The organism is Enterocloster aldenensis, assembly GCF_003434055.1.
Lineage (GTDB): Bacteria > Bacillota > Clostridia > Lachnospirales > Lachnospiraceae > Enterocloster > Enterocloster aldenensis.
The window spans coordinates 323-55,044 of record NZ_QVEX01000025.1 but is presented as its reverse complement, the minus strand read 5'-3'; the positions used below and the strand labels follow the sequence as shown (position 1 = coordinate 55,044).

Below are 54,722 nucleotides of genomic sequence, written 5' to 3'. Positions count from 1 at the left end.
TCAGAGGCCGATGCAGGCGTATATCTGAACACATACTGGAAGTAACTCCCCTCGCGGAAAAAATTACCACTGCCGCCGTTAATAGACCAACAACAGGGCCGGAACCCGTCAAACATGGATTCCGGCCCTGCCTGTATACAATTCGCCTGCACTTATTATCATCCAGACTTTACATCTGAACCTTTATTTACCTTTAAATCTACTGGTTTTACTTACTGTCCCGCAGCTTTTTCCCGCTGCGTCCGAATTTGCGGCGCTTGAAAAATGGTACCTTGGCAGCCGCTGCCTCAGCCTGTCCGCCTTTCTGATACGCCCTCAGGGTCTCGTCCAGCTGGCGGAAGCGCTCCTCTTCCTTTTGATTGGATGCCTGAAGGAGGAATTCCAGTTCCTTGCCCATCTTATCGTTGACAAGGCTGCTGATATCCTGGCTCAGCTTTTCGTTGTTCACTTCCAGGGCACGTCCGATGATCAGGTTCATGATCTGCTGGAACTGTTCCATCTTTTCTTCTATGGCAACCACCGAACCCGTGTCGCCCTTGACCGTGCTTAAGGATGTGCCTCCATCCTCTTCCTTAAATTCACGCAGGGCCGCATTCATGTCCCGCTCTAATATTTCATCGGAAAGCTCTCCCTGGGCTTTTCCGTCTTTCTTTAGTACCTGGTTCAGCGCATGTTTGATTGCCTTCAGCTGATACCCTTTTTCTTTCAGGTTTTTAACCTGCTTGAACAGGCGGATATGTAAATCCGTATAGTACCGGTGCCCCATCTCGTTACGGGGAATATCAAGTTCCAGCTCTTCTTCCCAGTATCTTAATACATGGGCCTCCACATCGACCTTTTTGGACGCATCCGATATCAGATAATGTACTTCATCCATAGCCATTCTCTCCTTCACATCTTAACAGGCATGTCCTGCCTTACTATTAGTGTATGCGTTGAGAATGGATATTATGACACCTGACTTAAAAAAATCCCCGGGCCTCCTGGGCACGGGGATTTCTTCACTCCTGGGGTCCGCCCCCCTGAGGGCGGGCTGCATTGACAAACTTTGTATACTCCGGTTTCCAGATTAATGTAACCGTACCAATAGGGCCGTTACGCTGTTTGGCTATGATGACCTCAGCCTCATTGGGATGTTCCGTATCCTTATTATAGTAATCATCACGGTATAGGAACATAACAACGTCCGCATCCTGCTCAATGGCCCCGGACTCACGCAGGTCAGAAAGCATGGGCCGGTGGTCCTGCCTGGTCTCGCAGGCGCGGGACAGCTGGGACAGGGCAATCACCGGCGCATGAAGTTCCCTGGCCAGTGCCTTTAAGGAACGGGAAATATCTGAGATTTCCTGCTGGCGGTTGTCCCCTCCGCCCTTCTTGCTTCCGCTCATCAGCTGAAGGTAGTCGATGATTACAATGTTAAGGCCGTATTCCAGCTTCATTTTCCTGCACTTGGAACGCAGCTCTGAGATGGATATACCCGGCGTATCGTCAATAATCAGCTTGGAATTACCGATGATCCCAATGCCCTCCACAACCGCGTCCCAGTCAGAATCCGTCAGGGTACCGGTCCGCAGCTTCTGTGAATCCACGTTGGATTCCATGGAAAGCATACGGTTAACCAGCTGCTCCTTGGACATTTCCAGACTGAATACCATGCAGGGCAGGCTTTTGCGCACCGCCACATAATCCACCACATTAAGTACAAACGCCGTTTTACCCATGGAGGGACGGGCTGCTATCAATATGAAGTCCGATGGCTGGAATCCTGACAGCTTATAATCCAGATCAATGAATCCTGAAGGGATACCCGTAACCGTGCCCTGGTTCTTATAAGCATCCTCAATCTTCTCAAGTACATTAATGGCTACCTGTTTAATCGGGACAAAATCCTGTCCCCCACGGTTCTGCAGCAGGTTGAAAACAGTCTTTTCCGTATCCGCCAGGATATTCTCCAGCGGCTCTTTTCCCGCGTAACAGGTATTGGCAATCTCCTCCGTGGTCTTGATAAGCCTTCGCAACACTGCTTTTTCCCCTACGATAGCCGCATAAGACCTTACGTTGGCCGACGTGGGTACCATGGTTATGATATCCCGCACAAAATCCAGGCTGCTGACCTCAGGGGGCACATCCTTTTCCTTAAGCCGGTCCTGAAGCGTTACCAGGTCCACCGGTTTACCCTCGTTGAACAGCTCTACCATAGCATCAAACATAATTCCGTACTGCTGCTGGTAAAAATCGCTTCCGGTAATGATTTCCGATGCAGCAATGACCGCTTCCCTGTCCATCAGCATGGAACCGATGACTGACTGCTCTGCTTCCAGGCTGTGGGGCAGCACCCGCTTAATCAGGGCTTCTTCCATATTAATCGTCTCCTGTATTCCATTTAGTAAACCCGCTCCTTCCGGGGCGGGTCATACCATCATCCATTACATACGCCGTGCTTTATTACGCTTCCACTACCTTCACAGCCAGCCTGGCTGTCACATCCTTGTGAAGCTTGATTGGAACCTCAAAGCTTCCAATGGATTTGATGGGGTCGTTCAGCACGATTTTCTTCTTGTCAATCTCCAGCCCCAGCTGGTCTGTGATGGCTTTGCTGATTTCCTTGTTGGAAACAGAGCCAAATGCCCTGCCGCCTTCCCCTGCCTTGATGGACAGGGTCACCTTGGATTCATCCAGCTTTGCTGCCAGCTCCTTTGCGGCTGCAAGTATTTCCGCTGCCAGCTTGGCATCATTGGCTTTTTTAAGCTTTAAATCATTTAAGTTCTTAGAAGTAGCTTCCACGCCAAGCTTCTTGGGCAGGATGAAGTTCCTCGCATAACCGTCGTTTACCGTTACAATCTGTCCCTTTTTTCCTAATGCTTTCACATCTTCCAGTAATACAATTTCCATGTCATATACTTCCTTTCTGTTTCTGTCTATATCATGTCCCTGATCAGGACACCTCGCCTTCCTCCATCATCTGGCAGATGACTTCCTTTAAACGTTCCTTGGCCCCTTCAATGGATACGCCCTCCATCTGCGCCCCGGCAATGGTGCGGTGTCCGCCGCCGCCCAGCTTCTCCATCATCACCTGTACATTGACCTCGTCAATGGAACGGGCGCTGAAGTAAATGGTCCCATTATAATCCGTCAGCACAACCGATGCCTTGATGCCCCGTATCTCTAACAACTCATTGGCCGCCTGGGCGCCTATGATAGTGGGGCTGTCAAGCCCATCGGCCGGGCATTCGCTGATTGCAAATGCATCCATATATACCTCTGCCTTGCGCACAGCCTCTGCCTTGGCCTGATAATCCTTCATGTTTTCCCTGAAGAGCTTACGCACCCTGGTGATGTCCGCTCCGCTCCGCCGTAAGAAGGCCGCGGCCTCAAACGTCCTCACGCCGGTCTGGTTGGTGAAATTCTGGGTATCAATCACAATACCCGCATACATGGCGTCTGCCTCCGCAGTCTTTACCTTGATTCCGTCCGCAATATACTGCAGCACCTCAGCCACCATCTCACAGGTTGAGGATGCATAAGGCTCCACATAGGAAAGCACCGCGTTATCAATAATCTCGCTGCTGGTCCTGTGATGGTCCAGGACCACAATGGTCTTCACCATACGCAGCAGGGACGGCTCATCGGTGATGCTCGGGCGGTTCACGTCAACAATCACCAGCATGGTCCCCTGGTCCACCAGTTCGGCCGCCTTAGGACCGGTCAGAAGCATATCCTCCGGATAATCCGGATTCCCCACAAAGCGGTCCAGCATGGGGCGCACCGAAGATGTCACCTCATTGACCACGATATTCGCCTTTTTATTCATGGACATGGCAATCCGGTAAATACCCACTGCCGCCCCAAAGGAGTCAATATCCGCCAGCCTGTGCCCCATGATCAAAAGCCTGTCTTTGTTCTCCATCAGTTCCCTGAGGGCATGGGCCTTGACCCTGGCCTTGACACGGGTAGTCTTCTCTATCTGCTGCGCCTTGCCGCCGTAATACTGTATCTTGCCTGAATCCTTGACAACAGCCTGGTCGCCTCCCCGTCCCAGGGCCATGTCGATGGAGGTCCTGGCATACTCATAATTCTGGTTATAGCTGTCGCCGTTCATGCCGATGCCGATACTCAGGGTAACCGCCATGTCGTTGCCTATGTTCACTGTCTTTACATCCTCCAGGATGGAAAAGCGCTCTTCCTGGATTTTGGCCATGTACTGCTGTTTGATGACAAAAAAGTACTTATCCTTCTCCAGCTTCTTCACAATGCCGTTCATGCCTGAAATGTATTTGCTGATTTTCCTGTCAATCAGGGCGGTCAGCAGGGAACGCCGCACCTCTTCCACACTTTCCAGTGCCTCGTCATAATTGTCCAGGTAAATGAGTCCGGCCACCAGCTTCTGGTCGTTAATCTGCTGCATGTACAAAAGGGTCTGGGTCTCGTCAACCAGGTAAATGGCTGTCACGAATGTGCCCTGTCCCTCCAGACCGTTATCCGCCACCGCGGCATCCAGCTTATCCACCACCACCTGCTTTAAATCAATGCGGTACTTCCTGTCGCCGAATGCGCTGTGGATGCTGACGATCTCGCCGTGCGTGGCCAGCATCTCCCTTGTGATCTCAGGGAACATGGCCGTAATATTCTTATATGAATTCCTGTCTTCGTCAAGGATTGCCGCAAACTCCCGGTTCATCCACAAAAGATGTCCGGTCCCGTCCGCCACCGCATAGGGCATGAGCATCTCTTCCATCAGATTCTGCCTGCTCTGGTCATAAGCGGATGAAAATGCAATAAGCCCTGCAAGTATGCCTCTTCTTCTTGAAAAGTAAAGCCAAAGGGCAATCCCTATATAGACAATGGTAAATACCGATACTATAATGCCGGCCTTTATGGATACCGCTCCAACAGCGGCAGTCAATATAACCAAAAGGACCGACAAAAAGAGCGGCCACTGCAGGTAGACCTTAAACGTCCCCCGCGTCCTTCCTTTATCTTTCATAGTCTGCCTCCAATCGTATCCATAATCGGAATACGCCTATCTTAGCTAGTATACCATATCTGCCGCGGTTCGTCCATAAAATAAAGTTTTTACCAGAAGATAACCAATGACAGCATGCCCCTTTTTGACTGGTATACTGCCCTGTTTTCAGGGTCCTGCCCTTGTCTTTTGGCAAATCTCAGCAACCGCCTTGCGCCCCATTTTCTACTGTGTTAGAATATAAGACATGATTCATCCACAAGGGGTTAGACCATGAAAATATCACAGACCAAAGACATACGTTCCGCCAACCGGCTGACCATCATCAAGCATATACTGAATAAGAAGCAGATTTCCCGTGCACGCATTTCCGAGGAGACAGGCCTTAACAAGGCCACTGTGTCCACCATCGTGAAAGAGTGGATGAGCCTTAAGCTGGTGGAAGAGACCACCATGGGGGATTCAAGCGGGGGGAGGCGCCCCATCATCCTTACCCTGGACGGCAAGGCAGGATACTGCATTGCCATTGATATCGGCGCCCGCCGCCTTGGCCTCATCCTCACGGATTTGAATAACGAGATCATCAGCCGCCAATCCATTCCAATCAGCAGGCAGGCATTCTCTCATGTATACCAGCAGATTTATCTTGCCATTGATAAGCTGATCCGCGACATCCCTCCCTGCCCCTATGGGCTGATTGGCATCAGTCTGGCTGTGAGGGGCATCATTGACCTGGATGGTGTCATCCGCTTTATCCCCAAGCTCCAGTGGCATAACATTGATATCAAATCCCTCCTGGAACAGCGCTATCATGTGCCTGTGTATATCGACAACGACGGAAACCTGGCGGCATCCATGGAATCCAGGCTTCATCCCCAGTATGAGGAGCTGACCGTCCTGTGTATAACCGATGTGATTTCCTGCGGCATGATATCCAACGGACAGCTGATACGCGGATACCTGGGCTTTGCCAATGCCGTTGGGCACCACACCATCAACATCCAGGAGACAAAGCAATGCTCCTGCGGCAAATTCGGCTGCTGGGAACAGTATTGCTCAGACCAGTATCTGATAGACGAGATGAACCTGCACCTGGAGACGCCGCTGGAGGACATTGATGAGTTTATCGAACTGGTAAGGAAGCAGAATCCCACTGCCCTTGGCATCCTGGATACATACATCAGGAATCTGGCCATTGGGTTGTCCAACATCATATTTTTTGTGAACTGTGAGATGATCATCCTCAATTCCCATCTCATCCAGTCCCTTCCCTACCTGATGCCTGAAATCATGAAGGATATTGTCCTTCCCATCACCCATACCCAGGAAATACTCATCTCAACCCTTGGCAATGAAGCCCCGATTCTTGGGGCATCCCTAAAAGCCATTGAGGAATTCTTTGAAATATTATCAGCTCACGGCTAAGGACCAGGCGCCCGGTACCAACCGCCCCGGACCGTGTTTGGCAAACAAAAAGAGGGACCTCCGGTAAATCCAGGTCCCTCTCAATCTGCCGGCAGAACCAGCGCCTGCCATCTTACTAAAAATTCGTTCCATTCCATCCCCAGTCAGGAGATGCCTCATATTTAATATACATATCATCAGGCGAGACCCCTAATACCCCGCCTAACACCCTGGTGATCTCCCCGGTCATGCGCTTTGCGCCGTCCTTGTCAATGGAGCTTCCCAGTATCTTAACTTCCACCATGGCAATCGGGCGCCCGCCCCGGCCGCCAAAGTACATATGGCATCCGTCCTCAATGGCAACCATGAGCCAGTCCTCGCTTTTGCCCGGAAGGAATCCGATGGCCTGGCCCAGGGCCGCCTTGATTGCGTCTGCTTTTTCCCTGGAAGTACTAACGTTTGTTTTTACCTGTATACACGGCATGTCATCTGCTCCTCTCCCTAACCGTAAATCAGCTTATGCCTGAAATAAAAGAAATGGTCGCTGTGGGAATGGATGCTCAGCATCCTTGTATGCGGATGGTCCTTGGAACCAAATTCCTGCCCGTATTTTCCAATGGTCAATGCCTGACCGCCCACATAGATGCAGGAGTAATTAAAGAAAAGTTCGTCCATCATTTTCTGGGATACAAGATAATGCATGTAAGATGGAGTCTCAACCAGTACTTTATCAAGGCCGAACTTTTTCATGATATAAAGAGCCACTTTGGAATCAGGCGCCTTGTCTCCGGTTGCGATTACCAGAATCTTGTCCCGGTTGGCCTTCATGGCCTCTATCATTTCCCCGGTCACCTCAGATATATCATGAACCGGGCCTGTCAGATAGTAGTCCTCCTTCATGTTTTCCTGTATGACCGGTATGCCGGAGGCGCTGGTGCTGATCATCACCGGCACTTCCTTTGTCTTAAACAGCAGATGGTCAAAGGGGATATCGGTGGCATCCAGGGATGAAATGATATTCCACGGAACCGGCTGCATACCCGCAGCCACCCTTGCGTCCTCCAGCTGCCTGGAAAATACATGGGCCGTGTAATCGCTCTCCGCGTTCATGGTTCCCGCCCCGATGATATCGCCGTCCGACACGGCCCTGAGCATGTTAAGGATCCACCAGTCCGCGCCTGCGCCGTCACCGTCGTACTGGTTCAGCTTAGCAATAAGGGGCCCCTGAGGCGCGTCTGTAAATGCAATCCTGCCGTCAATAGACGTTACCAGGGATGTGTATGTATAGGGACGGTCCTCATAAAGCTTATCAAACTTAAGTTCCCCGTAGATTTCCTTCATCTCGTCACAGGAAATGGTTTCCACCCCGGCCCGGTCCAGGGTCTCACTCCTGTATATCTGATGCACCCTGGTCTTATCAATGTCAAAGGGCATTTTAAATAAAGATGTTGCCATGTCTTTCCTCCTTAAATCAGGCTGCCGCCGCACACGTGCATGATTTCTCCTGTCATGAATCCGCTTTCATCGCTGGACAGGAATGCAGCTGCATTGGCCATATCCTCAACCTTACCCATCTTGTGAAGCGGGTACAGGCTTGCATATGCCTCTTCCAGTGCGGCCGGGTCCTCTGCCTCTGTAAACCGCTGTTCAATCATAGGTGTGCGCACCAGACCTGGAAGGATGGCATTGGCACGGATGGACGGGGCGTACTCCAGGGCAATGCACTTGGTCAGCATGATGACGCCTGCCTTGGACGGGCAGTAGCCGATCCGCTCCGGGATCGGGCGCACGCCCAGGTCTGAACCAACCGTGACAATGGTGGAGCCTTCCTGCTTTTTAAGTTCAGCCACAGCCGCCTTGCACATATTGAACACACCGCCCATGTTGATGGAAAGTTCCCTCATGAACCTGTCATAATCCGTTGTCTCCAGGGAACCCACAAAGGTAACGCCTGCACAGCAGACCAGCTTGTTAACCCGGCCAAATGCCTTAACCGCTTCCTCCACCACATGCTGCGCCTGGGCAAAATCAGTCAGGTCCGCCTGGACATAAACCGCATGTTCATTCTGGATATGCATCTCAGGTTCAATGCCGCATCCAACAACCAGGGCGCCTTCCTCCAGGAATTTTTTGGCAACGCCCTCGCCGATACCGGAACTTGCGCCGGTGATAATTACCACTTTATCTTCAAATCTCATCATCTTTCCCTGCTCTCCTACTTACATATTATGGTCCTGTCCCCTGCGGGGCAATATCAGATCCGTTCAAAACGGCTTACGCGGTGCACGCCGAAGTTCTCTTCATTCTGTACGCAGCGCACAAACTCATAAGGCCTTCCGAACTTCTCATCAAATTCCTTAATCAGCTTGGCCTGGTATTCCTTGTGGTCAATCTTTCTCCAGGATTCGATGCTCTCCCATACAAATATAAAATGTATCTCGCCCGGTTTATTATCATTGACCCAGACTTCCTTATAAAGGAACGGGATATGGTCAAATCCAGGCGCATAGGCCTCCTTTAATGTCCAGATTTCATGGTCAACCGCCAGATAGTGTTCAACGTCCTCCGGCGCCACCTTGAAAACCAGATGTTCCACCGGATAGTGCTCTCCCTTTGTGTAAGTATAACCCTGCATGATACTTCCTCCTTATATGTTTGTTTTTATTTCATACTTTATTGTATGGATCCAATGATTCTGATGCCTGATTCATGGCTTCAGCCAGGGCAATGACCTGGTCCGCAATGTCCTTCCTTGTCTCAAGGCTGTCCCTGTCGCTGTTTGGCAGGCAGACCTGGCCCAGGCACTCGGCGCTCAGGTCATTCAACAGGTTCTTAAGTACGATTTCCCCTCCCAGGAACTGGTTCTCAAACGAAGGCGCGCCGCCCACCATCAGGATTGCTCCCCTGCGGAGCATTTTCTCCGGCATGTCCTGTCTCACATGTCCTGCCCAGTATACCTGGAAACGGTCAATCAGGGTCTTCATCCTGCCTGTTATGGAATGGAAATACATGGGGGAGGCCAGTACTATGTTGTCAGCTTCCTCCAGCTTCTGGTAGATATCCTGCATCCCATCCTTAATCACACACTCCTTTTTCTTCCAGCAGAAACGGCAGTCCATACACGGCTGTACCTCTGTGCGGTAAGCGTCAACAATTTCCTTTTCCCCGTCCAGATGCTCCAGGAATAAATCCACCATCTGGCGCGTATGTCCGTTCTTTCTTGCTGCTCCCATGATTACCAAGGTCTTCATTTCTTAAGTCCTCCTGTCTTACGCTGTCTTTTTCTGATTAAATCCTACAAAATGCATGACTGCAAATACAATCATGAGTACAATATACACCTGGACAAATCCCATGTCCGGGGCATAGGCTGCCGTTCCCAGTATGCCGGGTGAATGGATCATCCCGATTCCGGTCAGGGCCAGGGCCGCTGCATTGGTAATGGACGCGTTTTTCCAGTTATTATCAATGATGAATACAAACACGCAGCCCACCAGCAGCCCCACAAACGCAGATCCGGGATCAAAAGCAGTAAATCCAGGCAACGCCCCTTCCCTCATATTATCCACGATAAAGTCCATGACAACAGGCAGGGAAGCCATGATGACGGCTGGAAAATATTTCTTATCCACTACCTCAAATGCCTGGGAATAACTGGATATCCCCACAAACACCAGGATAGGAAGCACAACGGCCTCTGGTATGAATGCGTTGATGATGGCCGACAGGCCTGTCAGTCCCACCAGGGCGTACAGGGCCACGATTCCCAGATGATATCCTGTGCCGGATTCCATTTTCTTCCACCCCGGGTATCCCCAGTACAATCCCACTGCCAGAGGATTCCCAAAACATGCGCCCACAATGCTGGCCAGGCCGCAGAGCACCAGGGGCTTGGTTGTGGTAAAGAACGTATCCCCGCATTCCCTGGCCTGTTCCACTGCCTGGATTCCCGTAATTACCTCATTTAAAGAGAAAACAATGATGATGGGAAGGAACGGGACCATGGAACCCACCACCTGGGGATTGAAAATATCCAGAACAGGATGGGGTATGTAAAAGTCCAGGTTGGACAGGGATTCCGTCACGGCACCGAATCCCATGACACCGCTGATCCAGGCCACAGCCGAACCAATGACGATTGCAATCAGGGCAGCGGGCAGCTTTACCTCCACCTTGCCCAGATAAATCACAAAGAGCACCATCAGGGACAGCCAGCCCACAAAAGGCATTTTCAGCACACCGTTCATGGACTGCATGATTAGGAATGCCATGGCCCCGCCTGCCAGGGAACCGAACAGGGCGCCTGCCGGTACGATCCGCAAAATCACCGGAACCACAAATGCACCGATAATGAATATGATTCCTCCCACCAGGTGGGCCAGGACACCTGTCTTAAATGCCAGATCCGCATTGCCTGTACTGAGGAACACGGGCAGCATGATACTGTAAAGCCAGATAAACATACGGCCGGCCTGAAGTCCGGCCGGTATGGCCGTCAGGTCCGGGTCCCCCCGGTAGGCAGCTATCTTCCTGTAATAAAGCCACAGGCCGCCGTTTAAGATGACCACGGTAAGGAATACTCCCGGCATCATGGTGCCGAATATAGTGCCTCCATCCAGTCCGAATGTTCCTGCCAAAATAGCGATTGCAACAATTACCTTGGAGAACCCATCAAAGAAAACACCAATTGATGCATCCAGGTCCGCCTTTTTGAAAAAAGGTATACCAGCCTTTTCCATACTTCTCTCCTCCTGAAATAAAAATTATATATGATCCTGCCTATCCGGGCCCGCTTTACTCCACGACCCGCTTTCCCAATGCCTGTCCCGGCCCGCCATCCTCCTGTCCATCCGGCTGATGCTCAAAGTAACAGCTCTTGGAAAAAAGGAAAATGGCCACCGTGAGATAAATAACACCGAAAATGATGCCTGGCCGTGACAGCAGTTCAATCCCCGGACAGTGTATCATACCCACGGCCGCGCATCCGGCCATGACAAGGGCAAAGCTTCCCGCCATCTTATATCTCCGGTCCACCACGCAGGCCAGAAGCCCGGCCAGCAGGAGACTGGTGAGGAAACCTCCGTTCCCAAGATACATGATTCCCTCAACGGGCACGGAATACTCGGTAAAATTCTGCACCGGTATGGCCTCCAGCACGCCTCCCGCAGCCTGGACCGAGGAGGTGATAAGGGTCTGCATGTATTGGAACAGAATGGGCATCAATGACAGGAATATGACCTGGTAATACTTCTTGTCAATGGAACGGAAGGTACTGTCCGTCACGGAAAATCCCACAAAGATAAGAAGCACCATCACGGCCTGTGTAGGTATGACTGCCATCAGCACACCGGTCAGCCCGGTGGTGCAGATAAGCAGGTAAAGACCGCCGTTTACAAGGGAAAAACCAGCCCTTGCCCCCAGTTCCTTCCAGCCCGGGTGTCCAAAATACACCGTGGTGGGAAACGGATTGCCGAACAGGGAGCCTGCAATGGTGGATACCCCATCCATTATCATGGAACGGCGCTCCGGATATGTATCCCCTGCCATCCTGGCAGACTCAAGTCCCTGGAGCGTTGACAGGAAATTATTGATCTGCAACGGGATAATCACAGGCAGGAAGGGCACAATGCCCTTAAAGCCAGCAAGGATATCCCCAGCGCTTAAGGACGGCGGATAAAAACCAATGCTTGCAAAGGACTGTTCAAACCGTTCCCAGGTCTGGTATCCTCCGGCCCAGGCCACCGCGGTCCCTATGAGGATTGCCGCCACGCCGGAAGGGATCTTGGCAAAACGTTTGTCCGCCTTGCCCAGGTAGTCAATGATAATGATGAACAATGGAAGGAGTCCGTACACCGGCTTGTCAAACACCATGGCCAGGCCCACGATGGACAGCCACACCATTGCCGATGAAGCCATGTTCCCCATCAGCGCGCAGTTGGGGATATTATCAATAATCCACCGCCCCGCAAACCCGCCTGCAATTTCCACCATGCCCCCGATAAAGGCAGCTGCCAGCCCCACCTGGAATGCCAGCTCCGCATCCTTTGTCTGCCAATACACCGGCCCTATAATCAGGTACAGCCAGCCGGACAGCTGGGAAGCGCCGATCCCAAAGGGCTGGGACGTCACATCCTGACGCCTTTCCCGGATTGCCAGCTGTCTGGCCTCATAAAAATACCACAGGTTCCCAAGGAAAATGGCCAGCCCGATTCCCGGAACCACCTTTCCTATGACAATCCTGGCCGGCATGCCGAACACCATGGTCATGATTCCCGTGGCAGTGAGTATTTTTGAAAAGCCATCAAAGAATATACCAAAGGATGCGTCTATGTCTCCTTTTCCCCACCAATGATACTTAAATCCTTCTCTTTCCATTGTTAAAAGTTCTCCATTTATTTGTTTGTGTATTAAACAAAGTTAAAAAAGAAAAAATAAACGATATTATTTACGTTTATGCAGTGCATTCATGGAAAATATTTCATTCTTTATTTGAGTATTAAACAAACTATATATTTAAAAAAGGATTTTTAATCCTTTCTAAATATATCACTTCGTTATTTATTTGTCAATACTTTTTTCAGAAGACTTTTTAATTTTTCCTGATGGATATCTGGCAATCATTCAGGCGGCCATTTGACGGATATTAATGAAAATTATCAGCAAACCTCTTGATTTTTCCCCATGTCTGTGGTATTATAATCACTGCTTATCAACGCAAATATTGGGCGAATTCCCGAGTGGCCAAAGGGGACAGACTGTAAATCTGCTGCTAATAGCTTCGGTGGTTCGAATCCACCTTCGCCCACTAGGATGTGTTTGAAAATTCATCCTAGCGTGCCAATCATAGCTTAAGGACATCAGTGCATAGCGCGTAAAGGTCCTTGTTTTCAGCCGCGGCACGCATTTAAGTATCCGTACGCTGCGGGTGTGGTGGAATAGGCAGACACAAGGGACTTAAAATCCCTCGGTAGCGATACCGTGCCGGTTCAAGTCCGGCCACCCGCATCAGGAAAAGACCTGGAACATATGTTCCAGGTCTTTTGCGTCCATCCCATTCCATTCATTCCAGGGCGCAGCGCGTAAACACCAGGGAAATAGAAAGGAATTTCGTGTGGGTTATACAAGCTCACAAAAGTCCCACCAGCCGCCACCACATCATTGCGGCTCCGCCGCACAGAAGCGATGGTACGGTATAGGCCAGCCCAAACCTGGATGCGGTCCCTGCGGAATATCCGCCTTCTCCTTCCCCCAGACCAATGGTAAGGCTCAGGCTTTGGTAGGGGAAAAACCATTGCCCCACCGTCAGTACATAGACCAGCAGCCCCACTGCCAAAGGCGATACGCCTGCTGTTATTGTCAAAAGCGCAGGTACGGCCAGGGAAAAGACCGCCATGATGCTTCCCAGCAGCAGGTGAAGCAGGATACAAGCTGCCCCGGTAACAAGAAACAGCGCGGCCAGGCTGTCACCCAGGTGTGCAGGAAGAAGGCGTCCGGCCAAAAAGGAACTCATGCCGGTCTTTGTGCCAACACTCCCAATCGCCATGCTGGCACACAAAAACAGCAGGGTGTTAAGATTCACCTCTTTAATCTGGGACCCGTCGACCAGATTACCAACCAACGGAAGTGCCATTCCAATGGTCACCCCCACACTGACCCAGCCAATATCAATTCCATGGATTGTATCTGTAAGCCATAATCCGACAGCGGCCAACAGCCACACCATCATACGGATTTCCTGGGCTGACAGCCCCTTTAGCTTATCCAGCTCTTCCTTTGCCTTTCCTCTGTCCAGCCGGAAGGTTTCAGGCTGCCCAAATAAAAACAGCTGCAGCGCGCACATACATGCCCCGGTAAGCAGGGCAGGCACCGCCATATAGTACAGCCACTGCCCCCAGGACGGCCTGAATGCCTCCGGTATCTGGCTGAGGATCATCATATTAAGGGAGCTGTCCCCTGTCAGGACCATCATGCCCGCCCCATTCTGAGCCGCAAAAACAGCCAGGCCAATATTGGCTGCATGTTTTTGTCCCAGACCGGAATCCTTTAAAAGCAGCTGCATGATGGACAATATTAAAAACGCCCTTGCAAATGGCTGTGGAATCATGACCGCCATAATATAGCTTAACAGATAACAGCAAATGATTACATGCCTGTAATCTGATATGTACCTGCTTATGAGGAACAACGCAAGCCTCCTTGCCAGTCCCGAAGCCCTGACAGCGCCCGCTATGATGAAGCCGCTTATAATCATATAGGCCATGGGTTTGGTGAAGAATCCGAATATGTCCCCTGGTCCGGCCGTCAAAGGATTGATTGCCAGGGAATACCCCATCAAAATCCCCATGGAGGTGTATCCCAGCGGGAACACCTCAAAGGCCCATAAAATGATTCCTGCTGCCGACAATGCCAGACATTTCTGCCCATCCAGGCTAAGCCCGTCCAGAGGAAGCCTCCACAATACCACACCTGCTGTCAGCGCCATGCACAGCCCCAGTATCCTTCGGCAGGTCCTATTCCAAAAAAGCGGAATCCATTTTCCTCCAGCTGCCATGCCTTATCCCCCTGCCATGGTCAGGGTTTCCAGATATTGGTTCAGATTTTCCCTGGACATCCCCGACATCCCCATATTCTTAAGGGTACGGCCATGCTCATAATAATTGAATCCATTAACCGTATTGGCAATGGTAATAAGCGCTTTACATACCGGGACCTCAATCCCGTACTCCTCTGCCAGGGACACAAGAAGGGCCATGGAACAGGATGCATCTTCGCTGATGTACCTTTCCTCCAGGCTGGCAGGTCCTTTCAGGGACCGGAAGTAATTCAGCTCGTCATAATGCCCATAGTCCATCATCTGATGCATTTTGGACACCGTACTTGCATAAGCGCTGTAATCCAATTCCCTCAGCACCTGGTTGCGTTCCTTTTCAACTGCATCCGCGCACCTTAACAGGGATGGTGTCAGCCCGTTTGTGTACAGCGCAAAATCCTGCCCCATTTTCTCAATAGCCGTGGTGTTCAAAAGGGTGCCGGCCACATGGATGACCAGATTGGGGGAATTGAGCATTCCCTCAAAAATATTCCTGGCTGCATGGAACCTGAACACATCCTCAAATGCCTGGATTGCCATCTGCGTCCGGCAGGCCGGAAATGCCGCAATCCGCTTTTCCCCCACCGGCATGGCCATAAGCACCCTTGCCCTTCCGGTTATACGGCACGGGCAGATATTTCCCACAAGTTCCGCGGCCGTGACACCCTTTTTCCCCTTTTTGTAAAACCTGTCTACAAATATGACAGCGCCCAGGTTGCCCGGACTGATGACATAGGTCTGCCCTTCCCTGGCATACGGGGAACACAGATCCGCAATCTCCCTGTGCCTGTCCGCTGAAACGCAAACCAGGATCCGGCGGGCATTCCCCACAGCATCCTGAAAATCATCCGTCATACGGAAGGGAAGCACCGGGGAGCCTGTTTCCATGACCCCCTCCAGGGTAATTCCTCCCCCATCCTCAATATCCCGGAATCTCTGTCCCTGTTCCCTGTCGCACAGGATGACCTGTTTTCCCTTTATTGTCAGATATGCGGCAGCTGCCAGCGCAGTGGCCCCGCTGCCGATTACTGTTATACTGTTATCCGTCATTATACTTTACCCCTTTTAGATGCAAACGGGCTGAGACGCCACTCAGCCCGTTGCCAGAACATGTCTACACGCCCTAAGGTATGTTTAAAAACTCATCTACAGTCTGCCGCCGGATTTGATTTTCCCTTTTTTAAATAAATAGTAAGCCCATACCACAGCCGTACCCATGAAGAACAGGTTCAGGTACATGGAGTTCTTGCTGGCAAAGGGCAGACCGAATACCGCAAGCATGATCAGGCACAGGATGGAGGGTAACGCAGCTACCTTTGGACTGCCTAAAAATACAGTGACAAACATATATCCGAATAGCGCGGGAATGATATTCCCAAATCCTGGTGAAAGCACGGGATTGGATATCACAGGATAAATAATGGTCACGGCAACCATACCCAGGGTACACACTGCCACTGACACCAGTGACGAGATGCCCACTGCTATGGTAGCCACGATATCCCCCTCCTTGGTCCCCATATCAACTCCCATGATTTCCTGACAGCTTGTGGCGCATGGAAGCCGCTGCTGCGGCACATTGCCGAATATGAAGGACAGGTAGGTCCCGCCCGCCCCCAGCATGGGAAAAAATGTAAATGGCTGGAAAAACCCCTGCAGGCCAAACGCGGATACAACCGCAATGGTAGCTGCCAGAATCTGTCCCCAGTTCAGGCGGACCTTGTAGATAAGGGTAATGCCAATGGCCGGAAGGAACCAGGTAATCAAAGATACGAACGTACCAATCCGCCCCATCCTGTGAATTTTATGGTCATATTCATCAAAGACCCCGTCACGCTTTGTCCCCTTTACCTGCACATCCTTTGTACTCTGTTCACTCATACCACTGCGCCTCCTTCCTTATGTGAATATCCCTGCCTGGGTCAGCGCGATGCACGCCACCATGGCCAGAAGCAGGGAAAGGGTCATTGAGAATTCCTGAAGGAACGGGAACCGTTTTTTCAGCTTCACGCACAGGAACCGGACAGAACCGCCCACCAGCAATGCAACGATTGCCAGCGGTTTCTTGGTGTTCACCGCGTATGGAAGTGCTGAGAATGCGATAAATCCCGTGTACAGGGCAGATGTCGCTATGTTCATGAAAGGCTTGGAGCCCTTGGCCACCTTCAGTGTTGAATCAAATTTCTTAATCGTAAAGATACAGAGAATGGGCGCAATACACATCCCGAAGTTCATGACCAGCATGATCAGGACATATCCTGCCAGGGTAAGGGCCTTCCAGTCCCCGGCGCCCGAGGCCTGCATGCCTATATTAGCCGCAACCGCTTCGTACTGTCCCGCCCCAATGTTAATCATACGCATCCAGGGATAGAACTTTCCTATGGTGGGCGCTAAGCCCACCATCAGGATAAGCAGTGAAAGGGTAGGAACAATGGAAAATGTAACTGAGGTCGTAACACACTTTTTCAACTTTTCATTTGACATACCCAGTTCCAGCCCGCGTCTCCATGCGGTCCTGATAAATAAAACAGCCACGGTAACAATGGTCAACGCCGGAACCAGGCACAGCAGAAACATGGTCCTGCTATTGGCTACATCTAAATAATTCACTCAGACTCCCTCCTTCCCCCATTCCCTACTTTTTACTCATGGGCGCTTTTTCAAACAGCGCTTCGCACAGTGCCACATCCGTTGCAATCATGGGTCCCTGACCGATTACGCCTAAAAATCTGAGGGAATCTTCCATATCCACGCCCAGTACTCCCATATTAAAGGGCAGATGGACATTCTTCATGGCCAGTCTTGCCGCGTCCACTGCCACGCCCGTGCCCACCGCAAGCCTCATGGCACATGCCTGGCGCGCGCCGTCACAGACCACGCCAAAGGAATTGACAAATGTATTGCTGAATGCATATTGAACCTGCTCATAGGAGCCGTCCATCATCAGCACCAGACCGCAGGCCACTCCCAGTGCGGCTGATACCATACAGGAACACATGGCCGGGGACTTCCCGATATTGCTGATTGTCATGATGGACACCAGGCAGCTTAAAGCCACCGCCCGTAACAGGACCTCCTCGCCGACCTTCATGGAATCCGCCATGCTGACCAGGGGAAGGGAGGAGGCCAGTCCCACATTTCCCTTGTTACACACTGACATTGCAGTAAGCTGCACACCTGCCATACGCGTCTCGCATCCGGCCGCTGCATAAGCCTTTGCCCGCATCAGCATGTCATCCGGGTCAATCTCCAACAGGCCCCTTCCGATTCCTGCACCTGTATCTGATTGAAGGGCATGATCGGCCATCTTGGAATTATAACTCACCATATCCCTGAGGAAATATAAATCCTCGATGGGACAGTTCTTTGCAAACTCAAAACATTCCTTTACCGTGTGCCGGCGGATCAGGGCCTTGCTGTGGTCATTCAGCTTCTTGATATCATAAGGCTTATCCAACAGGACCCTGCCGTTTACTTCCTGGTAAACCACGTTGTCCACTTCCGTTGCAACAATAACCTTGCTGGTTCCATTCTCCGTCTCCAGCTCAAGTTCCACATACCGTCCGTTAATGGACAGATCCATTTCCACATCCACAATCCCGGAATCCGCCAGGCGCTCTGCAATCTCCTTTTGTTCCGGGGTCACGTTCCTCAGCACCTCCAGGCCGGCGCCGGCATCCCCACCTACCGCGCCGATACAGACTGCCATGGGAATTCCTGTCTTTGAGACTCCCGGTATCCCCACATCCGCATTGCGGCCCACTGTGTTCTTGCTTCCCCTGATATGTATATGCTTAATGTCCTTCCCCCCAAGGATTGACATGGCGGATGCCGCTGCATACACCGGACCCAGCGGTCCCGTACATCCAAGTGCTGGCTTTACCTCTTTGTGAAGAATATCATAAAAATCCTGATACATACGTCCTCTTCCTTTCTTCCTCTGTTCACATGTACAATATTCTTTAATTAAACATGCAGTAAGGCCGGCACTCACTCCATGAGATAATTCTTCTTACTTATTGTTCCTTTTCCTGATTACGGAAAATGGATAAATGCACCCTCATTGTTTCAATTGCCTTCTCCTTGTCCCTGTTCTTAAATGCCTCGATGATCTGGCTGTGGGACGAAACCGCATTATCCCGCTTCAGCGTCACATTGGACATGTAATCCAGGTTCTTGACAGTTACCAACTGCACTGCCTTAATAAGCTCCTTAATAATGGTATTGCCTGTTGCCTCTGCAAACGCACAATGCAACTGGATATCCAGTTCCCTGGATTCATCTGCCTGCAGGTCCGGATTCTGCATTTTCCATAAAATCCGTTCCATGTTCTTAATATCTTCATCCGTGGCCCTCTCCACTGCGGCTGCAATCATGCTGACCTCCAGCATCTCACGCAGTTCTATCAGGTCATTGATCTGCCCGATATCCATGGTAATCAGCAGGTCCAGAGGTGCAATCAGACAGTCTTTCACGCGGTCTGACACAAATGTCCCGTCTTTTTTCCTTACAATCAGTCCCTTGGATGACAGGGCCTTCAGGCTTTCCCGAATGGTTGACCTGCCCACGGAATACATTTCCGCCAATACCATCTCCGTGGGAAGCCGGTTCCCGGCCTTCATCTGGGTGGTAATCATGTCCTCCAGTTTCCTGCTAACCGTGTCTGACAATGTTTCCTTTTTATTTTTAGTCTCCATAAAGCATCAGCCTCCATATCACCAATTTGTTTTATTATATATTGAATATCCCCCCAGCACAATAATGCCGATTGTTGTAGTACATATATTTTTATTAGTCCTACTATACCAATATTTATTTTATATTTATCTGATGTTATTTTTTGTTGTATGACAATATAATACTATCATCACACATCCTTGTTGTAAATTGACTAACCTTACAAAAAATATTGTTTATTCTTGTATGATTTCAACAAAACACACCCTGGTCCGGAAAACCAAGGGCAGGCCTAAATTAAAATCCCATTCCCGCAAACCCCAAAAAAGCGCCTCATAGCCGCAGACCAAAAGAAAAAGCGCCCCATGACCGCATCCTAATATCTGCCGCCATCAAGCGCTCTTCCTTTCAATTCCCTATCTATCTTCCTATGAATCCCCTGCACATCCCCGGATTCCTGTTTCCTGTTCCTACTTTTCCTCTCCCACTCCGTCCGCAAACCGCGAATCCACAACCGGATAAAAATCCTCGGGCCTGGAGATAAACACCGCCGCGCTGTAGGACGGCATGTTAACCTTCAGGATGCCTTCCTTTACACGGTACATCATGATCCCGGCATTATACCCATCCTCCGTGGACAGGATAGGACGCCCAAGGATCATATCATCCGTTATGCCCAGCTGCCACACCGGAATCTCCATGGTCTGCGCCTCAGGGCTGTTGCACACAACGGTCACTGCCTGATAATCCTCATACATGCGTCCATAGGCAATTTTCTGATATCCTGCCGCCAGCGGCTTCACACTTCCCTTGCGGAAGGCCGGAACCCGTTTATGGATACCGGTCATATAACGGTGGAACTCAATCAGTTCCAGATCCTCGCTGCCCCAGGGATAGGTCCTTCTGCTGTCCGGATCCGTCCAGCCGCACACGCCCGCCTCATCTCCATAATACAAAGTAGGGGCTCCCGGCCATGTCATCTGAATCACCACTGCCTCCCGGAGCACGCACAGCTTTATGTTCTCTCCTGCCCTGTCAGGCCCCATGGTACCGGTCCTGCCCACCATCTGGTTGGTTCTGGTAAGGAACCTTGAATGGTCGTGGTTGGAGAGCTGGTTCATGGCCGTCATCACCGTGTTGGTCTGCATACGGCTCATATGATATTTCATTGCATTAAAAAATGCTTCCCCATCACCCCACAGGCCGCCGTTATAGCTGTCACTGTGCTTTTCCATGCCGGTCAGGAACCATGTGACCGGCTCCATGAACGCATCGTAATTCATGATGGAGTCCCACTGGTCGCCTTCCAGCCAGGATGCCGGGTCACCGTAATGCTCTGCAAGAATCAGCACATCCGGATTAACCTCCTTCACGGCCTGCCTGAACCTGCGCCAGAAAGAATGGTTGTATTCCGAGGTGTGGCCCAGGTCGGCTGCCACATCCAGACGCCATCCGTCAATGGAATACGGCGGGGACACCCACTTCCTTGCAACATTCAGTATATACTCTACCAGCTTGTCGGAATTTTCATAATTCAGCTTGGGCAGGGTATCATGCCCCCACCAGCCGTCATAGGCTGCGTTGCGCGGCCATGCCTGGTCCCTCTCGTCATAAAAATGGAAAAAGCTGTGGTAAGGGCTGTCCTTGGATTCATAGGCCCCCGGCTCATAATCCCCTGATTGCTTATACACTTCTTCCGCATCCAGCCATTTATTAAAGGAACCGCAGTGGTTAAACACGCCGTCCAGTATGATCTTCATGCCGCGCCTGTGGATTTCCTGGACAAATTCAGCAAAAAAAGCATCGCTGGCTTCCAGGTTCTCCCTTCCCGCACTGCGTATCACATACTTCTTTGCTTCCTGGTTGTCAGTGGCGTCCTCATCCACCAGCCTGCCGCCGTCTTTCACAATCCGTCCAAAATGGGGGTCAATATGTTCATAATCCTGGCAGTCGTACTTATGGTTGGATGGGGATACGAAAATAGGGTTAAGGTAAATGACCTCCACGCCAAGGCTTTTGATGTAGTCCAGCTTATCCCAGACCCCTTTTAAGTCACCTCCGTAAAAATATCCCACATCCATTGCGGACGGGTTCCTTCCCCAGTCCTCAACCCGCTGGACCGGACGGCCTATATATACATACTCACAGGTCTCCACATCATTACTTTTATCGCCATTGCAAAACCGGTCCACAAAAATCTGATACATCACCGCGCCTTTGGCCCATTCCGGCGTATGGAATCCCGGAGTAATCTTAAAATCAAACCCCTGCTGGGCCTCATCCGTGGCTCCCAGCCGGTTATATAGACAGACCTCCTGTCCTGTTACAACTTTAAAGTGATAAAGCACCTGGTCGGTGCCTACTGTGATTTCATATTCATAGTAGTCGAACAATTCGTCTGAAAGGACCTTGGTCATCTCAACCTCAGCATTGTCCTCTACATAATATACATGATCTGCGTTGCCCTTACCTGTCCGCATATGGAGGATTACATCATCATCTGCGTCCGGCTCAGCCGGAAAACGGTAGTCCTCTGTCTCTGAGGAAAACAGGGCCTCCCTGTTGATTAGTCCTTTTATATTGTCTTCCACTCTTTATATCCTTTTCCTTATTTGGTCAAAAAATACTTTCCTTCCATCTATTGTATATGAATTCCCACAATTGCACAAGACGAATAATAGTAGAAAAACCTCGATAAAGGTGACATTTTTGCACACCTGCCACAAAGTGAAAAGCCTGGCGGGGTAGCCAGGCTTTTCAGGAGAAGGTATTTCGTTTCTTATGGGGTGTAGCAAAAACTATATAATGTATTGGGGGGGGTTACGTCTATTATAATATCACAGGTATGAAAAAAAGTGTGCACAAAGATGCAATTATTTCCAGTGTGTTTGTGGTGAAAATAGACAAAGGGAGGGGGTTTATTGAAAAAACATATCCCTTTTATCAAAAAACACTCAGTAATTATACTTCTGGGAGCACTTATTCCAGTACCGGTTCATGGAAAAGGTGGCAAAGAGGGCCATTAAAGCAAGGACTGACAGGATAAGCCAGCCGTTTCCCATCCGCTGTTTACTGGGCCGGGCTGAAAAGCGCCTCGAATTCTTCCTGGTTAATTTTTTCCTTTTCAATTAAAAGGCTGGCGCAGGAATGAAGGACATAATCATATTGTTTGATGATATCCCTTGCCTTCTGGTAGCACTCATCAATAATCCGCTTCACCTCAGTGTCAATGGTATCCGCCACACCGTTGCCATAGGACTTGGTGTGGGCCAGGTCACGTCCGATGAATACCTCATTCTCATCCCCGCCGTACTGGATCATGCCCACCTTATCGGACATACCGTACTGGGTCACCATGGCCCTGGCAATCTGGGTGGCCTGCTTGATATCCTGGGACGCGCCCGTGGTAATATCGTCAAATATCAGTTCCTCTGCAATCCTGCCGCCCAGGTCCACCATGATGTTCTGCATCATGCGGCCCCTGGTGTTGAACATCTCATCGTTTTCAGGAAGAGGCATGGTGTAACCGGCCGCGCCGATTCCGGTGGGGATAATGGATACCGTGTGCACAGGGCCCACATCCGGAAGCACATGGAACAGGATTGCATGGCCCGCCTCATGGTATGCCGTAATCTTCTTATCCTTTTCAGAAATCACCTTGCTCTTCTTCTCCGCGCCGATGCCCACCTTTACAAAGGCCCGGTCAATATCACTCTGCTTGATGAACCTGCGGTTCTCCCGTGCAGAAACAATGGCTGCCTCATTCATCAGGTTTTCTAAGTCGGCTCCCGTAAACCCTGCCGTGGTCTGGGCCACCCTGCGCAGGTCCACGTCCTCGCTGAGAGGTTTCTCCTTGGAATGTACCTTGAGGATTTCCTCACGTCCCTTTACATCCGGGCGGCCAACCGCCACCTTCCTGTCAAAACGTCCCGGACGCAGGATTGCAGGATCCAGTATATCCACGCGGTTGGTGGCTGCCATGACAATGATTCCCTCATTGACGCCAAAACCATCCATCTCAACCAGCAGCTGGTTCAGGGTCTGCTCCCTCTCATCGTGTCCGCCGCCCATGCCGGTGCCTCTGCGGCGTGCAACCGCGTCAATCTCGTCGATGAACACAATACAGGGCGAATTCTTCTTGGCTTCCTCAAACAGGTCGCGGACACGGGATGCGCCCACGCCTACGAACATTTCCACAAAATCAGAACCGGAGATGGAAAAGAACGGCACACCGGCCTCACCGGCCACTGCCTTGGCGAGCAGCGTCTTACCGGTTCCCGGCGGTCCCACAAGAAGCAGTCCCTTGGGGATCCTGGCCCCGACGCTGGTATACTTCTGGGGATTCTTAAGGAAATCCACCACCTCTTCCAGTTCTTCCTTTTCCTCCACAAGGCCGGCCACATTGGAAAAGTTCACCTTGCTGTCCCGGCTCATCCTGGCCCTGCTCTTACCAAAATTCATCATCCTGGCATTGGCGCCTCCGCCTCCGGCGCTGCGGTTCATCACCATGATGATGATGACCACCACCACGATGGACAGCATGAAGGGAAGGATGATGGTCACCAGATAATTCTCCTGGGGCACATCCATCACCACGTACTCCATCTGATGATCCTCCAGAAGCTTCTGGGTATCTTTTACATCTGTCACATACAGGCGTTTCACCTGTCCGTCTGTCAGGGTAATCACCACCTCACCCGTGGGGGTCTGGGGATTCTGATGGATGGCGACCTCTGCTGCCTGGCCATCATCCAATATCCTGACAAAATCCTGATTCGTAACCTTATCCGCCTGTCTTGCATACGGCAGCCGCACTGCCGTGGCGATTAAGATCAGCATCAGTAGTATGAAAATAAAACCTCTAAATGTCTGCTGCTGTCTCACCGAATTGCCTCCTTAGACCTTCTTTCTACTTATTGTCCAGCTCTACTACTCCGATGTAAGGCAGGTTACGGTACTTCTGGTCATAGTCAAGTCCATATCCCACTACAAATTCATCCGGTATTGTAAAACAGGTATAATCCACCTTTACCTGCTTCTTCACACGGCGCTCCGGCTTATCTAAAAGCGTGCACAGACGGATGCTCTTTGGCCCTCTCTGCTTCAGCACCTCAATCAGATATGCCAGGGTACGGCCGGAGTCAATGATATCCTCCACAATCAGTACATCCTTGCCGGCCAGCGGTTCATCCAGGTCCTTGAGTATCCGCACAACGCCGCTGGACTCGGTTCCTGCCCCGTAGCTGGAAACTGACATGAAATCCAGGGATACGGGAACCGTAAGCCTCTTGGCCAGTTCACATGTAAAGAATACCCCGCCCTTTAAAATACAGATCAGGTGGATCTGTCTGCCCTCATACTCCTCGCTGATTTCTGCCGCCATCTCATTAATGCGTCTGTCAACCTCTTCTTCGGTCAATAACACGCGAATCCTATCCGCCATCACCTTATCCTCCGTTTCACTCATTCTTTTCTCCTGCTGCCTGCCTCTGCCTGCAATACCTTGGTTGTATCAGGACCAATCTTGTAAAAATCGCTGATTCTGTATCCGATTATCCACATCACATGGCTTCCGTCTGTCAGAAGGGGGACCTGGTCCCGCAGCTGTCTCGGTATTTTCTCATCAATCATAAACCGTTTTAATGCCTTATGGCTTCCATCCGCCAGGATAATATAATCTCCCGGACGCCTGGTTCTTACCACGGGCGTACCCTCTATTCTATCACAGTCAAACCATTTCGTATACATATTTTTCGGAAATTGTGACCCTTTTTTATAGGGAAAAATGCTCATTCTGACCTGGGGCAGGCATGCCTCCCCGTCCTCTTCCTGCAAAATACCCCTGCCAATGGAAATTCCCCCGTATTCCCTCCGGGCCAGAAGCGAATAGGGCAGGTTTACCTCTTTTCCCACCGGCCGCCCGGCCAGGGAAAGCACCTGCTGTACATGAACCAGGCCAAGGTCTTTGGCTGATCCAGCCAGGCTTTTTAACAGCTCCATCACCACATAGGAACGGATGATTTCCGGCTCTGCCTCCAGTGCGTCACAGGGAATCAGGAAATGCGCCGGGCCGCCGCGTATGACATGCCCCTTTATCCAGCATTCCCCCTGTGCCCGCAGATATTCATCTGCCTGGGATGCCAGCCTCCCCATGCGCAGGATATTGCCGGCCGCGCCCTGGTTTACCTCCTCCTCAATCAGCGGAAGCAGACGGCACCGTATCCGGTTACGGGTATAGTGGTTGGAGGTGTTGGTGGAATCCTGTACCCAGGCGCGGCCATTTTCCTCCAGCCACCTTACGATATCCTGCCGTCCTATATCCAAAAGAGGCCGTATGATCCTGCCCCTTACATAAGGAATCCCTTTCAGCCCCCCAAGCCCGCTCCCTCGGAACAGGTTGTGGAGTATGGTTTCTGCCTGGTCGTTGCTGTGATGGGCTACTGCAATCTTCACCCTTTTATTCCGGCACGCCCCGGTCCCACTGCCAAGGCTCCCCTGCCCCCCATCGCAGTCCTGCGCCTCACCGCAGCGCCCTTCCCACCTGCAGGCCTCCTGCTCCAGCGCCTCATATCTCAGTATCCTGCCTGCCTCCTCCTCGGACATCCCATTTTCCGATGCAGACTTACGCACATCTACCTTTATGATATGACAGGTGACATCCAGTTCTTCACACAATGCCCTGACAAAATCCGCATCCCTGTCAGCCTCCTGTCCCCTGAGCCCATGGTGGACATGGACCGCTAAAAGCTCCAGGTCCCAGTCCTTTTTCATGCCGCATAACAACGTTAAGAGGCAGACGGAATCTGCCCCTCCTGATACTGCTGCGATTACCCGGTCCCCCGGGTCCAGCATATGATATTCTTCTATGGTCTTTCTGACCCTCTGTTCTGTCACATCCATCTGTCCCACCTGCATCCGGTTATTCTCCAGGCCGTCCCAAACCGCCCCGGATACAAGATGGACCAGGATGCCGCCAGGGCGGTTTTAGGTGTCTTATTATAATATACCTGTAAATCCCCGGCCGCGCAAGCCCTATCCTACTGCCTTTCTTTAGGAATGCCGTTTCCACAGCCCTGCTGTCAGTACCGTCATGTCATCCCTTGGCGCAGGAATGAAGGACACGGCAAAATCCAGTATCTGGTCAGCCAGTTCCTGAGGCCCCATCTCATCCACGCTCTCCAGGTACTGTTTCATCACCTGCTCCTTGTCATCCCCCGGAAGCGCGTCCAGCACCCCGTCGCTGACCATGATGATGCGGTTGCCATCCCATAGTTTCCTGGACATGAGCACGGGCTCCACCCCGTTCATGATTCCCATGGGAACCTGTCCCGCTTCCAGGATTTCCACCCCCTCGTCGTCAATGATGAAGGTAGGGACCGCTCCCAGCTTCATCACTTCCAGCACGCCTGTATGAAGGTCGATACAGCTCACATCCAGCGTGGCAGGGTGCTGCTCCGCACCGGCCAGCAAAAGGACCGTGTTGACCAGTTTAAGGGCTGCCCTTGCTGAGAATCCGGTCTCCAGGAGCTGCTCCGTCAGTTCCACCACCTGCCTGCTCTCCTTGGATGCAGTCTCCCCGCTTCCCATGCCGTCGGAAAGACTCATCACCACCTGGCTTCCCTGGCTTTCACAGAATGTATAATTATCCCCTGAATATTTCTCACCCTGGCGCGGTATCCTGGACGCGCCGTAAAGCATGCGGTAGCCGCCGTCCTCCAGCAGACGGATGGTGGCATACTGCTTGGTTATGATGCTGCGGCTGTCCTTGGCAGGACTCCACCTGGAATCATCCACCACCTGGCCCATAAGCTCAGCCGCTTCCTTGGATGTTATGCACCTGCCGTTGGTGGTCCTGGCTGTCAGGAACGCCTCTTTCTGGCCATTCCCATACTCCAGCAAAAGCAGGTTCCCCACCGCTATATGATATTTCCTGAAATGCTTCTTTATTATGTAATCAAACTCCTCACTGATATCCCTGGCCTGGTCAATCTGATGGGAAAACTCCTCCAGGATGACAGACAGTTCCCGGAACTGCGACACCACCGCGTCCCTGCTCTCTAAAAAACGGTTCTTCCAGGACAGGTTCATGGTAGCCCGTCCCAGGCTGCGGTTAAGCTGGGCCAGGTAGGCGTCCTGTTTCCTGCACCCGCTCTTAAACATCTGGGGCATGTCCTCATAATCAATGCGGCCTTTCTGCTCAAATGCCCGCAGCAGGTAATACAGGTAATAACTGTCCTCCTTTTCACTGTCAGCATACAGATTGCACTTGCTGCAGCTTTCGCACACCAGGGCAGCGCTTGCCTGCATGGCGGCCAGCCCGTCCAACCGGGTCAGCTGCCCGCTCTTTTCCACCTCATCGTCAAATGCCTTGGCCAGCTGGTTCAGCGATTCCGCCATGTCCCCCAGCCTTCTGGCCGTATAATGATTCACATCTACTTTATTTTTTATATCTCTGCTATTCCTTGAAAACACAAAAATCCCTCCTAATCCGCGTAACTTCCAGTATACGCATCACGGAGGGAAATAAATGTCTAATCATGATTGGAATATTAAAAATGTTTCGCCTGTTTTCGTCATTACTGGGTTGGCTTTAATAGTATCTCATCCGGGTTCACCAGTCCCAGCCTTTCCTTGGCCACTTCCTCGGCATACTGCTTGGTCTTGACATAAATCTTGTATTCCTGCAGCTCGCCGGTCCGCTTCTCCTCCTCTGCCACCTGCCTTGCCAGATTCTCTTCCCTTATCTGGTAATCCAGGTCGGACTGCTTAAGGTCCGCGCCCTTTATGTTAATGGCAACGGCAAGGCACATGACAACAAGGGTAATCCCCATGATAGCCATGCGGTTTGCCCATTTATCCTTTTTTATGCGTCTTGATTTACCATAGGATTTCATCTGTCTACTCACCAACTTCACTTTGTTCCTGGTTACAGATTTTTGTATGTCTGCCCCTGTTAAATATTATTTTAAGACATTTACCTATCTTTTTCAAGCACTTAAAAAAAATTCTGCTGATGAACCTGTCATATAGGATCATGCCCAAAAACACCCCGCCTACCACGTACGCCCGGAATACCCCGTCGTTCTGTTCATACAGAAGGATGAATGTAACAAGGCCCGCATACAGCCAATATATAAAATCCTCCACCCCCATCCAGAAACTGCCGTGCCGGATGACCAGACGGAATACCCTCAGGGTATCATAGGCCAGCATCAGCCATGCCCCGGTCACCAGGCTCAGGGCCATAAGCCAGACTTCGTACTGAATCCTGCCGCTCACATCCTTACCTCCTATTTAAACAGCCTGGTAAACAGGGATTCCCCGGATTTGCGCAGGGCCTCATTGGAGCTGTACACACAGCTGTCAATGGTCCCCTCTATATCCACCTCCCCCTTTTCAAGGGTAAGCCTGCTCACATGCAGTTCCTTTCCCTTAATGGTGAGAAGCCCCATATCCGTATCCAGGACAATGGTATTCTCATCAAAGGACACCACATCACAGATTCCTGTTATATTACCTGTTCCACGGTTCTGAAATATAAGTTTGTGCTGGCGTCCGCCAACGTTTCTTTCATCCATACAAAAAACCTCCCCATATATCTAACCTAAGTTAAATATATGGGGAGGTTGGCCATTCTATGCCTTTTATCTCAGATATAACGGTAAAGCTCTTTGGCTTCATCCTTTTTCACGGTTTCCTGCACGTCCAGGACCTCGACCTTAACAGCCTTGGCGCCAAACTGAATCTCAATCATATCCCCTGCCTTCACATTCAGGGAAGCCTTGGCCGGCTTATCATTCACCAGCACACGGCCTGCATCACAGGCCTCATTGGCAATGGTCCTGCGCTTAATCAGACGGGAAACCTTGAGAAACTTGTCCAGTCTCATGAATTATTTGTTAACCTCATCCTTCAGTGCCTTGCCCGCTTTGAACTTTGGTGTCTTGGAAGCAGGGATAGGCATAGCGTTACCAGTCTTAGGATTCCTACCCTCTCTAGCAGCCCTCTCAGCAACCTCGAAAGTACCAAAGCCAACCAGCTGTACTTTGCCGCCCTTTACAAGTTCTTCTGCTACTGCATCAGTGAAAGCCTTAACAGCCTTCTCTGCATCTTTCTTGGAAAGTTCTGCCTTCTCAGCAACTGCTGCGATTAATTCTGTCTTGTTCATCAATTTGTCCTCCTGAATATAGTCCCGGGAACCTCCCGGATTCATTACTTAATTAATGTCTGGTATACTTAATCATTTATAGCCTTTTTGCTTTGATTTGTCAAGGTTTTTTGGCTTTTTCCTGCATTTTTATCTGATTCCAGAGAGCGGTCCCTTCCTCCACTGAATTTATCTTAACATTTCCAAAGACGTGGGGGTGTCTTCGCACCATTTTACTGCATATACCGTCAATTACATCCTCAATGGTAAAGCATCCATGCTCACTTGCAATCTGGCTGTTAATCATGACCTGGAACAGCACATCCCCAAGCTCCTCACACAGATTCTCCATATCCCCATTGTCCACAGCCTGGAACACTTCCTCAGCCTCAGATGCCAGATGCTTCTTCAGGCTCCCAAACGTCTGCTCCCTATCCCAGGGACACCCTTCCTCCGACCGGAGCTTAGCCGTAATCCCCTTCAATTCCTCAAATGTATACACACAAACCTCCTTACCGGAATCCCACACAAAACCATCCCAAAAACCCCCTCATATTATCCCCCTCTTCCCTACATTTATCCTACTCCCCTTTATTCCTCTTAATCACCTTGAGCCTGGTAAACTCCTCCCTCTCCTTTTCCTCCAGGGCATCCGAGATGGATTTGCTCAACTCAGTATAATGGGGAATCGTGATATTCTTAAGGGCATTGGCCCTCTTCTGGGTCTTCTTAATGGAGTTGGCCAGGCGGTAGGCGGAATTCTCCACCATGGACAGCTTGATGGTCAGTTCCTTCACCTTTTCAAAATGGTATCGGGCCTCGTCCAGTGACTCCGTGGTGTTATAAAACCCATACGTCAGGGCCAGCGGCCTTACCTCGTGCTGCACCAGGGGAATCTCCGTGCCCATGATGCTCCTGGCCTTAATCTTCACCCTGTCATCCACTGGCACGGAGGCTCCGATTTCCTGGACATAGTTAATGCCCAGTTCAATGTTGGCCTTCTGAAGCGCGGCATAGGCTGCCCGGAACGTGGAATCAATTTCGGACTGGATGCCCTTTGCCTCGTCAATCATGCCCATCAGCTCCCGGATCAGGATATTCCTCTTCTTATCCATAAGCCCATAGCCCATGTTTGCCAGGTTCAGTGAGTTCTTGGCCGCAATCAGATTACCTTTTGTGGGAAATGTATTTGGATCCATTCACATCACTCCTTATGCTGCCATGTCATTCTATTGCCGGCTTATAAAACTGGTCAAGTATCTTAGTGTCAATACGGTCAAGCTCTTCCCTGGGCAGCATGCCAAGAAGCCTCCAGCCAATGTCCAGCGTCTCCAAAACGGTCCTGTTTTCGTGACGTTCCTGGCCCACGAAATTCTCTTCAAACTCCCTGCCGAATACAAGATACTTCTTATCCGTGGGAGACAGTTCATCCTCGCCGATAACCGATGCAAGGGCCCTGGCATCCCCCACCTTTGCATAGCAGGAGAAAAGCTGGTTGGCCACATCCTGATGGTCGGCCCTTGTATATCCCTCGCCGATACCGTCCTTCATCAGACGGGACAGGGAAGGCAGCACATTGATGGGCGGATAGATGGACTGGCCGTTCAACTGGCGGTCCAGTACGATCTGCCCCTCTGTGATGTATCCGGTCAGGTCGGGGATGGGATGGGTGATATCGTCATTGGGCATGGTGAGGATCGGAATCTGGGTAACGGACCCGGGCCGTCCTGCCACGATGCCCGCCCTCTCGTAAAGGGAAGCCAGGTCACTGTACAGATACCCCGGGAATCCCTTCCTGGAAGGAATCTCGCCCTTGGATGAGGACACCTCCCGCAGCGCCTCTGCGTAGCTGGTCATGTCGGTCAGGATGACCAGGATATGCATACCTTTTTCAAATGCAAGGTATTCCGCCAGGGTCAGGGCTATCTTGGGCGTGATCAGGCGCTCCACCACAGGGTCATTGGCCAGGTTGATGAACATGGCCACGTGTTCGGACACGCCGCTCTCCTCAAAGGTACGCCGGAAGAAATCAGCCACATCATACTTAACGCCCATGGCCCCGAACACAATCGCAAACTTCTCATCCGAATTATCCCCCAGGGATGCCTGCTGCACAATCTGGGCGGCCAGCTGGTCGTGGGGAAGTCCGTTGCCCGAGAAGATAGGCAGTTTCTGTCCCCTTATAAGGGTTGTAAGCCCGTCAATGGCAGAGATGCCCGTGCGGATATAGTTCCTGGGGTACTCACGTGTCACCGGGTTTAAAGGCTTTCCGTTGATATCCAGCTTCACATCGGATATGATGTCGCCCAACCCGTCAATGGGCTGACCGATACCGTTAAAAGTACGCCCCAGCATTTCCTCGGAAACTTCAATCTCCATGGGATGGCCGGTAAGCCTTGTATGGGTATTGCGCAGGGCCATGCCCTCGGTGCCCTCAAAGACCTGGATGATTGCCTTATCCCCGTAAATCTCAATAATACGCCCGATCTTGTGGGTGCTGCCGTTTACCGTCATCTCCACAATCTCATCAAAAGCCGCATTCTGAACGCCCTCAAGGACGACCAGCGGGCCATTGATTTCACTTAAACCTAAATATTCAATTGCCATTTGTCCGTCCTCCTTTACGCGTTCCTCTCCATTACCCTGTCATAGAACGCATCAATCTGCTGTTTATAATCATCAAACATATCCAGGCGTTCATTGGGCACATCATACTTAATGGATATGATTTTATCAAAAATATTTTCTTCCTTTAACACAGACACAGGCATGCCCATGGAAATCAGGGCCCTGCACTTCTTATTCAGGTACAGGATGATTTCCATCATCTTGAACTGCTTAATCAGGGGTACGGATGTATCTTCCTTATGGAACGCGTTCTGCTGCAGGAAGCCCAGACGGATTACCCTTGCAATCTCAAGCACCAGCTTCTGGTCATCCGGCAGTACGTCCGCCCCAATCAGCTTGACAATCTCCATCAGGCTGCTCTCCTGGGTCAGCAGGGCCATTAAACGGTTGCGGTAATCCACAAACTTCTTATCCACATTATCCATGTACCAGGACGCCAGGTCGTTGATGTACTCGGAGTAGCTGGTCAGCCAGTGGATGGCCGGGAAATGCCTGGCGTAGGCCAGGGATTTATCCAGGCCCCAGAAGCACCGCACAAAACGTTTGGTGTTCATGGTCACAGGCTCGGAGAAATCCCCGCCCTGCGGGGAAACAGCGCCGATAATGGTCACGGAGCCTTCGGTCCCGTTCAGGTTCTGCATCATGCCGGCCCTCTCATAGAACGCGGACAGGCGGGACGCAAGATATGCCGGGAAACCTTCCTCTGCCGGCATTTCCTCCAGACGGCCCGAAAGCTCACGCAGCGCCTCCGCCCATCTGGAGGTGGAATCTGCCATGATAGCCACATGATAGCCCATGTCCCTGTAATATTCTGCCAGGGTCAGGCCGGAATACAGGCTGGCCTCACGGGCAGCCACGGGCATGTTGGACGTATTGGCAATCAGCGTGGTCCTGTCCATCAACGGATTGCCTGTCTTAGGGTCAATCAGTTCCGAGAACTCCTCCAGAACCTGGGTCATCTCGTTGCCGCGCTCCCCGCAGCCGATATAGATAATCACGTCCGCGTCCGACCACTTGGCAACCTGGTGCTGGGTCATGGTCTTGCCGGTCCCGAATCCCCCGGGAATGGCTGCCGTGCCGCCCTTTGCCAGGGGGAACATGGTATCCAGGATACGCTGTCCCGTAATCAGCGGCTTTACGGCCGGAAAACGCTTGGCCGTGGGCCGTGGGATACGGATGGGCCATTTCTGGGTCATGGTAAGCGTTTTCTCCGACCCGTCCATCAGCTGCACGGTAAGCAGCGTCTCCTCAATGGTATACTGTCCGTCCGGCACAGCCTCAAGGACATAACCTTCCACATCCGGGGGCACCATCACCTTGTGGGTAATGGCCCTTGTCTCCGGCACCTCGGCGATGATGGTTCCCGGCATCAGGCGGTCGCCTTTTTTTACCACCATATGCGTATCCCACTTCCTGGATGTATCCAGGCTGTCCACGGATATGCCGCGGCTGATGTAATAACCGCTCCCCTTAGCAATCTCGCTTAAGGGACGCTCAATTCCGTCAAATATGTTGCTGAGGATTCCCGGGGCCAGGGTAACGGACACGGGCGCGCCCGTACCGGTCACGGTTTCACCGGGCCTGATGCCGCTGGTCTCCTCATACACCTGAACCGTTGTTTTACCTGAAGTAAGTCCGATGACCTCGCCCACCAGGTTCTCCGCTCCCACATAAACCATTTCATTCATCTGGAATCCCGGGTCACCCAGCAAGGAAACGACAGGACCATTAATGCCGTGTATCACACCTGTCTTAGCCACTTTACTTACCTCCTAAATCGAATTTGAACGCATGACGCGCCTCATTTAACTTGGTCTCAAATGAATTGTCAATCAGTATATGTTTACCGGGAATCACGGCCCTGGTGCCGCCGTTAAAGGAATATTCGCTGATTTTGATGGATGCGTTGTGATGCAGCGCAATCCTCTGCACTTTATCCACATCGGAAGGATCCATATATACAATCAGCTCCTCGTCTCCCGCAAACTCCTTAACCGCCTTCACCTGATGGTCCAGAAGGCGCTGGTATTCCTGGGTCTCCATGAAATTAGCCAGCTTATCCTTAAGCTCCACAAACAGCTTATCCTTAAGTTCCTCCTGCCTGCGGCTGAATTCCCTCTTAAGGTCCAGCTGCCCGATGGACAGCCGTTTATTAATCTCACGTTCCAGCTTCTCCGTCTCTGCCTCCACCTGCATGTCGGCCCGCCGTCTTGCGTCAGCGGTGTGTTCCTCATAGGCGCCCTCCAGGGCTTTCATATAGTCGTCCAGCATCCTGGCACTGCGCTCCCTGGCATCCTCCATACAGATATCCTGGAAATGCTTCAGCTTCTCCTCTGTTGTCAAGCTGCCTCACCTGCTTTCTCTATTCTTATGCGTTCAGATATGTCTGAACCCTGCTTACAGTTTCAGTCCGATGGCCTCGTTCACATAGGAGGTGATAAAGTCCGGCTTGCGGCCGGTTCCATGGCGGTCCGGGATTTCGATGATCAGCGGAAGTTTCCTCTCCAGCTTCACATCATCGATTATCTCCGGGAACTCCCTGCCAAACTTCTCTGTCAGCAGGATGATGCCAATGGATTTATCGGCCAGGACCTTATCCAGCTCATTCTTAAGCGCTTCCCTCTCATGGACCACGGCTCCCTCCACCCCGGCCAGGCGCATCCCGGTCAGGGTGTCCACATTGTCGCTGATAAGGTACATCTTCATAGACTTACAGCTTGCCCAGGATCATAAAGGAAATGATCAGGCCATACAGACACACACCTTCGGCAAGACCTACGAAGATTAATGATTTACCAAGAATGGAGCTGTCCTCACTGATTGCCCCAAGGGCAGCGCTGGCCGCAGCTGATACCGCGATGCCGCCGCCCAGGCAGGAAAGTCCGGTTGAAAGGGCAGCTGAAAGATATCCCATGCCTGCCGCGGACGGGCCGGCTGCCTGGGCCCCTGCCTCTGCTGCCTGGGCATTACCGGAAAACATGACAACCGCCGCAAAGACCATGGTGCCAAAGAACAGGAACAGGTTGGCTGCCAGCGCTGTCTTATAACGCCCCTTTGTCTTTTCCCCTGCTGCAAATGCCCCAAATGGTACTGCAATACTCAAAATCAGTGCTGCGCTCAGTGTAATCTTAACTAATAAACTCATATCTCATTTCTCCTTTTTAATCTCCGGCCCGTCTGGCATATGCCAGTGTCCCGGCAGTTTTTTATGTTTACTGCTCTCCGGCAGCTTTTCCATATGGTTCAAATGCCCGGCCGCTTCCGCGGTAGAACCGGCTGAACAGCTCATAATATTCCAGACGGAGTACCTGGATCCCTACAATCAGGCCCTCCATTGCGCACACAAACAGGTTGCCGCCGATAACCACGGCCCAGTTGGTGTTTCCTCCCGCCTCCGCGCCTGCAAGCATCAGCACCACCTGCATCATGGCAGCATGGCTCACCGCAAACGCGCCCACACGGACAAAGGAAAGGGTGTTGGAAAAATAGCTTAAAAGCACCTCAAACAGTTCAAATATCCCCTGGGTAATGAACATACCCAAGCCGCCTTCTATCCGTTCCGACTTCTTCTCCACAATGGCCGTAAGCGGTTCCTTAAAGAACATGATGATTAACGGTATCAGGAACATGACAACCAGTATGACCGTGGCAGGAAGCGCATTGCCCGTCATATAAAGGGCCAGTACGGCGGTCAGGGCAAGATAAAACACAAACCCGGCCACGCCGTTGGTGTCAAAGTAAATCTTCTCTGTATCATGGGAACGGACGCTGTTGATGATGTTGAGCACCATACACATCAGGATGATTCCCATGCCGATGGCCACAGCCACCACGAACACCGTGTTCAGCCTGCCGATAAAGGGAAGGTCCACCATGGCTTCCTGGGGCCTGAGCCAGACAGCTTCGATTATATCCTCAAACCCGAAGATACTGCCAAACAGGAAACCGAATATAGTGGAAAACACACCGCAGCAGGATATGATGCCTGCCAGCCGCACCTTCTTGAAACGGTACAGCAGGTATCCACCGATAAGCAGGCACAGGCCCTGTCCCGCGTCCCCGAACATGAAGCCGAACAGGATGGAATAGGTAATGCCGATCAGGATGGTGGGGTCCAGCTCATTATAGGAGGGAAGCCCATACATCTCCACATACATCTCAAAAGGTCTGAACAGGCCTGGATTCTTCATCTTGGTGGGAGGATTGCTCATGATATTATTATGGTCATCCTCAATAATACAGAACGTGTCCTCATCCCGTTCAATCTCCTTCTGGAACGCCGCCGCGTCCTTCTGGGTCATCCACCCGCACAGGATATAGAAATTATGGCGGTCATGCTTGGTGACCGCTGCCATCTTGCGCACATCAAAATTAGTGGAAAATGTCCGCACCGTGGAATAGGCCGCCACCAGTTCGTCCTTCCTGTTGCTGATGGCCTCCACAATCTCCTTGTCAATGGCGTCAATCTGCTTCTGGAAGGCGCTGATGCGGTCATCCAGTATATGACCGGCCTCCACCGGCGTCCCCTCATATTCATCCGGAAGATAACAGCGCTCAAAATGCATGGATGCATAGATGGCGTCTATCTTATCCGCCAGCTTTTCAGGCACAAAATATACCACCCACACATACTCGTCATTTTCCTCACACTTAAACATCACCGTGTCAATGCTGTCATACACATAGGCGTAAAACTTTTCATAATACTCCCTGGAAATACGGCCGAACCTGAACTTCATGAACCGGAATCCAAGTATCTTCTTCACATCATAATTAAGCCCGTTAAACGGAGCCACCTTGTCCTTGGATGCCTGCAGCTCATCCCTCTGCTCCACAAGACCGCTCTTTTTATCGGTCAGCGCCTTAAGTTCACTGTCCAGCGCATGGATCAGGTCCACCGCGTCCTCCAGCTTAAGCTTCCGGTCCGTGTGTCCGGGCAGCAGCTCATGGTAGCTTTCCACCAGCTCCCCTGCCTTTGCAAGCTCCTCCTTATAAGGATTGGACTCAATATAGGGCCGCAGGTCCTTAACCGTCTTGAGTTCCGACAGGGCGTTTTCCAGGTGGATCTCATATCTGGACAGATAGGTACACACCACCCGGTCAATGTCCGCCTTGGGACCGGTAATACTCAGGAATTTCATTTTCTCAATCACGTCTTAACCCCCTTTAGTCAATTTGCCGCCAGGCCATACCGTATTTTTTCAATGGTATTGATGATATGTGCAATCTCCCTCTCCTTAAAGTAAAGATAGGAGTTCAGTATGGCAATGGAGTATGGGTCGTTTCTTCTGGTCGTCTGGTAGATCCTGTCAATAATTTCAAATGTCAGATGGTCCAGGTCCGGTTCCTCTGACTGGCGGATGACATCCAGCTTCCCATACCAGCTTGCGCGTATCAGCTCATAGAGCTGGGGAAGGGTCTCGGCCTCAGCCATCTTATTGATTTCCCCCTTGGTCAGATGGAGCTGTATGGGAATCAGCATGGCATATATCTCTCCCGGTGAAAGCTGGTAAAATTTCTTGGAACGGCAGATCCACTCAAGGTTCAGCATATCCATCCTGGTACCAAAGCACTGGGCCAGGATCTTACGTTCCTCCTTGGACAGATACTTGTCCTTTATCTTCCACATGGTCCTGAAGTAAAGCATATCCAGGGCCGTCTCACAGGCCGGCAGGCTGGCCCTGCCATCCTCAAGCATGCGGCTTAACGGTTCATGATACGGCGACCCTTTCAGGTTGCCCACAAATTCCGCCATTGAACCGGACTGGGACAAAAGAATTAAGTCAATGCTGGAATGGCGTTCAAAAAAGTCCCTGAACATGGACAGGTCCTGACGCTGTTCCCTATGTCCCACCGCGTTCCTCAGGCAGGTCTTTATGATACTTATCTCATAGTGCATGAAATACAGGTCCAGGAAACGTCTCTGGTTCATGTTTGCAAACTTATACAGCTTTGCGAAATCCCTGTACTGTGAAAGATTCAGACGCTGCTCAATACTGGCCCTGTGCATGTCCTTTTCCTCCAGCTCATCGAATATCTCCCTGTAAGGAAGGAAGCGGCGCAGGTAATCCACTGCTTCAGGCACGCTTTCCAGGGACGCCATCTCTTCAAACTGTCCATCCTTAATACGCCAACGCTCCATGGCCTTCACCTTGGTAGCAATGCCGCTATAGGTAATCAGGCTGCCCATACGCTCACTCCTTTATCATTTTCTGGAACAGGGCATCTGCATACGCTGCATGATAACGGTTGTAATTGTCTTCCAATTGTTTAAGAAGTGTCTCAAAATCCGATTTCTGCCGGGCAAGCATGGCTTCCATATCTGCTTCCATCTTATGCCCGATATCAGCAATCCTGCGGGCGGTTTCCTGTTCAAGGCCGGCATCAAAAGAGGCAGTTTTGTCTTCCATCTCTTTGGCAAATGCTTTCTTGCGCACATTCGCCTCATCCGTAATGGCGCCGGCTGCTTCTTCTATCTCCCATAACTTATTGATTACGGTATCCATAGAGCTCCTCCTTTATAAATTCATATCATTTCATGATACTACTTTTTTCGAAAAAAACCAGAGGTTTTTTAGAATTGGAATAAACTTTTAACAATTCCCTTATGGCAAAATGCCAAAAAGAGGAAGGATATTTTCTCTCCTTCCTCTTTTTACCAACATATATTCCAAAATTTTCTATACATCTTTTACAAATTCCATTATCTGGATTCCGTGGCTGCTTCCTGCGCACTCCAGCCCCTACTGCCCTTCTGCCCCATCGCCCCCGGTGGGTACGACCTCTGTCTCGGGAACCGGCTCAACCTTTTCCAGGAACCGGCTGGACACATAGGCTTCCTGCCCCTCGTAATTTATCACATCCCAGTCATTGCTGTACCGCTTCACATAGTCAACCTCATAGCCGTTGGAAAGCTGTACCAGGATGCGGCTGTCCGTGGACGGTTCCTTGCGGACATTCACGCTGTTGCCCTTAATCCGGTAAACCACTGCCGGCGGTTCTGTCTCCGGCTCTGTCTCCGGTTCCGGCGGCGGTGTGGGTGCGGGTTCAGTGGCAGCCGTGGTAACGGTGGGTGCCGTGGTGGTCTTATCCTTGTCCTTGCCGCCCTTGCCGCCCAAGGTCTGTATGACAACTATCAGCAGCACAACCGCAAGCACGGGAATCAGGAGTCTCCAGACATAATATACAGGGGATACCCGTCTGCGTTTTTTCTTCCTGGGCGCTCCCTGGCGTGAACCTCCTGAACCGGACGGACGTCCCTGGCTCCTTGTGCCCCGGCCCCCTCTTGGACCGGAACCTGGCCGGCCGCCGGAACCGGCTGTCCTGGCCGGCTGGCGGGAAGCACCTCCCCTGGATGCCTGAGACGGCCTGGATGACCGCCCTCCTGCAAACTCATTGGCAAACACATAAACTTCCTGGGTCAGCAGCTGGTATGCCTGATTGGCATCATAGGCAGCATCGTCCCCTTCATGGACCGCCTTGTTGCCCAGGATGCGGATGGTATGGTAATTATCCTTGGTTGCCTTGTTAATCCACTGCCCTTCATAAAGCTGGTCAATGGTATCCGACAGGTCCCCTTCCACCACGCATGCACGTTCCGCCATGCACCGCACCATATATTCCAGGACCTGTCTTGCCTTAACCATCACAAGATTATATTCTTTTCGTACAATTAAACGCTCTGCCTCTTTCACGCCCAGTTGAATCTGCTGCCAGCTGGTCGTCCGCTCCATATTCGACATAGCCTTCCTCCTTAGTATCGCAGATATCCGCCTATTATGTATAGTATAATCGATTTTTGGCAATTTTGCACTATTAATTATAAAAAATCAGAAAAATAAGAAAAAAGTAAATTTTGTTGCAAATAGGCACTTCCGATGATAAAATAAGGCCTGCGGTTACTCAATAATGGTACTGTTCAGAAAGAAAGGAAAAATAATATGCGATTACGCCATATCCGCGGTGCAGAAGAGTCCATTGCATCCAGCCCCTATGTAATCCAGGAGCCGGAGACAAGACGTGGGAATTGGGACCAGGTCTTCTGCAACAGCAATCCGATTGAAATAGAGGTGGGGATGGGGAAGGGACGTTTCATCATGGAACTGGCCCAGACCCACCCTGATATCAATTATATAGGCATAGAACGTTATTCCAGCGTGCTTTTAAGAGGCTTGGAAAAACGTTCGCAGCTGGACCTTGACAATATCCTGTTCATGTGCATTGATGCCAAAACCCTGCCCGATATCTTTGCCCCCTGTGAGGTCAGCCGCATCTACCTGAACTTCTCAGACCCCTGGCCAAAGGACCGTCATGCCAAGCGCAGGCTGACTTCCCCCGCCTTCATGGGCGTGTACGGCAAGATCCTGGCCCCCGGAGGCACCGTGGAATTCAAGACGGACAACCGTGAATTGTTTGAATATTCCCTGGAATCCATCCCAGCCTCGGGCTGGACCATCCTGTCCCATACATTTGACCTTCATAACAGTCCCATGGACGAAGGCAACGTGATGACTGAATACGAAATGAAATTCGCAGGGGAGGGAAAACCCATCTGCAGGCTGGTTGCCTCAAAGTCCCGGACCTAAGACACGTCCGGGGAAGAAATACGTGTCCAGGAGCGGAACAGGTGTCCGGGCAGGCACTGCCACGGGGAGTCTGCACAAACCGGGAGGGCGCGTCATATACTGTTCATAACAGAACCTACTACCGGAGGCGGTTAATATGGCATTACCCCCAGGAATCACCAAAAAACTGTTGCAGGCAACCAGTGACAAAACAGATTTAAACAAACAGGCGCTCCGCCTGAGCCGTTCCTTTAAGGAAGTAAATAAGATCATCGGCCCTGGTTCCAAAGCAAAGAAAAAAGAAAAATAATTTTTTTGACGAAAATGGTTGACATTTAACTTTCAAAGAGATATAATGTCGTTCGTGTCACCCGCAAGGGTTGAATGAAAACACGGGCATGCGCCTTTAGCTCAGTTGGTAGAGCAGTAGACTCTTAATCTATTTGTCCAGGGTTCGAGTCCCTGAAGGCGCATTTTAAAGGTCTGATTTTGCAGATACTGGAAGCTGCGGGGTCGGACTTTTTTGTGGCACAGGACTGAAAAAAGAACTGAAAAATAAATTTTTTCTTAAAATATTCTTGACATTTTCCTTGCATGGATATATAATAGTGGACGTGTCACTTAAAGAAACAAAATAAACGTATGCGCCTTTAGCTCAGTTGGTAGAGCAGTAGACTCTTAATCTATTTGTCCAGGGTTCGAGTCCCTGAAGGCGCACTAAAAGGTCTGACTTTGCAGATACATGAAGCTGCGGGGTCGGGCTTTTCTTTGTTACGTACATTTTTTCCTGTTACAGACAAATTTTTTAAACAGACTTTATTATAATTAGGAGGCCTTATGAAATATTTACACAGACTGGCCGGAATTGCGGCCGCATTCTGCATCATGATTGTCCTGTTCATCACTTCCGTGGAAGCAGTGGTTTACTGGACACCCGGATATTTTGAAAAAGAATACACCAAATACAATGTGCTGGACAGCCTTCCGTCCATGACCATGGACGACCTTCTCCATGTAACGGATGAGATGATGGATTACCTGCGCGGGGACCGGGAGGACCTGCATGTAAAAACCACCATGGGAGGACAGGAGCGGGAATTCTTCAATGAGCGGGAAATTGCCCATATGGAAGACGTACAGGTGCTTTTCCTGAAGGCCATGTCCATCCGCACGGTCTGTCTTGTGCTCACGGTCCTGTTGCTGGCGTTCATGGCAGCCACAAAAGCCCGGATGAGGAAAGTCCTGCCATCCTCCCTCTGCCTGGGCACAGGTCTGTTCTTTGGTCTTGTAACAGCGCTGGGACTTATGATATCCACGGACTTTTCCAGGTATTTCATCATGTTCCACCATATCTTCTTTACCAATGACCTATGGATCCTTGACCCGTCCACGGACATGCTCATCAATATTGTACCGGAAGGATTTTTCATGGACACCGCTGCCCGTATCGCCTATCTCTTTGGCTCATTGTCCCTGATTCTCTTCGGCATATGCCTGTTCCTTACCATAAAAAACCATAAAAATGCCGCTTAATCCCCATCCAGCCTTTACTTAAATACAGAAATCTTTTATACTGTACAATAGGCTATTTATATGATTGGAGATTGTTGGATGAAGCGATTTTTCTCATTGTTCCTCTGTCTCTGCCTGTCCATGGGTGTTTTTACCATAAGTGCGCTGGCTGCACCGGAGTGGCCCTCTGATGTTTCCATACAGGCGGACGGCGGTATTGTCATGGACGCGGACACGGGAACCGTACTATACGGAAAGAATATGGACCAGCCGTATTATCCGGCCAGTATCACTAAGATACTGACTGCTTTGATTGTGCTGGAACACTGCGATCTGGATGAAATGGTGTCTTTTTCCCACGATGATGTCTATAACGTAGAAGCCGGCAGCAGCAGCGCAGGCATTGACGAAGGCGACGTACTGACGGTCCGGGACTGTCTCTATGCCCTTATGCTGGCTTCTGCCAATGAAAGCGCCAATGCCCTGGCCTGCCATGTAAGCGGCTCCAGGGAGGAGTTTGCAAAGCTCATGAATGAAAAGGCTGCAAGCCTTGGCTGTACCGGAAGCCATTTCGCCAACCCCAGCGGCCTGAATGATGAAAACCATTATACCACGGCCCACGACATGGCGCTGATTGCCAGGGAGGCCATCAAGAACCCGGAATTCCTGGCCATCAACGGCACCCGCAGCTATAAGCTGGCCCCCACCAAGCGGACGCCGGAAGGCGGATACGTGGCCAACCACCACAAGATGCTTAACAAGAATGAATCCGTCTACTATCCGGGTGCCTTTGCAGGCAAGACAGGTTATACGTCCCTGGCAGGCAACACCCTTGTTACCTGCGCCAAAAGAGACGGGATGACGCTGATTGCGGTGGTCCTTAACGGGCACCAGTCCCATTATTCAGATACAAAGGCCATGTTTGATTTTGGTTTCCGTAATTTCCAGTCTTTAAAGGCAGTGGACTACGAGACCCGGTACAGATCCGTGGAAAATGACATGACCATTGCCGGCATGACGGCCCGGGACAGCATTTCCCTGGAACTTGACAAAAACGGACGGGTGGTGATTCCCAAGGCAGGGGATTTTGCGGACGTGCAGTCCATGCTCACCTATGACCTGGACGGCCAGAGTCCTTTGGACGCAGTGGCCTGTATCCGTTATACTTACAATGAACGCCCTGTTGGTTTCGTATACCTGTGTTCTGCCGGGATGGGGTCTGCTTCCCTTCCCGCCGCACCGGCGCACGAAGAAGGGATGGGCGGACCTGTCCCGGAGGGCACCGGCGCGCCGCACTCCCAGGACGGGGCCGGCGCCCCCTCTCCGGCGGACCATCCGGCCTCCCGGGACCAGACCCCTGCAGCGCCCACGCGTCAGGACATCACCACCAAGGAGGGCGCTGCCTCCAGCATACGTATACCCGCAAACACGCTGGCCATACTGGGAATCGTCTTTTCCCTGTGCATCATCATCGCAATCGTGGCTGCCGTGAAGATACATGTAAAACGCAAGGAAGAGGCCGACCTTCTGTTAAGGCGGCAGCGCAGGCTGGAGCGGCTGGAGGACATTGGCTATTCCTCCTCAGAGTTTGACCGGCTTCTGGCTAAGCGCAGGGTCTCGTCCCCGTCCGCACGCAGGACCAGAAGAAGCCGGCGTAAAAAATCCATTTTCCGTTGAACTTGCCATACCCATCGGTTATAATGTAGGAGGTTATGATGTAGGATTTATCTGTAACACCTACTTTAATTAAGGAACCGCAGTCTGCAGGGGAGTGTGCAATGAAAATCTTCCATAAGGAAAAAAGTGACCTGAAGGCTGCTGTCATGAATCTGGTTAGGAATCTTCCTATCACCATAGAGTATATGGCTGCAGCCACTTTAGTCTCTACCGTATTTTTTTATTTCAGCACGAACGTGACCAATATCTCCATTATCTACACCTTGGCCATCATTCTGATTGCCCGCGCCACAAGCTGTTACGGAGCCGGCATACTTGCCTCGCTGTTCGGAGTCTTCTGGGTGAACTTTGCATTTACTTATCCGTACATGACCCTGAATTTTACCATGTCAGGATATCCGATCACATTTGTGGGCATGATGCTGATTTCCTGCCTTGCCAGCAGTATATGCATCATGATTACCAAGCAGAACGTACAGCTGCAGGAAAAGGACCGCATGCTGCTGGACGCGGAAAAGGAAACCATGAAGGCCAACCTTATGCGCGCCATGTCCCACGATCTGCGCACCCCCCTTACCACAATCATCGGTTCCAGTTCCACCTATCTGAACCAGGAGGGATCCATGACCAGGGAGGAAAAGCGAAAGCTGGTGCAGAACATTGAAGAAGATGCCCAGTGGCTGCTCACCATGGTGGAAAACCTGCTGTCCGTTACCAGGATCCAGGATGAGCGCGGCGTGGCCACTGTGATAAAGACAGAAGAATCCCTGGAGGAAGTCATTTCTTCAGCCGTGGGGCGGTTCCGGAAACGGTTTCCGGAGGTCCAGGTCCAGGTCTGCATACCGGAAAGCTTTATCATGGTCCCCATGGACGCTACCCTGATTGAGCAGGTCATCAACAACCTTCTGGAAAATGCATATTTCCACTCCGGAAGCCATGGCCCCATTGACCTGCAGGCATCGGTGGACGGTCCGTATGTATCCATCGCCATCCGTGACCAGGGCAACGGCATCCGGCCGGAACTGTTAGGCACGCTGTTTGACGGAGGCGGGGTCTCCGACAACCAGACCGGCGACAGCCACAAAGGGATGGGAATCGGCCTTACGCTTTGTAAAACCATCATAAACGCCCACGGCGGCCACATAGAGGCCAGCAATTACGACAAGGGCGCCCTATTTACTTTTACCTTACCAGATTGGAGGGAATATTAGCTTATGAACACAAGAGCCAGTATTATCATCATTGAGGACGAAAAGAATATCTGCAATTTTATAGAAACAGTCCTGACCCCGCAGAACTACCAGGTAACCTGTGCATACACGGGTACGGACGGCCTGAAACTGATCAACACCCACAAACCGGATGTGGTCCTGCTGGACCTGGGTCTTCCCGACATGGACGGACTGGAAATCATACAAGAGGTAAGGACCTACAGTTCCGTGCCCATCATAGTAATCTCCGCCAGGACCATGGAACGCAGCAAGGTAGCTGCCCTGGATATGGGCGCTGACGATTACCTTACCAAGCCATTTGGAACCGCGGAACTCCTGGCCCGCATCCGCACGGCCCTCCGCCACAGCCAGCGCGCTGCGAATGAAAACTCCAAATACGAAGTAGGCGGCCTGCTCATTGACTTTGAGCGCCGTCTTGTTAAGGTAAATGACCAGGACGTGCATCTGACGCAGATTGAATACAAGCTGGTATCCCTGCTGGCCCACAACGCAGGCAGGGTGCTGACCTATGAAACAATCATCTCCAAGATATGGGGGCCATTTGCAGACAGCGATAACCAGATACTCCGGGTGAACATGGCGCATATACGCAGGAAACTGGAAGAAAACCCGGCCGAACCAAAGTATATTTTTACGGAAATCGGTGTTGGATATAGGATGAGGGAAGAGTGAACGGAAATGGATGTTTGTCAAGGCAGGGTCTGCGGTGGGTACGCAACCTCTGCCTTGTCTTGTTCCAGGAGACAGGAACGGGAGATGGGCGGGGAATCAGTGCTTGGCGCTGCGGCGTTTGCGGCCGTCCTCCTTGCGCTGTGTGAGGAGTTCCACATCCTCTTCCCCGGCCATTTTGGTGGTTTTGACCACATAGTATCTGTCGTCTTCTGATTTTTTAACGCGGATTTTTCCTTTGACATATCCGTGTTCGGGGCAGACGGCCAGGCAGAAGTAGAATCTTTGGCCGTAGGGGAACCAGCGGATTTTCTTGCGGAGCATACGCCTGCATTTCAGGCACACCATGTCTGTGATATCCTTGTCTTTCATGATGTCTTCCCTGGAGCTGAATTCCCTGGATACGAATTTTGTGTATTCCGGGAAATATAACCTGTACTCGTTTTCTTTTGTCTCCGGCAGCCCATAATAGTCCACGGACACATATACGCCGTACTTCTCCATATCCAGCACGGATAGGATCTTTCCCGTGTAAAAAGCATCGTCCAGCGCCCGGTGGAACGGCCGGTCCTCTGCCATGCCCTGCAGCTGCACAGCCTGGTCCAGGGACACTTTATTCTTACCGTCCCCGTACTGGAGGCAGTACAGCTTCTGGATATCATAATATAGAAGCGGACGCGGAAAGGGTATCTCCATGCCGTGATATATCATGTTCCTCTGCAATTCCGTCAAATCCATGGACCCCCATGTGCAGAAACGGAAATCCCCATCCCCGCACCAGTCCAGGAATTCCTCCATGACTGCCCCAAAAGGCTGCCCCTCCTGGCATAACTTCTTCATATCCATATGTGTTACTTCTGATATCTTAAAATGCATCTTTTTATATACCTGGGGCTTTATCAGTTTATGGAATTCACCTGCGGGCCGGAACTGATTGTCCAGCATCACCGCACCTATCTCAATAATCTCAAAGGGAAGATGCGCTACGGAGTCTTCCTTTCCGCCCGGGCTCTGGTTCCATTCAAGGTCTAATACAATGTAATTCATATTTTCATCCTGTCACTCTATAATCTCGATTTACCTTCCTATCTTACCATACCAAAAAGAATATGGAAAGGGGCTATCTTCACACATCCCTGTGGTGTCATTGCTTCCCGGACCAGAGCGTGTTTGAAAATTGCTTTCCGTCAGCTGTGCGTCCCACTTTGTGGGAGATTTGGTCCCGATGAGGGAGGCGTAGCGGGCTACGTTGACCGAATTGGGACCAAATATGCCGCGAAGGGGGGCGGCCTTTGCCCTAAGGGGTACCTATGGTGGATTCCTTAGGGCAGATGGCGGGAATGAATTTTCAAACACGCTCCAGGCCACATTGTTGACCGGCTCATTGTTAACCGCCATAGCTTTTTGAGTTGACAAATAGCCCGGACAGCCCTATAATAAATAAAATGTAAACCAAATTCAATGGATAGGGTGACAATTATGATGCAAATCATACATGCGGCATGTGCCCATGACCAGCATACGTTTGATGGGTGGGTGATAGGAAAAGCTTTTTATGGGAGATATGACGATTCGGAACCAGTGTCCTTTGAGACACGGACCCAGCGTATGCGCCAGGGTTATGCCAGGCTGTCCTCAAAGGGATATGACAAGGAAAGGAATCTGGTGCAGGACCTGGTACTGGTGCTGGTTGACCCGTCCTGTGTAAATGGGGTTACACGGAGGGATACATATACGGATGTGTTTCCAGGCAGGCCTATGCACGGCCTTACTTTCCCTTCAGAGGGCTTAAAACGTTTTTTAAGGGATTCCGGCGATACCAACCCGATACACCATGGGAAACAGGCTGTTGTGCCGGGATTGTGGATCCTGGAGCGTTTACAGGGCATTTGGCAATGTGAGGCAGCGCAGGCCGCAGACACGGACCCAGACGATCACGGTTTACCCCTGGGATTCCATATCCGGTTCTTCCATCCGGTGCGCACAGGACAGACTGTACAGCTGGTATGTACTGAGGACGCAATCACAGGAGTGTGCGGCGGACTTATTTATTTTCATTTACAGGTAAACAAATTATGATGTGGAGGTATTCATGAATACAAAATCAAGATTCAATACATTGGAACTGACAAAAATGGGGCTGCTCACCGCCCTTATCTGTGTATCAGCCTATATTGTGATTCCCCTTCCGTTTTCCCCTGCCAGCCTGACTGCCCAGACCCTGGTGGTCAACCTGATTGCCCTTTTGCTGACCCCCAGGCAGGCAGCATTTACCATTATCGTATATATATTCCTTGGACTTACCGGGCTTCCTGTCTTCTCAGGCGGCGTAGGCGGCCCGGGCAAACTGTTCGGACCTACCGGGGGATATATAATGGCATGGCTTATAGCCGTTGTCTTAATGTCGCGGCTGAAAGGGCAGCGCTACAGTTTTGGGCGGTACTTCCTTGTTACCGTATGCATAGGGATGCCGGTCATCTATGTCCTGGGAAGCGCCTACATGAAGTTCGTCACCGGTATGGACTGGATTTCTACGTTTACGGTGGCCGTCCTCCCCTTTATCCCGCTGGATCTGTTTAAATGCGCTGCCGCCGCCCTGATTGCAAAACCGGTCCAGGAAAGCCTTTTAAGGGCCAGGGCCGTCCTATAGGAGGCGCCATGGACAATGTATATGTATTAGGCGGGCTGAGAAGCTATATCGGAATAAAGAACAGCGCCTACCGGCATGTCCCGGCCGAACAGCTGGGCGCTGCCGTGCTGAGGGAACTGGCAGGGAAATATCCGCTGCATAAGGCAGATATGATAATTGGCGGGAACAGCGTTGGCTGCGGAGGCAATATCACCCGTCTGGCAGCCCTTGAAGCCGGACTGCCATCTTCCATCCCCTCCCTTACCATTGACCAGCAGTGCGCTTCCTCCCTTGCCGCCATCACCACGGCCGCCGCAATGATTGAAAGCGGCCTGGCCGGCCTTGTCATTGCCGGCGGGTTTGAGAGCACATCCACCCAGCCCCTGCGGATGCACCACCCGAACCACCCTGATTTTACAAAGGATTCCCGCCCCTATACCACGGCCAGGTTCATACCGGGCCCCCAATATGAGGATATAATGCTTCAGGGTGCGGAACGCACCATTTGCCATCATCATGTCCAGAAGGAAGAACTGGACAGCTGGACCCTCATAAGCCACCAGAGGGCGCTTCGCGCCCGTGAAGACGGGGTATTAAAGGATGTGGTCTGCCCTGTATGCGGACTGGATATGGACGAGGGCATCCGTCCAAGGATGAGCCAAAAGCTCATTGACAGACTCCCCCCTGTCCTAAAGGACGGCAGATATCTGAATGCGGCCAATGCCTGCTCCATGAACGACGGCGCGGCCTTCATCCTTCTTTGCTCCGGCCAGTATCTTAAGGACCACGGCCTGACCCCGCGCTGCCGCCTGTCCGGCGCATTCAGTACGGGAGCCGACCCTCTTATGAGTCCTGTCTCTGCCGTGGCCTCCATACAGCAGCTCCTGGAGCGGACCCATACGTCCATGGACGAAATCGGCTGCGTTGAATGCAACGAGGCATTTGCTGTCATTGATGTGCTTTTTCAGAGGGCGTATCCTGATAAATGCAGCCGCTATAACATGTTTGGCGGCGCCCTTGCCTACGGACATCCTTACGGTGCATCCGGCGCAATTATTTTCCTGCATCTCATGAAGGCCATGGAACTGACCGGCAGCAGGAAGGGAATCTGTTCCGTGGCAGCGGCAGGGGGAATCGGCACTGCCGTGCTTCTAAGGAGTGTTTGAACGCTGATTGGAACAACGGCCCGGATCTGGGTCATTGATATCACGTACTGAACGTACAAGGAGTACCACATGAATTATCTTGAAATGCTGCAGGCTGTCCCTGCCCGCCAGACAGCCCTTATTGAAGATTCCAGACAATATACCTACGGGGAAATGGTTATGGATGTCTGTCAGTGTTCAGACGGGCTTCTTTCCCATCATCGGACGGCTGCCCAAAGGGCTCCGGGACAACCGTCCGCCGCAGCGGCCGCCGTATCATACCAGGAGGGCCTTCCCTCATTGGCATGGATTAAATCCCCTTCTGTCTATACACAGCTTATATGTTTCCTTTCCTGCGCACAGATTGGCCTGATTCCGGTCATACTGTCCCCTGACATGATCCATCCCCCCCGCATTCCATCGGATTTATCCGTTCCGGACAAGGACTGTATGGGCGTCCTGACCTCAGGCACCACGGGGACTCCCAAGCTGCTGTTCCGTACCTTTGAAAGCTGGCATGGGTATTTCCCTGTCCAGAACAGCATCTTTGGCGTGGATGGAAATACCAGGATGTTTGTGCACGGCAGCCTTGCATTTACAGGAAACCTCAATATGTACCTGGCCCTGCTGTCCCAGGGCGCTACCCTTATCACATGCCCGGCGGTCCATCCTCCTGGGTGGAACAGAAGCATTTCCCTGAACCAGGCAAACGCCATCTACCTCATCCCCTCCAAACTGCGGCTCCTGTCCAGGACAGCCCCCGGGCCTGCGGACCATGTCAAAACCATCCTGACCGGTTCTCAAAGCATGGATTTAAAGGACATGCATGGGCTGAAGCAGGCCTTTCCCCAAAGCAGATGTATCCTGTATTACGGCGCCAGTGAACTCAGCTATGTGTCGTATCTCTGCGGCCATGAAATGACAGGCAACCCCGCCTGTGTGGGACGTCCGTTTCCCGGCGTCCATATCACTGTAAAGGATGGGGAAATCATGGCAGACACCCCTTGCTGCGCCCTGGGGGTACAGACTCCCGCAAGTGCCGGGGATATAGGATATCTGGACAGCCAAGGATTCCTGTACCTATTGGGCCGCCGGGATAATGTATACAATATCCACGGCAGGAAGATTCCTGGGGCACTGGTGGAACACGCCCTTACCGACCTGGAGGAAATAAACGAGGCCGCCGTTGCGCTGGAGCATGGATCACTGACCGCTTATGTGGTCCTTAACCCTGCATTCCATTCCCCGGACAGCCAAACGCCTTCCACGGACCTTAGCCGCCGCCTGATGAGAAGGCTGGAGGAAAACCTGGAATATTACCAGCTTCCCCGCAGGATACGGTTCCTTAAGGAAATTCCAAAAAACAGCAGCGGAAAGCCAATCCTGTCATTGCTTTCCGCTGCTGAATGAATGTGTCCCATCCCAATCATGAAACTGAAACAATGCAGTTATTGGGTAAGACTGAATGTATGGGCCGGCTTATCATACTGCCTGCCGGTCACCACCTTTGCCGTAAGGTCAGTACAGTTAAAGACAATGGACCACTGGGTTGCATTTAACCGCCCGGACGTCTCTGACACATGCCAGTCCTTTGACGCTGCCTGCAGCAGATCCATACCGGCCTGTTCATCCTTTACAACACCGCCGCAGCGGTTCAGGGACGATTCCAGGGTCCCATACCTGTCTTGTCCTGTCCCGAAATTGAATTTCTTATCTGAAAGCAGGAAATTAGTTGCCATCTGATACCCCTCATCTGCCTTCAGCACCACAAATTCATTATCAATGTATTCCACAACCGCGCTGTTCCCAGCCGCATCTGCAAGCTGGAAATGGTAACAGCTTCCTGCGGAGGAATGCATGTCATACTGCTCCAGAAGGCTCACTGCCTCGTCCACCGTGGCCGCCTTATCAAGCATCAGCCGTATGGCCGTGGTGGTGGTAATATCTGTTTTCCCTGTATCCTGGTCCGTTGGTACGTCCGCAATGCGGAGCACCGCCACCGCCAGTCCCTTTTCATTGATCCCGTCTAAAGGCGCATATGGCGCTGCCAGCGTGATAAGCTTCTGCTTCCATGTATCTGGCAGCTTATCTTCCCCAAATCCCAGAAATGCAAGGTTGACCGTGGATATGGAGCGGTATCCGTTGTCCGGCGCCGTTTCCACCACCAGGGCCGGCGAGTAGGTAAGGTCAAAATTCCTGCCGAATATACGGTCCCCCTCCTCAGTCCAGGCGCTGAATGTAGAGCAGCCCAAATCCGGAATGGAAAACTCCAGCGGCAGGCCCTTTAACAGCCTGTCCGTCACAAACTTAACCAGCTCCCCATCGGTGCTGGCGCCTGTGAGCAGGAAATCATCAAAACCATAATCCCCGTCATACTTCATGGAATAAAGCACATTGTCATCTATCTTCTTAAGCGTGGTAAGTGTTTTCAGCTCATGCCTGAACAGAAAGGCGCCTGCCAGGACCGCGGCCAGCACAATGCCTGCCGCCCAGGCAGCAGCCCATAGCAGCCGTTTCTTCCATCTTGTCTGTGTCATATTTCTCCCCTTGTCCATAGTCCCTGCTTTATAGCAGAATATCCTTAGAATCATAACACCATGCACGGGAAATGTCAAATATACGCGAGGCAGATACCGAACTGCTAATTGTGCATATGCTAATTTATATGCCTTATCTTAAATTCTCCTCACACTTAACCATCCGTTCCTCATACCCATCTAATTTCCAATCCAGCCTTGCCAGAACAGCCTGAAGTCCGTCAATCCTGGCAGCTATCTGGGCCCGCTGTTCCAGAAGCAGGTTCTTCCTTGCCTGTATGGTTTCATTTCCCTGATAGAATAAAGCCACATATTCCACCAATGTCTCAACGGACACCCCGGCGCTTCTCATACATTTTATATATTCCACCCAGCGGCAGTCCTCCTCAGAATAATTGCGGATACCGCCGGAAGTACGCCCAATGCTTGGCAGGAGGCCCACACGTTCATAATAGCGCAGTGTATCCGCAGAAATATCATAGGCCCTGCTTACTTCTGCAATTGTCATATCATCACCTCCTGATTATCTGCCTTTTATTTATTGTAACCATATTTATCCGTGAAGGCAAGGATAGGAATGCATAAGAATGAATATCTGCAGATATTATCCAATCTTTACCAGGTCATAGTCACGGCTTCCAAGCCCAAGGGCATGTGCTGCTTCCACTGTATGGATTCCATGGCGCGATTCCATCCTTTCAATCAGCGCGGCCTTGCCTGTATCCAGGGAATTGTACACTGCATCCACACACGCCTGGTCCAGTGAAACAGGGTCCGTGGATGCGAAAATACCGATATCGCCTATTTCCGGATCATGAGGATGGGCATCGCAGTCGCAGTCCACAGAAAGCCGGTTTGCCACATTAATGTAAACAATCCTGCTGCGTCCCACAAAATCCATTACTGATTTATCTGCGTCAGCCATGGATTCCAAAAATGAATCATGGTCCGCTGTAAAGACATCCTCAAACCGTTCACTGGAAGCAGACGTATGGATCCATATCTTGCCCCGTGAAGAAGCAAGGCCGATGGACATATTCTTAAGCGCCCCTCCGAATCCCCCCATTGCATGCCCTTTAAAATGGGACAGCATCAGCATGGAATCATAATCCGCCAAATGGCTCCCCACATAATTCTCGTGGAGATGATAGCCGCCGTTCACAGGAATTGCCATGTCCCCATCCTCATCCAGGATATCGCATGGGGCAATGGCCGCAAATCCATGGTCATGGATTGTCTGCCAATGGGCCTGTGTGGTATTACGGCGGCCTTCATAGGCCGTGTTGCATTCAACAATTGTACCCTTCAGCCTATGGACCAGATCCTTAATCAGGTCCGGCTGTAAAAAGTTATGCCCACCCGGTTCACCTGTTGAAATCTTAACCGCTACCCTGCCTGGCAGGGATATGCCCATTGCCTCATAGATATGGACCAGGCTTTCCGGGGTTATCCTGTCTGTCACATATACCTTTGCCATGTTATAAGATACCTCCTAAATCTGTTTTCCCATGTCATATGCCTGCTTCATCGCAGGACTGCTCCCAATATCTCCTGCCTGCCAGGCCCCTGTCCCATAAATGATTCCTTTCTCATGGGCCCCCGGCAGGCAATCCTGCGTAAAACCGCGGAATCCTTCAATGGTGCGTTCCATCATGGATATCTGTGTATCAGCTGCCGCAACAATAAAATAAAAATCCTTGTTCCTGATTTCTTCATAACGCGGTACCGTGCGGTCAATCAATGTCTTCATCTGCCCATCCATTGTATAAAAATACACAGGGGTTGCCATGACAATCACATCTGCATTTACCATCTTTTCAAGGATATCCGCCATATCGTCATGCTGGACGCACTTGTGGGTACTGTTACAGACACCGCAGCCTGAACAGTAATTAATCTTACAATCCTTCAGGAACACCTTTTCTGCCACGTTCCCGCCATCCAATGCCCCTCTCATGAACTCATCACATAATGTATCCGAATTTCCTTTTCTTCTGGGGCTGCCTGAAAGTATTAAAACCTGTTTGTTCACTATGATCTTCCTTTCTGTCTGTTAGTAAAACCTATTCTAAAGGTCTATGTCCTGCATAACTATAGCCTACTACCTGGAGTCGGCTCCAAGTCAACCACTAATTTTATTTTTTTATATGTTTCATTAGCTTTTCGGAACAGGCGTGAACTATTTTTACAACATAATTTACAACAAAAAAACCTCGGATACCTTCCGAGGTTAAAATGAGAGGCGACGACCGGATTCGGACCGGTGGTGAGGGTGTTGCAGACCCGTGCCTTACCACTTGGCTACGTCGCCATATTAAATTGAATGACCCCAAGGGGATTCGGACCCC

Annotated in this window: 55 protein-coding genes, 5 tRNA genes and 1 pseudogene; 16 read left to right on the top strand and 45 right to left on the bottom strand. The window is 51.2% G+C overall.

Going from position 1 to position 54,722, the window contains the following annotated elements; genetic code table 11:
• Nucleotides 1–208: 208 nt before the first annotated feature.
• From DWX59_RS26700 to DWX59_RS26685, 4 genes are all read right to left on the bottom strand, one after another.
• Complete coding sequence (locus tag DWX59_RS26700) at nucleotides 209–877, bottom strand: MerR family transcriptional regulator (RefSeq protein ID WP_117563190.1); 669 nt, start codon at nucleotides 875–877, stop codon at nucleotides 209–211.
• Nucleotides 878–1,001: 124 nt separating this feature from the next.
• Nucleotides 1,002–2,360, bottom strand: a complete 1,359-nt coding sequence (gene dnaB / locus DWX59_RS26695; RefSeq protein ID WP_117563189.1) for a replicative DNA helicase — start codon at nucleotides 2,358–2,360, stop codon at nucleotides 1,002–1,004.
• A gap of 85 nt (nucleotides 2,361–2,445) precedes the next feature.
• A complete protein-coding gene (gene rplI / locus DWX59_RS26690; protein WP_117563188.1) occupies nucleotides 2,446–2,892 on the bottom strand; it encodes a 50S ribosomal protein L9 in 447 nt (148 codons plus the stop codon).
• Between the two features lie 43 nt (nucleotides 2,893–2,935).
• Complete coding sequence (locus DWX59_RS26685; RefSeq protein ID WP_117563187.1) at nucleotides 2,936–4,984, bottom strand: DHH family phosphoesterase; 2,049 nt, start codon at nucleotides 4,982–4,984, stop codon at nucleotides 2,936–2,938.
• Nucleotides 4,985–5,236: 252 nt separating this feature from the next.
• On the opposite strand from DWX59_RS26685, the gene DWX59_RS26680 reads away from it, so the two are divergent.
• On the top strand, nucleotides 5,237–6,388 hold the full coding sequence (locus DWX59_RS26680) for an ROK family transcriptional regulator (protein WP_117563186.1): 1,152 nt from the start codon (nucleotides 5,237–5,239) through the stop codon (nucleotides 6,386–6,388).
• A gap of 115 nt (nucleotides 6,389–6,503) precedes the next feature.
• Here DWX59_RS26680 and DWX59_RS26675 read toward each other — a convergent pair whose 3' ends face one another.
• Genes DWX59_RS26675 through DWX59_RS26645 form a run of 7 tightly spaced genes read right to left on the bottom strand, consistent with a single transcriptional unit; the run spans nucleotide 6,504 to nucleotide 12,742 of the window.
• Complete coding sequence (locus tag DWX59_RS26675) at nucleotides 6,504–6,851, bottom strand: phenylpyruvate tautomerase MIF-related protein (protein WP_117563185.1); 348 nt, start codon at nucleotides 6,849–6,851, stop codon at nucleotides 6,504–6,506.
• 17 nt (nucleotides 6,852–6,868) lie between these two features.
• A complete protein-coding gene (locus DWX59_RS26670) occupies nucleotides 6,869–7,822 on the bottom strand; it encodes a dihydrofolate reductase family protein (protein WP_117563184.1) in 954 nt (317 codons plus the stop codon).
• 11 nt (nucleotides 7,823–7,833) lie between these two features.
• On the bottom strand, nucleotides 7,834–8,568 hold the full coding sequence (locus tag DWX59_RS26665) for an SDR family NAD(P)-dependent oxidoreductase (RefSeq protein WP_227117194.1): 735 nt from the start codon (nucleotides 8,566–8,568) through the stop codon (nucleotides 7,834–7,836).
• Between the two features lie 53 nt (nucleotides 8,569–8,621).
• Nucleotides 8,622–9,002: a TIGR03792 family protein gene (locus tag DWX59_RS26660; RefSeq protein WP_117563183.1), complete on the bottom strand. Its 381-nt coding sequence runs from the start codon at nucleotides 9,000–9,002 to the stop codon at nucleotides 8,622–8,624.
• 31 nt (nucleotides 9,003–9,033) lie between these two features.
• Nucleotides 9,034–9,618: a flavodoxin family protein gene (locus DWX59_RS26655; RefSeq protein ID WP_117563182.1), complete on the bottom strand. Its 585-nt coding sequence runs from the start codon at nucleotides 9,616–9,618 to the stop codon at nucleotides 9,034–9,036.
• 18 nt (nucleotides 9,619–9,636) lie between these two features.
• A complete protein-coding gene (locus DWX59_RS26650; RefSeq protein WP_117563181.1) occupies nucleotides 9,637–11,106 on the bottom strand; it encodes a permease in 1,470 nt (489 codons plus the stop codon).
• Nucleotides 11,107–11,161: 55 nt separating this feature from the next.
• A complete protein-coding gene (locus DWX59_RS26645; protein WP_117563180.1) occupies nucleotides 11,162–12,742 on the bottom strand; it encodes a uracil permease in 1,581 nt (526 codons plus the stop codon).
• 348 nt (nucleotides 12,743–13,090) lie between these two features.
• Between DWX59_RS26645 and DWX59_RS26640 the strand changes: the two genes are divergently transcribed.
• A tRNA-Tyr gene (locus DWX59_RS26640) sits at nucleotides 13,091–13,172 on the top strand.
• A 116-nt stretch (nucleotides 13,173–13,288) separates the two neighbouring features.
• A tRNA-Leu gene (locus tag DWX59_RS26635) sits at nucleotides 13,289–13,372 on the top strand.
• Between the two features lie 121 nt (nucleotides 13,373–13,493).
• Here DWX59_RS26635 and DWX59_RS26630 read toward each other — a convergent pair.
• The 27 genes from DWX59_RS26630 to DWX59_RS26500 form a co-directional block, all read right to left on the bottom strand.
• Nucleotides 13,494–14,918 carry an SLC13 family permease gene (locus DWX59_RS26630; protein ID WP_117563179.1) on the bottom strand — a complete coding sequence of 475 codons (1,425 nt, stop codon included), beginning with the start codon at nucleotides 14,916–14,918 and terminating at the stop codon, nucleotides 13,494–13,496.
• Between the two features lie 3 nt (nucleotides 14,919–14,921).
• Nucleotides 14,922–16,007, bottom strand: a complete 1,086-nt coding sequence (locus DWX59_RS26625) for an NAD/NADP octopine/nopaline dehydrogenase family protein (RefSeq protein WP_117563178.1) — start codon at nucleotides 16,005–16,007, stop codon at nucleotides 14,922–14,924.
• 96 nt (nucleotides 16,008–16,103) lie between these two features.
• The gene (locus tag DWX59_RS26620; RefSeq protein ID WP_117563177.1) at nucleotides 16,104–16,838 is read right to left on the bottom strand and encodes a hypothetical protein; all 735 of its coding nucleotides are present in this window, start codon (nucleotides 16,836–16,838) and stop codon (nucleotides 16,104–16,106) included.
• Between the two features lie 18 nt (nucleotides 16,839–16,856).
• Nucleotides 16,857–17,567 (bottom strand): DUF5058 family protein, encoded by a 711-nt coding sequence (locus DWX59_RS26615; RefSeq protein WP_117563176.1) that lies wholly within the window; start codon nucleotides 17,565–17,567, stop codon nucleotides 16,857–16,859.
• A 25-nt stretch (nucleotides 17,568–17,592) separates the two neighbouring features.
• Nucleotides 17,593–18,876, bottom strand: coding sequence for an L-serine ammonia-lyase, iron-sulfur-dependent, subunit alpha (locus DWX59_RS26610; protein WP_117563175.1), 1,284 nt, complete (start codon nucleotides 18,874–18,876; stop codon nucleotides 17,593–17,595).
• Between the two features lie 97 nt (nucleotides 18,877–18,973).
• A complete protein-coding gene (locus tag DWX59_RS26605) occupies nucleotides 18,974–19,654 on the bottom strand; it encodes a FadR/GntR family transcriptional regulator (protein WP_117563174.1) in 681 nt (226 codons plus the stop codon).
• Nucleotides 19,655–20,104: 450 nt separating this feature from the next.
• Nucleotides 20,105–22,225 (bottom strand): glycoside hydrolase family 13 protein, encoded by a 2,121-nt coding sequence (locus DWX59_RS26600; RefSeq protein WP_117563173.1) that lies wholly within the window; start codon nucleotides 22,223–22,225, stop codon nucleotides 20,105–20,107.
• Nucleotides 22,226–22,703: 478 nt separating this feature from the next.
• The gene (ftsH, locus tag DWX59_RS26595; protein WP_117563172.1) at nucleotides 22,704–24,518 is read right to left on the bottom strand and encodes an ATP-dependent zinc metalloprotease FtsH; all 1,815 of its coding nucleotides are present in this window, start codon (nucleotides 24,516–24,518) and stop codon (nucleotides 22,704–22,706) included.
• 25 nt (nucleotides 24,519–24,543) lie between these two features.
• On the bottom strand, nucleotides 24,544–25,077 hold the full coding sequence (gene hpt, locus DWX59_RS26590) for a hypoxanthine phosphoribosyltransferase (protein WP_117563193.1): 534 nt from the start codon (nucleotides 25,075–25,077) through the stop codon (nucleotides 24,544–24,546).
• Nucleotides 25,078–25,097: 20 nt separating this feature from the next.
• Nucleotides 25,098–26,534: a tRNA lysidine(34) synthetase TilS gene (gene tilS / locus DWX59_RS26585; RefSeq protein WP_117563192.1), complete on the bottom strand. Its 1,437-nt coding sequence runs from the start codon at nucleotides 26,532–26,534 to the stop codon at nucleotides 25,098–25,100.
• Between the two features lie 150 nt (nucleotides 26,535–26,684).
• On the bottom strand, nucleotides 26,685–28,106 hold the full coding sequence (locus DWX59_RS26580) for a SpoIIE family protein phosphatase (protein WP_117563171.1): 1,422 nt from the start codon (nucleotides 28,104–28,106) through the stop codon (nucleotides 26,685–26,687).
• Between the two features lie 104 nt (nucleotides 28,107–28,210).
• On the bottom strand, nucleotides 28,211–28,528 hold the full coding sequence (locus tag DWX59_RS26575; RefSeq protein WP_117563170.1) for a septum formation initiator: 318 nt from the start codon (nucleotides 28,526–28,528) through the stop codon (nucleotides 28,211–28,213).
• 4 nt (nucleotides 28,529–28,532) lie between these two features.
• Nucleotides 28,533–28,913 (bottom strand): spore cortex biosynthesis protein YabQ, encoded by a 381-nt coding sequence (gene yabQ / locus DWX59_RS26570; RefSeq protein WP_117563169.1) that lies wholly within the window; start codon nucleotides 28,911–28,913, stop codon nucleotides 28,533–28,535.
• 11 nt (nucleotides 28,914–28,924) lie between these two features.
• Nucleotides 28,925–29,212, bottom strand: a complete 288-nt coding sequence (gene yabP / locus DWX59_RS26565; protein ID WP_117563168.1) for a sporulation protein YabP — start codon at nucleotides 29,210–29,212, stop codon at nucleotides 28,925–28,927.
• Nucleotides 29,213–29,283: 71 nt separating this feature from the next.
• Nucleotides 29,284–29,523, bottom strand: a complete 240-nt coding sequence (locus DWX59_RS26560) for an RNA-binding S4 domain-containing protein (RefSeq protein WP_117563167.1) — start codon at nucleotides 29,521–29,523, stop codon at nucleotides 29,284–29,286.
• 3 nt (nucleotides 29,524–29,526) lie between these two features.
• Nucleotides 29,527–29,847, bottom strand: a complete 321-nt coding sequence (locus DWX59_RS26555) for an HU family DNA-binding protein (protein WP_264469875.1) — start codon at nucleotides 29,845–29,847, stop codon at nucleotides 29,527–29,529.
• Nucleotides 29,848–29,902: 55 nt separating this feature from the next.
• Nucleotides 29,903–30,283, bottom strand: coding sequence for a MazG nucleotide pyrophosphohydrolase domain-containing protein (locus DWX59_RS26550; RefSeq protein WP_117563166.1), 381 nt, complete (start codon nucleotides 30,281–30,283; stop codon nucleotides 29,903–29,905).
• A 79-nt stretch (nucleotides 30,284–30,362) separates the two neighbouring features.
• Nucleotides 30,363–30,980: a V-type ATP synthase subunit D gene (locus DWX59_RS26545; protein ID WP_117563165.1), complete on the bottom strand. Its 618-nt coding sequence runs from the start codon at nucleotides 30,978–30,980 to the stop codon at nucleotides 30,363–30,365.
• Nucleotides 30,981–31,005: 25 nt separating this feature from the next.
• Entirely contained in the window at nucleotides 31,006–32,388 is a 1,383-nt protein-coding gene (locus DWX59_RS26540) for a V-type ATP synthase subunit B (RefSeq protein ID WP_117563164.1), read from the bottom strand.
• Nucleotides 32,389–32,402: 14 nt separating this feature from the next.
• Complete coding sequence (locus tag DWX59_RS26535; protein ID WP_117563163.1) at nucleotides 32,403–34,169, bottom strand: V-type ATP synthase subunit A; 1,767 nt, start codon at nucleotides 34,167–34,169, stop codon at nucleotides 32,403–32,405.
• 1 nt (nucleotide 34,170) lies between these two features.
• A complete protein-coding gene (locus tag DWX59_RS26530; RefSeq protein WP_117563162.1) occupies nucleotides 34,171–34,752 on the bottom strand; it encodes a V-type ATP synthase subunit E in 582 nt (193 codons plus the stop codon).
• Nucleotides 34,753–34,806: 54 nt separating this feature from the next.
• Entirely contained in the window at nucleotides 34,807–35,115 is a 309-nt protein-coding gene (locus tag DWX59_RS26525; RefSeq protein WP_117563161.1) for a V-type ATP synthase subunit F, read from the bottom strand.
• A 4-nt stretch (nucleotides 35,116–35,119) separates the two neighbouring features.
• On the bottom strand, nucleotides 35,120–35,554 hold the full coding sequence (locus tag DWX59_RS26520; RefSeq protein ID WP_117563160.1) for an ATP synthase subunit C: 435 nt from the start codon (nucleotides 35,552–35,554) through the stop codon (nucleotides 35,120–35,122).
• A gap of 67 nt (nucleotides 35,555–35,621) precedes the next feature.
• A complete protein-coding gene (locus DWX59_RS26515) occupies nucleotides 35,622–37,562 on the bottom strand; it encodes a V-type ATP synthase subunit I (protein WP_117563159.1) in 1,941 nt (646 codons plus the stop codon).
• 17 nt (nucleotides 37,563–37,579) lie between these two features.
• Nucleotides 37,580–38,599, bottom strand: coding sequence for a V0D/AC39 family V-type ATPase subunit (locus tag DWX59_RS26510; RefSeq protein ID WP_117563158.1), 1,020 nt, complete (start codon nucleotides 38,597–38,599; stop codon nucleotides 37,580–37,582).
• Between the two features lie 4 nt (nucleotides 38,600–38,603).
• A complete protein-coding gene (locus DWX59_RS26505) occupies nucleotides 38,604–38,915 on the bottom strand; it encodes an ATPase (RefSeq protein ID WP_117563157.1) in 312 nt (103 codons plus the stop codon).
• A 237-nt stretch (nucleotides 38,916–39,152) separates the two neighbouring features.
• Nucleotides 39,153–40,151: an SH3 domain-containing protein gene (locus DWX59_RS26500; RefSeq protein WP_117563156.1), complete on the bottom strand. Its 999-nt coding sequence runs from the start codon at nucleotides 40,149–40,151 to the stop codon at nucleotides 39,153–39,155.
• A 198-nt stretch (nucleotides 40,152–40,349) separates the two neighbouring features.
• On the opposite strand from DWX59_RS26500, the gene trmB reads away from it, so the two are divergent.
• From trmB to DWX59_RS26465, 8 genes are all read left to right on the top strand, one after another.
• Nucleotides 40,350–40,994, top strand: coding sequence for a tRNA (guanosine(46)-N7)-methyltransferase TrmB (gene trmB / locus DWX59_RS26495; RefSeq protein ID WP_117563155.1), 645 nt, complete (start codon nucleotides 40,350–40,352; stop codon nucleotides 40,992–40,994).
• Between the two features lie 136 nt (nucleotides 40,995–41,130).
• The gene (locus DWX59_RS28955; protein WP_008720841.1) at nucleotides 41,131–41,283 is read left to right on the top strand and encodes a hypothetical protein; all 153 of its coding nucleotides are present in this window, start codon (nucleotides 41,131–41,133) and stop codon (nucleotides 41,281–41,283) included.
• 90 nt (nucleotides 41,284–41,373) lie between these two features.
• Nucleotides 41,374–41,446: transfer RNA gene (locus tag DWX59_RS26490), tRNA-Lys, on the top strand.
• Between the two features lie 171 nt (nucleotides 41,447–41,617).
• A tRNA-Lys gene (locus DWX59_RS26485) sits at nucleotides 41,618–41,690 on the top strand.
• Between the two features lie 120 nt (nucleotides 41,691–41,810).
• The gene (locus DWX59_RS26480) at nucleotides 41,811–42,506 is read left to right on the top strand and encodes a TIGR01906 family membrane protein (protein ID WP_117563154.1); all 696 of its coding nucleotides are present in this window, start codon (nucleotides 41,811–41,813) and stop codon (nucleotides 42,504–42,506) included.
• Nucleotides 42,507–42,584: 78 nt separating this feature from the next.
• Nucleotides 42,585–44,162 carry a D-alanyl-D-alanine carboxypeptidase family protein gene (locus DWX59_RS26475; RefSeq protein ID WP_117563153.1) on the top strand — a complete coding sequence of 526 codons (1,578 nt, stop codon included), beginning with the start codon at nucleotides 42,585–42,587 and terminating at the stop codon, nucleotides 44,160–44,162.
• Between the two features lie 101 nt (nucleotides 44,163–44,263).
• A complete protein-coding gene (locus DWX59_RS26470; RefSeq protein WP_117563152.1) occupies nucleotides 44,264–45,373 on the top strand; it encodes a sensor histidine kinase in 1,110 nt (369 codons plus the stop codon).
• Nucleotides 45,374–45,376: 3 nt separating this feature from the next.
• Nucleotides 45,377–46,066, top strand: coding sequence for a response regulator (locus DWX59_RS26465; protein ID WP_117563151.1), 690 nt, complete (start codon nucleotides 45,377–45,379; stop codon nucleotides 46,064–46,066).
• Nucleotides 46,067–46,162: 96 nt separating this feature from the next.
• On the opposite strand, the gene DWX59_RS26460 is transcribed toward DWX59_RS26465, so the two are convergent.
• Nucleotides 46,163–47,110: a 3'-5' exonuclease gene (locus DWX59_RS26460; RefSeq protein ID WP_117563150.1), complete on the bottom strand. Its 948-nt coding sequence runs from the start codon at nucleotides 47,108–47,110 to the stop codon at nucleotides 46,163–46,165.
• Between the two features lie 30 nt (nucleotides 47,111–47,140).
• Nucleotides 47,141–47,293 (bottom strand): annotated as a pseudogene (locus DWX59_RS30190) (DUF6783 domain-containing protein); the annotation flags it as partial.
• Here DWX59_RS30190 and DWX59_RS30185 point away from each other — a divergent pair.
• The 5 genes from DWX59_RS30185 (at nucleotide 47,234) to DWX59_RS26440 (ending at nucleotide 51,247) form a co-directional block, all read left to right on the top strand.
• Nucleotides 47,234–47,389: a DUF6783 domain-containing protein gene (locus tag DWX59_RS30185; protein ID WP_319638846.1), complete on the top strand. Its 156-nt coding sequence runs from the start codon at nucleotides 47,234–47,236 to the stop codon at nucleotides 47,387–47,389. The pseudogene DWX59_RS30190 and the gene DWX59_RS30185 sit on opposite strands and share 60 nt — an antisense overlap.
• Nucleotides 47,390–47,542: 153 nt before the next feature.
• Nucleotides 47,543–48,142, top strand: coding sequence for a hotdog family protein (locus DWX59_RS26455; protein WP_117563149.1), 600 nt, complete (start codon nucleotides 47,543–47,545; stop codon nucleotides 48,140–48,142).
• 13 nt (nucleotides 48,143–48,155) lie between these two features.
• Complete coding sequence (locus tag DWX59_RS26450; RefSeq protein WP_117563148.1) at nucleotides 48,156–48,713, top strand: biotin transporter BioY; 558 nt, start codon at nucleotides 48,156–48,158, stop codon at nucleotides 48,711–48,713.
• Between the two features lie 8 nt (nucleotides 48,714–48,721).
• Nucleotides 48,722–49,858 carry a thiolase family protein gene (locus tag DWX59_RS26445; RefSeq protein ID WP_117563147.1) on the top strand — a complete coding sequence of 379 codons (1,137 nt, stop codon included), beginning with the start codon at nucleotides 48,722–48,724 and terminating at the stop codon, nucleotides 49,856–49,858.
• Nucleotides 49,859–49,927: 69 nt separating this feature from the next.
• Nucleotides 49,928–51,247 carry an AMP-binding protein gene (locus DWX59_RS26440; protein ID WP_117563146.1) on the top strand — a complete coding sequence of 440 codons (1,320 nt, stop codon included), beginning with the start codon at nucleotides 49,928–49,930 and terminating at the stop codon, nucleotides 51,245–51,247.
• 38 nt (nucleotides 51,248–51,285) lie between these two features.
• Here the strand turns inward: DWX59_RS26440 and DWX59_RS26435 are convergent, their stop codons facing one another.
• From DWX59_RS26435 to DWX59_RS26415, 5 genes are all read right to left on the bottom strand, one after another.
• Nucleotides 51,286–52,374: a carcinine hydrolase/isopenicillin-N N-acyltransferase family protein gene (locus DWX59_RS26435; protein WP_117563191.1), complete on the bottom strand. Its 1,089-nt coding sequence runs from the start codon at nucleotides 52,372–52,374 to the stop codon at nucleotides 51,286–51,288.
• A 133-nt stretch (nucleotides 52,375–52,507) separates the two neighbouring features.
• Entirely contained in the window at nucleotides 52,508–52,882 is a 375-nt protein-coding gene (locus DWX59_RS26430; RefSeq protein ID WP_117563145.1) for a MerR family transcriptional regulator, read from the bottom strand.
• 96 nt (nucleotides 52,883–52,978) lie between these two features.
• The gene (locus DWX59_RS26425) at nucleotides 52,979–53,851 is read right to left on the bottom strand and encodes a DUF362 domain-containing protein (protein ID WP_117563144.1); all 873 of its coding nucleotides are present in this window, start codon (nucleotides 53,849–53,851) and stop codon (nucleotides 52,979–52,981) included.
• Nucleotides 53,852–53,866: 15 nt separating this feature from the next.
• Complete coding sequence (locus DWX59_RS26420; protein WP_117563143.1) at nucleotides 53,867–54,406, bottom strand: flavodoxin family protein; 540 nt, start codon at nucleotides 54,404–54,406, stop codon at nucleotides 53,867–53,869.
• Between the two features lie 208 nt (nucleotides 54,407–54,614).
• Nucleotides 54,615–54,685 (bottom strand) — tRNA-Cys (locus DWX59_RS26415).
• Nucleotides 54,686–54,722 lie beyond the last annotated feature (37 nt).

What these genes read in the sequence shown, in the direction of transcription:
- DWX59_RS26520 (WP_117563160.1), bottom strand. Translation starts at nt 35,554, where the DNA reads ATGAGTTTATTAGTTAAGATTACACTGAGCGCAGCACTGATTTTGAGT.
- DWX59_RS26505 (WP_117563157.1), bottom strand. Translation starts at nt 38,915, where the DNA reads ATGGATACCGTAATCAATAAGTTATGGGAGATAGAAGAAGCAGCCGGC.
- DWX59_RS26655 (WP_117563182.1), bottom strand. Translation starts at nt 9,618, where the DNA reads ATGAAGACCTTGGTAATCATGGGAGCAGCAAGAAAGAACGGACATACG.
- DWX59_RS26540 (WP_117563164.1), bottom strand. Translation starts at nt 32,388, where the DNA reads ATGGCAATTGAATATTTAGGTTTAAGTGAAATCAATGGCCCGCTGGTC.
- DWX59_RS26425 (WP_117563144.1), bottom strand. Translation starts at nt 53,851, where the DNA reads ATGGCAAAGGTATATGTGACAGACAGGATAACCCCGGAAAGCCTGGTC.
- DWX59_RS26555 (WP_264469875.1), bottom strand. Translation starts at nt 29,847, where the DNA reads ATGAATCCGGGAGGTTCCCGGGACTATATTCAGGAGGACAAATTGATG.
- DWX59_RS26475 (WP_117563153.1), top strand. Translation starts at nt 42,585, where the DNA reads ATGAAGCGATTTTTCTCATTGTTCCTCTGTCTCTGCCTGTCCATGGGT.
- yabP (WP_117563168.1), bottom strand. Translation starts at nt 29,212, where the DNA reads ATGGATGAAAGAAACGTTGGCGGACGCCAGCACAAACTTATATTTCAG.
- DWX59_RS26545 (WP_117563165.1), bottom strand. Translation starts at nt 30,980, where the DNA reads ATGGATCCAAATACATTTCCCACAAAAGGTAATCTGATTGCGGCCAAG.
- DWX59_RS26605 (WP_117563174.1), bottom strand. Translation starts at nt 19,654, where the DNA reads ATGGAGACTAAAAATAAAAAGGAAACATTGTCAGACACGGTTAGCAGG.
- DWX59_RS26465 (WP_117563151.1), top strand. Translation starts at nt 45,377, where the DNA reads ATGAACACAAGAGCCAGTATTATCATCATTGAGGACGAAAAGAATATC.
- DWX59_RS26470 (WP_117563152.1), top strand. Translation starts at nt 44,264, where the DNA reads ATGAAAATCTTCCATAAGGAAAAAAGTGACCTGAAGGCTGCTGTCATG.
- DWX59_RS26480 (WP_117563154.1), top strand. Translation starts at nt 41,811, where the DNA reads ATGAAATATTTACACAGACTGGCCGGAATTGCGGCCGCATTCTGCATC.
- DWX59_RS26620 (WP_117563177.1), bottom strand. Translation starts at nt 16,838, where the DNA reads ATGAGTGAACAGAGTACAAAGGATGTGCAGGTAAAGGGGACAAAGCGT.
- DWX59_RS26460 (WP_117563150.1), bottom strand. Translation starts at nt 47,110, where the DNA reads ATGAATTACATTGTATTAGACCTTGAATGGAACCAGAGCCCGGGCGGA.
- DWX59_RS26440 (WP_117563146.1), top strand. Translation starts at nt 49,928, where the DNA reads ATGAATTATCTTGAAATGCTGCAGGCTGTCCCTGCCCGCCAGACAGCC.
- DWX59_RS26625 (WP_117563178.1), bottom strand. Translation starts at nt 16,007, where the DNA reads ATGACGGATAACAGTATAACAGTAATCGGCAGCGGGGCCACTGCGCTG.
- DWX59_RS26675 (WP_117563185.1), bottom strand. Translation starts at nt 6,851, where the DNA reads ATGCCGTGTATACAGGTAAAAACAAACGTTAGTACTTCCAGGGAAAAA.
- DWX59_RS26650 (WP_117563181.1), bottom strand. Translation starts at nt 11,106, where the DNA reads ATGGAAAAGGCTGGTATACCTTTTTTCAAAAAGGCGGACCTGGATGCA.
- DWX59_RS26670 (WP_117563184.1), bottom strand. Translation starts at nt 7,822, where the DNA reads ATGGCAACATCTTTATTTAAAATGCCCTTTGACATTGATAAGACCAGG.
- DWX59_RS26450 (WP_117563148.1), top strand. Translation starts at nt 48,156, where the DNA reads ATGAATACAAAATCAAGATTCAATACATTGGAACTGACAAAAATGGGG.
- DWX59_RS26665 (WP_227117194.1), bottom strand. Translation starts at nt 8,568, where the DNA reads ATGATGAGATTTGAAGATAAAGTGGTAATTATCACCGGCGCAAGTTCC.
- DWX59_RS26645 (WP_117563180.1), bottom strand. Translation starts at nt 12,742, where the DNA reads ATGGAAAGAGAAGGATTTAAGTATCATTGGTGGGGAAAAGGAGACATA.
- tilS (WP_117563192.1), bottom strand. Translation starts at nt 26,534, where the DNA reads ATGGATGTGACAGAACAGAGGGTCAGAAAGACCATAGAAGAATATCAT.
- DWX59_RS26560 (WP_117563167.1), bottom strand. Translation starts at nt 29,523, where the DNA reads ATGAGACTGGACAAGTTTCTCAAGGTTTCCCGTCTGATTAAGCGCAGG.
- DWX59_RS26680 (WP_117563186.1), top strand. Translation starts at nt 5,237, where the DNA reads ATGAAAATATCACAGACCAAAGACATACGTTCCGCCAACCGGCTGACC.
- DWX59_RS26430 (WP_117563145.1), bottom strand. Translation starts at nt 52,882, where the DNA reads ATGACAATTGCAGAAGTAAGCAGGGCCTATGATATTTCTGCGGATACA.
- DWX59_RS26685 (WP_117563187.1), bottom strand. Translation starts at nt 4,984, where the DNA reads ATGAAAGATAAAGGAAGGACGCGGGGGACGTTTAAGGTCTACCTGCAG.
- DWX59_RS26660 (WP_117563183.1), bottom strand. Translation starts at nt 9,002, where the DNA reads ATGCAGGGTTATACTTACACAAAGGGAGAGCACTATCCGGTGGAACAT.
- DWX59_RS26435 (WP_117563191.1), bottom strand. Translation starts at nt 52,374, where the DNA reads ATGACACAGACAAGATGGAAGAAACGGCTGCTATGGGCTGCTGCCTGG.
- DWX59_RS26575 (WP_117563170.1), bottom strand. Translation starts at nt 28,528, where the DNA reads ATGAAATCCTATGGTAAATCAAGACGCATAAAAAAGGATAAATGGGCA.
- DWX59_RS26630 (WP_117563179.1), bottom strand. Translation starts at nt 14,918, where the DNA reads ATGGCAGCTGGAGGAAAATGGATTCCGCTTTTTTGGAATAGGACCTGC.
- DWX59_RS26445 (WP_117563147.1), top strand. Translation starts at nt 48,722, where the DNA reads ATGGACAATGTATATGTATTAGGCGGGCTGAGAAGCTATATCGGAATA.
- rplI (WP_117563188.1), bottom strand. Translation starts at nt 2,892, where the DNA reads ATGGAAATTGTATTACTGGAAGATGTGAAAGCATTAGGAAAAAAGGGA.
- DWX59_RS26455 (WP_117563149.1), top strand. Translation starts at nt 47,543, where the DNA reads ATGATGCAAATCATACATGCGGCATGTGCCCATGACCAGCATACGTTT.
- DWX59_RS28955 (WP_008720841.1), top strand. Translation starts at nt 41,131, where the DNA reads ATGGCATTACCCCCAGGAATCACCAAAAAACTGTTGCAGGCAACCAGT.
- DWX59_RS26510 (WP_117563158.1), bottom strand. Translation starts at nt 38,599, where the DNA reads ATGGGCAGCCTGATTACCTATAGCGGCATTGCTACCAAGGTGAAGGCC.
- DWX59_RS26700 (WP_117563190.1), bottom strand. Translation starts at nt 877, where the DNA reads ATGGATGAAGTACATTATCTGATATCGGATGCGTCCAAAAAGGTCGAT.
- dnaB (WP_117563189.1), bottom strand. Translation starts at nt 2,360, where the DNA reads ATGGAAGAAGCCCTGATTAAGCGGGTGCTGCCCCACAGCCTGGAAGCA.
- DWX59_RS26500 (WP_117563156.1), bottom strand. Translation starts at nt 40,151, where the DNA reads ATGTCGAATATGGAGCGGACGACCAGCTGGCAGCAGATTCAACTGGGC.
- trmB (WP_117563155.1), top strand. Translation starts at nt 40,350, where the DNA reads ATGCGATTACGCCATATCCGCGGTGCAGAAGAGTCCATTGCATCCAGC.
- hpt (WP_117563193.1), bottom strand. Translation starts at nt 25,077, where the DNA reads ATGGCGGATAGGATTCGCGTGTTATTGACCGAAGAAGAGGTTGACAGA.
- DWX59_RS26610 (WP_117563175.1), bottom strand. Translation starts at nt 18,876, where the DNA reads ATGTATCAGGATTTTTATGATATTCTTCACAAAGAGGTAAAGCCAGCA.
- DWX59_RS26525 (WP_117563161.1), bottom strand. Translation starts at nt 35,115, where the DNA reads ATGAAGATGTACCTTATCAGCGACAATGTGGACACCCTGACCGGGATG.